This is a genomic window from Erythrobacter sp. S227 (assembly GCF_057364925.1).
Genome location: NZ_CP200280.1, coordinates 624001 through 681671, shown reverse-complemented (window position 1 = coordinate 681671; position 57671 = coordinate 624001). Strand labels below are relative to the sequence as shown.

Here is a 57671-nt window from a genome sequence, read left to right as displayed (position 1 = left end):
ACACATCACCGCTTCTGAAAGCCGTGGCATTGAGCGCCCTTCCTTCGACCTCGAATTCACCCAAAATGAGCGGTGAACCCGAAAAGTGCGGCATCCCGGCAAGATTGCGAAGCCCGTGCACAAATGAGGTGCCGAAGTGCGATTTCAGCCGCGTACACAAGAATGCGCTATGGGGTATGTCCAGGATTCTCGAACAGCTTTCGCTCGCGTAGAGGATTTCCTCTTTGTCCGGATCGTACGCAATAAGTGCGATGTGTGCTTGGTTGCTGCCAGCCATTGGGAGACGATAGTGCTTCTGACGACCAGCCCTGTCGTCACCCGCTTCGCTTTTACACAGCGCATGACATGAGGTTTGCAGCATTTGCGTCGCCGAAATCCTGCCTTCCTTGACACTCTGAAAACTGTCGTCACGCCGGGCTGTCGTTGATTTTTGCATCGCCGGAGTATGCTGCTTAAACAGCCGAAGCATAGCCAGTACCACTACTTACTGGCAGCGTGTTGACTAAGCAACGCGGCGCTTTTGCTAGTTTTTCCGGTTGCATGGGGTTGTTCGTCTGATTTTCCATTTTGGCAATGGCGGTCACGTTATCCCCGACGCCCGAGAGCGAGGGTGCGACATAGCGACCCCATGCCTCCATCAGATCGCGCGGCAGTCAAAATGGCAAACAAGACTGCCGAACGACTTGCAGCACCATCCTTCGCACACTCATTCGCGAAAACGCCGGTAACTCGGCCAAAGGCATAGCAGGAAAGTGGCCGCCCCTCTTTTGCTTGGAAAGGCCAGAGCGCAATTCTCGCATGTCCGGCAACGCCTCAGAACGCCAGCCTTGCGCTTTGGAATAGGCCAGCACTTGGCCAATGCGACTGCGAACCTTGCGCGCCATAACGGGCTTATCTGTCCGGATCGGTGCAAGGGCGGCAAGAAAGTCCTTTCCCGTTTTCGTGCTCCATCCTTTTGCGAGTTCTGCGTGCGCCTCTTTTGCTGCCTCTGCGAAAGTCGGAACGCGCTTCCACTCCCTATCTCTCTCTCGAACCGGGTCAGCACCCGTTTTTGCAAGCTTGCGAAGCGCGGCCGCCTTTTCTCGCGCCTCTGCCAATGTAAGCGATCGTTTTAGCATCAATGGGGCAGCGGCGAGCCTATTGTCCTCTGCCGCAAATGCCATCCGCCCTGCACCCTCAAAATCCAAGACTTCGCTCCCGTGGGTGTGCAGCTTAGGATCAATTCATCTCCGTCTTGAAAAGTTGTGCGGACCGGCTGGCCTTTTGGCCCTATCCTTGGCTTCGCGCTGCGCACCTCAGAAACTGTCAATTTACCCATAGCTTTCCCACACCCTTTCCCGCACTTTAGACCGGCTTAGGATGAAAAGTCATGAACGTCATTGAATGGACAAAAGACTTAGGACACTGATTTATAGGGTGATTTTTGTTCACTGGCGAACGCAGCTGAAAGCGCCTTTCGAATCCAACTCAAGAAGCCATCATCTTTCCGCTCAATCGATCACTCATCAACGCCCAGCAGCGTTGAGAGGTCCATCCAGTTTTCCTCACCGATGGGCGATCCCGGTGGCACGCGGACACCGCGGCGTGCGGTTTTTGCGAGTTGCATACGGGCTTCGGTGTCGAGCAGTTTGCGCGAGAGGCTTTGTGCCCAATCGCCTTTTTGCCTGGAAAGCGTCTCGCCCACTTCTGTAAGCTTTTGATCAAGCGCAGCGCTCACTTCGGGGGTTGTGTCGGGCCGCTGTGCGATGTGCGCCATGGTCACAAAGGTGCGAAACGCGATACGGCGGCCCAGATCGTCCTGCGTTTGCGCCAGCACCGTGCTCACCAAAGTGTCGAGTGTCTCATCAAGACCCAGCGCCGATGGGTCGTTTTGCTGCTGAAGAACCAGACGCGCGAGTCGGTGCGGGAAAAGCAGGGTTTGAACGCTAAGCTGTGTTGAAACATCTGCTGCGACCAAGGGATCGAAGACAGGGCCACCAGCGGTCCTGAAAACTTCCACATTGTATTGCCGGTCGCTTGTCCCGTTTTGCGCGGCTGAAAGCAGCGGCAGGAGGTCGGATGGCACGCGCATGGCATCGGGGCTGATTGTCGCAATGATCGCGTTCAAGGCGGCGCGCTGACGCTCGGGCGAGACAGGCACAGCCTCCTCGCGCCCTCCCCCGTTGATTGCGTATTCAAATTGCAGACCGCCAACCTGCTTGGCAGCGGCGATCACCTGATAGCGGTGCAAAAGCCAGATGGGGACAAAGCGTCGTCGAAGATTGGCGACAGGCTCTCCGGGGCTGAGTGCGTCGAGGCCAAAACCGTCAATGGCAGCCTTGCGCACCTGCATCAGGCGATTGAGCTCATCAACCGGGTCTGCGCCGTCGTCCCAAAGCCCGCCCCACGGATAGGCTGTATCAGCAGCGCGGGCGTTGTCGTCTTTGACATAGCGGAAGCGGCGAACGGTCTCGGCGACTTCTGCTGCGTCTGCGCCGCCATAAAGATACCGTAATGTGGCAACGTCCCATGACCCGATCCCTTTGGCATAAGCGTCGGACAGGTCCGGGCGACCCTCGACAAGGCCAATGCGCGGTGGGGGGTAATCCATCACGGACGCGCGGTCCTGCGTGCTGGCGGCGAAATTGTGCGCAAAGCCCAGCGTGTGCCCAACCTCATGCGCGCCCAATTGACGCAGGCGATCAAGCGCCACTTCGACCGGATCATTCGGACCGCCCGTGCCCATTTGACCGGCGCCGACCAGCCCTTGGAAAATCTGGATATCCTGCCTTGCGCGAAGGGAGCCAAGGACGACCATACCCTTGATAATCTCTCCGGTGCGCGGGTCAGCGATCTGTTGCCCATAGGCCCAACCGCGCGTTGCCCGATCCACCCAGTTGATCATATTGTATCGCACATCGAGCGGGTCTGCGCCTTCGGGGAGCATCTCTACCCGGTAGGCATGGATGAAACCTGCCGCATCGAACGCATCGCGCCACCATCCTGCGCCTTCGAGGACTGCGGAGCGGATGGGTTCGGGCGTATTGCGATCAAGATAGAAGACGATCGGCTTCTTCACGCGCGAACGTGCGGCATCCGGGTCAACCTTTTCCAATCGGAAACGGTTGGCAAGGTCATAGACCACGGGCTCTGCCAGCGATGCGGAATAGTCCACCACCTGCGTTGAAAAGCCGCCAATGCGCGGGTCAAACCGCAAGGGGACAAAGCCGGGTTCAGGCAGACGGATAAAGCTGTGGTGGACGCGGAACGTCACCGTATCGGGTTCAGGCACAATATTCGAAACTTCTGCGCCCGGTGTTTTAGAGACGAAGGTCTGCACCGCATCAATCTCAAGATTGTCCGGGAACACGCGCACCGATGCAGGGTCCGCAAGGCTCAGCTTGTCATCGAGTTTGAAGTCCTTGCCCGCAATGCTGCTGGCGGCATCAAGACCGAAGGAGGCACTGCTTTGATTAAGCGATCCGGTGATCCCCAAGGCATCGCGTTTCAGGAACGAGGCGATGTCGATCACAAGGCTCCCATCGCCGCGCGTCTCGACGATGTCGGTCATCCAGACAAGCGAGGTACCAAAATCGCTCGCCACAGCATCTTGCTGCGCTGCATCACCCTGGCTTGCACGAAAACGCGGGTTTTCAAACTCCACGGCGACTTTGCCGCCAATCTGGCGAAAGGCGAGCAATTGCGTGTTGCCGGTACGCCCGCGATCAAGCGTGAGCGGCGCAGAGCCAAGGCCGGTGCGTAAAGCCGTGCTGTAGATAAGGCGCATCGCCACGCCGTCCTCATCCGGGCGCGGCAATGTCAGGAGGATGCGTCCCTTCTGATCATCTGCCTGAACCGGAATGAACGCCGTTTCACTTGCTGGCGCGCTTACGTTTCGAACATCACCATCGGCATGCAAAGGTGCAATCGGGGCCGCGAGCAAAAGCGAAAGCGCCCCGAGACGCCAATACAATGGTCTGGTCATATTTGCCCCTTATGTACCCGTCTTGCGCAAGCAATGGTTTTGCGCATCGTCGGGTAAGACGGGACAAATCTCAAGCAGGAATAATTCTGGCTATTGCCGTCGGGCTTCAAGGTCGCCGTAGAAGGACTGTCCATCGCTTGTTTCAAAAGCGAAGGACATGGCGATTTCGCTCCCGTATGGACCAAAGAACGCCCCGCCGATCCGGCCCTGACCCGATGTGCTGTTCACATCGCCCAATATCTGGCCCACCGGCGTTGAGTTTGAGACGAACTCCAGATTGAAGTCAGCATCGATATCGACAACGGTTGCGGTGGCTAACGAGTTTGCGCCCGGCTGCATTGTAAATCTGCCAGTGATCTTGCCTGCGGAATAATCAATTGTGAGAGGGCCCTCGGCGAACAGAAGGTAACTTCCATCGCCCGGTTCGTCCGATTCCATCATGATACGTGCGGTTTGTTCTTCCTGTCCGCTTGGCGGCAAATCATCGCCTTCGGTTGGCGATCCCCCAAAGAACATCCACGTGCGCCGCACTTCGTTCGTATCTGGCCAATCGAGCATGACGACCGAATAGAATTCGGGCTGTTGCCCTCCAAAGGCGTTGGCCATGCTCCAGGTTAAAGAACTCGGTTTCGGCAGGAAGCCGCCTGCGGGTAAAGACCAACGAAGGAAGCTTGGCTGGGTTTCGAGATTGGTGGCCCCTGCCTCAAACCGTAAGGAATTGTTGGCGCGGTCAAAATATTTCCCTTCCCCCAAGCTCGTTTCATAAGAAAAGCTGCCTGAAAAGCCGATACCGTCAGAGCTTCTCGGGCCGCCGTCTTCTTCCAGATCGACGACGGATTCCAGCTCTGGGTTGCCATTTGCAAGGGTATTGCCCGTTTCCACATTGGTGACAGAAAGGCGAAAGCCCCCAAAGCTGCGATCCTCTCCCGCATCGAAGGCCGCAAGATAGTCCGCTGTGGATGTGCGGACCGGAATTGGCGTGGGGGTTGAGACCGGCGGCGGTGTCGGAGTTGACGTGGCCGTTGGTGTCGGCGAGCTAGACCCTCCGCCTCCACACGCCGTCACCAAGAACGATGCAGCGCCGAGCGCTATACCTGTTTGAAGCTTCATGTGGATTTCCCAAAAAGCTGATGTCTGCGCCCCCGCTCTGGCATGATGCGAGCATTCTTGGAGAGTCGCAAGCTTCACACAAATAAAAGCCTCAAACCTACAAACAGAACCAGCGCCGCCGTCAGCCAGCGGATCCACTGTCCGGGAAGCAAGCGCACCGCCATCAGGCTTCCGATTTGCCCGCCAACGACGACGGCAAGCAACAAAGGCAGAGCCTCGACCATCGCTCCTGCGAACATGGCCGGACCGTTTTTGAGAAGCTGCCCCGCAAGGCCAAAGGCCGAGTTCACGAGAATGAAAAGGCTCGCTGTCGCGGCAATTTCGCGCGCTCCCTTCCACCGCGTCAGGTGAAGCAGCGGGGCTAGGAATATCCCTCCGCCAATGCCCACTAACCCTGCGAGAAAGCCTATGGGAGCAGCCACGAAGGGCATGGCTTTGGCCCAACGGCTCTGGCTGCGCTCTTCGTTCTCTTCCCTGACGGGGATCAACATCGTCACGGCTGTGAGGACAAGACTTGCACCAAGCAGCAGCAAGAACGCCTCGCGCTCGATCGGCACAAGCCCGCCTGCAAACGAGGCCGGAGCGGCTAGAACGGTCAGCATAAGTGCAGGCTTCCACGGCGTAAGCCCCGCCCTCGCAAACCGCACACTCGCACCTGCGACCACCACGATGTTGCACGCCAATGCGATCAACGGCAGCACGCGGTGATCTGTACCAGCAAGCGCCAGAAGCGCTGCATAGGTCGATCCGCCGCCAAACCCCACGCTGGCATAAAGCAGCGCGGTCAGGAAAAATCCCGCCACCAGAAGCAGGATCAGCGGCATGATCTAAGCTGCCTTAGACAGGTGCTGCGACCGGTGGGACGCCTGCTGCACCATGGCAGTGCTTGTACTTCTTGCCCGACCCGCAAGGGCACACCGCATTGCGGCTAAGGCTGAGGTGGGCATAGGGGTTTTCAGTGATCGCCCCGCCCGTGCCAGCTTCCGGAGTTGTCGAAGGCGCGAGCGAACCGATCATGTCACCGCGCAGTTCCGATCCGTCACCATCGTTTGAATTATCGAGCCCGGTCAGCGGGTCGATATGGCTGGTGAGAAAATCGGGCAGATCCGGCAGCGCCTGAGGCTCAGGCTCGGCCATGCGCAGTTCGGATTTCAGCAGCAGCTTGGTCACGTCTTCGCGCAGGGTTTCAAGCATGCTTTCGAACAGGCCGAACGCCTCTTGCTTGTACTCGTTGATCGGGTTCTTTTGCGCAACAGAACGCATCCAGATCACCTGACGCAACGCATCAAGCGTCGCGAGGTGTTCTTTCCAGTGGAAGTCTAGACGCTCGAGCAGGATCTGCTTTTCGACCATGCGCCAGATTGCCGGATCATTCTTGGCGATCTTGGCTTCCATAAGTGCATCGGCTTCGGCCTTGATGCGCTCTTCGATGATCTCTTGCTCAACCTCGTCTTCTTCGAGCCATGCGTCGATTGGCGGGGTAAGCCCGAAGACTTCCTCGATCTTGTCTTTGAGACCCTGCACATTCCATTGCTCCGGGTAAGAGCCCACGGGGCAGTTGGAATAGATGATCGCGGAAAGGCTGTCGTGGCGCATATCCATGACAACATCATCGACTGTTTCCGCATCCTGGATTTCGGCACGCTGCTCGTAAATGACCTTGCGTTGGTCATTCATCACATCGTCGTATTGAACCACGTTCTTACGTTGATCGTAATTGCGGCCTTCAACCTTTTTCTGAGCGGTTTCAATGGCTTTGGACAGCCACTTGGAACCAATCGCCTCGCCGTCCTCAAGGTTGGAGTTCATCATCTTGGCAAACAGGGTGTCCGGGCCAAAGATGCGCAAAAGGTCGTCTTCAAGGCACAGGTAAAAGCGCGAAAGACCCGGGTCACCCTGACGGCCTGAACGACCGCGAAGCTGGTTGTCGATCCGGCGGCTTTCGTGGCGTTCTGTTCCCAGAACAAACAGACCGCCCGCGTCGAGCACCTTCTGCCGCTCTTCCGCGACCTCTGCCTTGATCCGGTCAATGGCGGCCTGTTTCTCGGGGCCATCTTCCATGTCGGCAAGCTCGTCATCGATGCGGAATTGGACGTTACCGCCAAGCTGAATATCGGTGCCGCGTCCGGCCATATTGGTGGCAATGGTCACCGCACCGATGCGGCCGGCCTGCGCCACGATATGCGCCTCGCGCTCGTGCTGGCGGGCGTTCAGAACCGCGTGCTCCACGCCCTCTTTATCGAGGAATTGTGAAAGCAATTCGGACTTCTCGATTGAAACCGTACCCACAAGGATAGGCTGACCGATTTCGTTCTTTTCCTTGATCGCTTTCGCAATTGCCTGGAACTTGTCCATCGTGTTCTTGTAGAATTCGTCTTCCTCGTCGATGCGGGCAACAGGAAGGTTGGTCGGGATTTCAACCACATTGACCTTGTAAATGTCCCAGAATTCCGCCGCTTCGGTCGCCGCCGTACCGGTCATACCGGCAAGCTTTGGATACATGCGGAAATAATTCTGGAAAGTGATCGAGGCCATGGTCTGGTTCTCTGGCTCGATCTTGACGCCTTCCTTGGCTTCCACCGCCTGGTGCAGACCGTTGGACCAACGCCGCCCTTCCATCATCCGGCCGGTGAATTCATCAATGATCACGACCTTGTCGTCCTTCACGATGTAATGATCATCGCGTTTGAACATGTGGACCGCTTTCAAGGCCTGGTCGAGGTGGTGCACAACCTGCGTGTTCTCGACATCATAAAGATTGTCTGTCTCCAGCAGCCCCTTCTCCATCAAGAGCGCTTCGACCTTATCAAGACCATCTTCATTCAGCTGAATGTTCTTGGTCTTCTCGTCCTTGTCGTACCAATCTTCGGGGATCTCTTTCGCGACCTCGTCGAGTTTTACGTACAGATCGGACTTGTCCTCGGTCGGGCCTGAGATGATCAGCGGCGTACGCGCCTCATCGATCAGGATCGAATCCACCTCATCCACAATCGCGTAGTTGAACGGGCGTTGCACCATTTGCGAACGCTGGTGCTTCATATTGTCGCGAAGATAGTCAAAGCCGAACTCGTTGTTCGTGCCGTAAGTGATGTCAGCGTTATACGCGTCGCGCTTGTCGGCTTCCATCATGTTGGGGACGATCACCCCGACACTCAGGCCAAGCCAGTTGTAGAGCTGACCCATCCATTCCGCATCGCGGCGGGCGAGGTAGTCGTTGACGGTCACAACGTGGACACCCTTGCCGTCAAGCGCGTTCAGATAGACCGCAAGCGTCGCCATAAGGGTCTTACCCTCGCCGGTGCGCATCTCGGCGATCTCACCGCGTTGGAGCACAATGCCGCCGATCATCTGCACATCAAAGTGACGCATTCCAAACACGCGTTTCGACGCCTCGCGCACTGTGGCAAATGCTTCGGGAAGCAGATCGTCGAGGCTCGTACCGCTGTCTAGCTGATCGCGGAACTTCGCGGTTTGCGCTTTCAACGCCTCATCCGAGAGGCCTTCGATCATAGGTTCGAGCGCGTTGATCTTGTCGACCACTTTGCGGATTTGTTTGACGTAGCGGTCGTTCGACGAGCCAAAGACCGATTTCACGATTTTGTTAAACATGGGCAGACAAAGCCTTGTAACTATAGTGAATTGCATAACCGGCGATCACATGCGGACCGCCCAGAGCAAAACAGAAATTTCGATAAAAATGCCGCGCGAGAATCGCCGCGCATGCGAACAGTATCGGGAATTGGGAGGCGCTATTCCAGCGCGCGCTCGACCCCGAAAACATATGGCGCGGCAAGCACATGCAATGGCATCGCATCATGCGAAACCGCTGTTTCACCTGAACGACCCGTCGCCTCGGCCTGTGCTTCTCCGACGAAGGCACAGCGCGCGTGAGCAGCATCCGACGCCTCAAACCCGCCTGCGATCGCACGCGAATGTGCCGCAAACGTCTCAGCCGCGCTGCCATGCGCAGGCGCCTGCAAAGCGGCAAGACCGCTAAGCAGCACAAAGAGCGTTAAGAGATGGCGTTTGACCATATTGGGTTTGCAGATAAGCATTTCAGTTAGGTTCGTCCACCGCCATAACAGCGGTTACACAACCCTTTGCGCATTTATGGTGAATATTTGGTGAGCACGCGACCTAGTTATCAGTATCTTCAACCTGAACCTGAAGGAGCAGATTCACCCTTTTCGCTACAGGCACCCCATCATCATCGCGATATGGCGCAACGTCTGTCCTGTTCATACCAGGACACGGCTCACGTTCAATCCGACGGCGCATGCGCTCAGAGATCATGCCGCCTATTTCAATAGTTTCGCAATCGATAGTTTGACCTTTTTCATCGATGGTAAAGGCGACGTGGACGATCATCGAACCGGCAAATTCGGGTTCTTTTCTTTCCCAGCGATATTGACCGGGAAACTCAGCGATTACCGGCTCTCCGAGGCCGTTGATTTCCGGGTCAAACTCACCCCTTTCCATGAGCAGCATGCACGTGGCCTCGTCGAGGAGTTCAAAACCAGAAGTTTCGATCACCTCGCAGGCCTGAGGCTTGCCATCTGGTCCAACATACAAAAGGTATCCAACATTACCTTCCTGCCCGGCAACCCACGCTTCAGGCGGGTAATCAGATTGTTTTGGCGTGAGCGCTTCATAATTTTTCACCTCCACGAAGGACGATCTTTCCAATTCGCGGCGGCGCCTCTCCGACTCGGCTTTCGTATCCTGCGCATCAATCGCCGGAGGAGCGGGCGCTATGGGGCGTGGCTTTGCGGCTTGCGTCTCTTGTGCAAGACCGGGTGATGCTGCGAACGAGGCGAGCAGGGTCGTGATAGCTAGAAGTTTTCTCATGGCGCTAAGATTGCACAATTGCGCACACCTGCAAAATCCTGAGCCAACAATTGATCGCGTGCCCCGTTGCGGATAGGGGACGCAGCACTATGGACCTCGCACCCTCACCCCTCGCCCTGCACTTTCCCGATATGCCTTTGATCGAAGGCGTGACCCTGCGCGTGGCGCGTGCGCGTTACAAAGAATGGGACCGCTGCGATTTGACATTCGTCGAAGTTTGCGAGGGCACAAGCGTCGCGGGGGTATTCACCCAAAGCGCTTGTGCGTCGAGCGAAGTCGAGCTTGGCCGTGAACAGGTTAAGTCCGGCAACGCGCGCGCTCTGATCGTCAATGCAGGCAATTCCAATGCCTTTACCGGGCACCGCGGGCGCGAGGCGGTCGAGCAGATTATGGATCAAGTTGCAGAACACATCGGGTGCACGCCTCACGAAGTGCTTGTCTCCTCAACCGGCGTGATCGGCGTACCGCTTCCCAAGGACAAGGCGCGCGAGGGCGTCGCGAGTGCCCTTACTGCTGAGCCTTGCGGCTGGGAAGAAGCCGCTGCTGCGATCAACACCACCGACACGTTCAACAAAGGGGCCCATGCCTCAGCCATGCTGGGCGGCATTCGCGTGGAATTGTGCGGGATTATCAAGGGCTCCGGCATGATCGCGCCCGACATGGCGACGATGCTGGGGTATATCTTCACCGATGCCGATGTTGCGCCTGCATTCCTGCAAGAGCTTTTGAGCGCTGCCAACCTTCAGACATTCTCCTGCATCACGGTCGATGGCGACACCTCCACCAGTGACACGGTCTTGGCTTTCGCCACTGGCAAAGCGGGCAATGCCAAGATCACCGGCTGGGACAGCCCGGGCGCAGATGCTTTTGCAGCAGCTCTTACCGATGTATGCCGACAACTCGCTCAGGCCGTGGTGCGCGATGGCGAAGGCGCGTCCAAATTCATCACCATTCGCGTGTCAGGTGCCGTCAGCGATGACAGCGCGCGCCGCGTCGGACTGGCAGTCGCAAACTCACCGCTCGTCAAAACCGCGATTGCGGGAGAGGACGCCAATTGGGGCCGCGTCGTTATGGCAGTGGGCAAGGCAGGCGAACCCGCGGACCGCGACAAGCTCTCCATCGCTTTTGGAGGCGTGTGGGCCGCGCGCGATGGCTTGCCGGTTGAGGATTATGACGAAGCACCCGTAGCGCAGCACCTGAAGGGCCAGGAAATCGACCTCGCGGTAGATCTGGGAATGGGCGCAGGATCATCCTGCGTGTGGACCTGCGACCTCACCCACGGCTATATCTCGATCAACGCAGATTACCGTTCTTAAGGGGCTTTTATGACCGAATTCTCACCCCTTGACGCTGAAATCCGCGACCTTCTCCGCTTTGCTGCCGAACGCTCCATGATGCCGCGTTTTCGGGCGTTGGCCGATGACGAGATCGAGATGAAGGGGGTCGATGACCCTGTCACGGTTGTCGATCGCGAGGTGGAACAGTTCCTGACAGAGGCCCTCACCCGGCTTGCGCCTGACGTGGCGGTCGTTGGCGAAGAAGCGGTCGCGGCAGACGCGAGCGTTCTCGATAAGCTTTCCGAGGCATGCTGGATCATCGATCCGCTGGACGGGACCGCGAATTTTACTGAAGGCAAAGAGCCTTTCGGCATTATCGTCGCACTCGCCGATGCCGGGACCACGGTGGCAGGATGGCTTTATGACCCGCACAAAGACCGCCTTGCTCACGCCCGCAAAGGCGAAGGCGCATTTATCAATGGCGAGAAAGTGCGCGGGCGCACGACCGGCCAAACGCCGCCAGTCGCCGCAATTGCGCGCGGGTTCTTGACTGAGGAAGAAAGCGCAGAGGTCGACGGCAAAATCGCACCCCACTACACGCTTACAGACATTCCGCGCTGTGCGGCCGAGCAATACCCAAGGCTTGCGCTGGGCGAGAATGACATCTCGACCTTCCAGCGGACACTGCCATGGGACCATGCTGCTGGCGCGCTTTGGCTCAATGAAGCAGGCGGAAAAGTCGCACGCTATGACGGCAGCGAATACCGTGTGGATGAGCACGAGCGCAAAGGGCTGCTTGGCGCATCAAGCCCCGATTTGTGGGAAGCCTTCGCCGCGCGGATGCAGGGAAGACTGGACTAGTCTAACCCATCGGCGTTATGGCGGCGGTCCCAACACAATCGGGCTAAGCAACAGGAGGCTATTATGGCTCGCAAGACCAATGACATGACCGACCTGCCCTGCTTTCGAGCGCACATCTAAGCGCCGCAAGGGCTTCCCCTCAGAAACCAACGTCAAACGAGGCCTGCGCTTCGTTCGCGGTTACAAGGAACTGGTCGAAAAGCTCGGCCGCCAAGACCCTTGTCCGTGCGGATCAGGCCGGAGCTTTCAAGAAATGCTGCCTCAAATCAGGGCGCTTTCGATGGATCGGAGCGCGACGATTATTGGCGGTAAAGAAAGGGGCGCCCAATGCGGCGCCCCAAACTCCTAAATCTCGGCTTCAATCCACTCTTTAAGCTGGCTTTTCGGAGCCGCGCCTACTTTGCGGGCCACCGGCTCACCGTTCCTGAACAGAACCATCAACGGGATCGACTGAACGCCCATGTCCGCCGGAATGCCGGTGTTTTCCATGATGTCCATCTTGGCGATGGTTACGCTTTCACCCAGCTCTTCGCTTATCTCTTCAAGCGCAGGGGCAATCATTTTGCATGGGCCGCACCATTCGGCCCAGAAATCGACCAGAACAGGCTTGTCGCTCTCAAGCACGTCGGCTTTGAAGCTTTCATCGGTGACATTTACGGTGGCCATATCGGCGACTCCTTAATTGTGTTGCATCACAGGTAGGATGTGAGAGCCTGTCACTCAATATCCAGCGGGGCAAACTTATCCTGTGTGTCCCCCAAACTTCTTTTGTGTGCCTCGATTTCAGCGGCTGAAACCGCAAACAGAGCGGGCGCATGGGTATAGAGCACGGCGGCCCTCACCTCACGGCCCGGGTAGATCACCTGCAATGCCGACACGTAGGCCGCCATCTGCTTGATCGTTCCTTTTGGCACTTCGGCAAGATTTATCGGCGGACGTCGCGTGGTTTTGAAATCGACAACAGTCACCGCGTCGGGTGTGACCAGCAACCGGTCCGCTGTCCCTGCGATGACAACCCCGTCAACTTGCGCCGTCAATGGCACTTCGGCGAGCGCATTTGGCGAGAATATCTCTGCAAATTCCGGCGTTTCCAGCACGCGAAGAGCGCTCTCCAGCATCTCTGTCCGCATCGCATCATCGAGGTCTGCGGCATGCTTTTGAAGCCATTTTTGTGCCGCCTCATGCCGGTCATCGGGCGCAACATCGGGCAGACGTTCAAGCAGCGCATGGATGAGCGTGCCGCGGCGCGCCGCGTGTTTTGCAATCTCTGGTGCAAGCGGCGGGTCAGCGCCCTGCTCTTCGCCAGCGGAACTTGGCGCAAGCGGGCGCGGCGGCTTGGGCTCTTCGCCAACCGGACGGGTCAGCCATCGGGGAAGAGCATCGCCTGCGTCGTGGCCGGGTGCATCGAGTGAAATGTCCTGGTCATCAGCGCGGTTGCCGAACTCGCGACGCGTCCCCCAAATCTCGTCGGCGTCGGTAGGGCCATCATCAAACAGCGGTTCGAGGCGCGCATACCAGCTGTCCTCATGGGGCCCCTTCTGCGCGCGCTGCTTGCCCAGCGATCCACCTATGAAAAGCGCCTCTTCTGCCCGCGTCATCGCCACATAAAGCAACCGCCAATGCTCTTGCATTGCTGCCGCTTTCGACGCGTCGCTTGCGATTTCAACCGGCCCGACCTGCTCTTCTTTCTTGAGCGATGGCAGCGGCACTTTGCGAGCGTCCTGCGCCTGATCGCCCAAGGGATTATCTCGCAGCTCCAGATCACCTTTCGTATCGGGATCACCGGTCGCATCGGCAAGGATCACAATCGGAGCCTGCAAACCCTTGGAGCCATGCACGGTCATCACCCGCACCTGTCCGCCCGCATCGTCGGCATCGCGTTTCAGGTCGGTGGTGCCTGCATCAAACCACTCGATAAAGCCTGCAAGGCTGGGCGTATGCGCGGCCTGATAGGCAAAGGCGGAGTTGATGAGTTCATCAATCGGATCGTTGGCCTCGCGCCCCAGTCTTGCAACCAGCTTGCGGCGGGCAGCCCATGGCCCAGTGAGTAGCCATGACAACAGGTCTTGCGGTGTCTCGAAGTCGGCCCGTGCAAGAAGCGTCCTGAGCTTTTCCGCCGTCTCCAAAACGCGCGGCGTTTCGTGGACGCGCAAATGGTCCCATAGCCGCTTTCCGGGCGCGCGCGGCACGTACTCCAGCAATTCTTCCTGCGTCCACCCGATCAATGGCGAGACCAGCACATTGGCAAGGCTAAGATCATCAAGCGGTTGCGAGGCAAAGCGTAAAGCCGCCATCAGGTCCTTGACTGCCAGCGGTTCACCCAGCCTCAACCGGTCAACACCTGCCACCGCGACGCCTTTGGAATGCAGCTTTGCCACGATCTGCCGCGCCAGATCCTTGCGCTTGCGGACCAGCACCATGACATCGCCAGCCTGCGCATGGCGGCGTTTTCCGGTTCGCTCGTATTCCTTTTCGAGCACGAATGGCTCTTCACCACTCACCCAACGGCGGACCTGCTCTGCGATGTTCTCCGCCATTTGAGTGTCATGTGCGGGCAGCCAATCCTGCTTGCGGTCTTCGTAGCCTGCTTCTTCTTCTCCGCCCCGCACCGGCTCCCAAAGGGTGACGAGCCCCGCGCGATCATCGCCTTCGTGAGGCTTTGACGGCTTTGTAAGGCCAAATTGCTCGTGCCCGATCGCGTCCATGGTCTGGTTGACGAAATCGAGCACGGGAAGCGCTGTACGGAAAGAGCGCCCCAGATCGAGGTCATTCCATGTCGGCAGGAGGCGCTCATCGCGCAGTTCGTGGGCATTGGCGCGCGCTGCATCAATGCGCGCTTTGACTTTCAGCTTGGCGGCTTCGAAGTTCTCGGGACTTGTCCCCTGAAAGCCGAAGATCGCCTGCTTGTAATCGCCAACGGTGAAGATCGTGCGGATCTTGTCCCCGCGCGCGCCCTCGCCCGAGAAGAAATCGTCGATCAGCGCAAAGACAATATCCCATTGGCTTTCATTGGTGTCCTGCGCCTCATCGATCAGGATATGGTCAAAGCTGCGATCAAGCTTGTAGCGGATCCATGCCGAGGCATCGGTATTGCCAAGCAGTTGTGCAGCGCGGCGAATGAGATCGTCGAAATCGAGATAGCCCTCGCGCTCCTTTGCCTTTTCCCAGCGCAGAGCAAACTTGCGCCCCATTTCAAACGCGCTGGTGAGGAAGGTCGCAAGGTTCAGGAGGGCGCGGCGTTCTTCGACCATCTTGATAGCTTGAGAGATGAGGTCTTGCCCCTCGACAAAGCCAGGATAGGTTTCACGCGGCTTTTTCAGATTGAGTGCTGGCTCGCCATCGGCCCGCAGCAACTTGCCACGAAATCCTGAATACGCCTCGATCCGCTCTTCAGGGCCGAGGCCCAGCCACTCCTGCATAAAAGGTATGCATTTATCAGCCGTCTTGGTGCCCCATTCCTGAAGCGGGCCGATCATCGTCAAGACGTGATCATCAGGAAAACGATCAGGCCCAAGCCCTTCGTAAACCCATTCATCCCCGGCATCGCCAGGAACACCCAGAACCGAGCGGACCCGCGCATCCATCGGGCTTTGCCAGGCGCCCTTGCCTTCCCACATCTGCGTCGATTTGGCGCATCGCATCAACCACTGGCGAAGGCTGTCAGGCTCTTTGACCTTGGAAAAATCTGCCACTGCCGACGCAAATTCCTCATCCCCCTCGGACAGCATCTGTGCCAAAACTTCGCGCGCCAGAAGCTCGCGCTCGCGGTCTTCCATTGGCCGCGCGCCGGGGGTGAGCTTTGCTTCCTCGGGGAAATTCGCCAACAGCCATTGCGAAAACGCGTGGATTGTATCGATCCTCAGACCGCCGCCCGGGCAATCCAGCACACTTGCAAACAATGTGCGCGCATGGGCCTGTGTGTCGGGATCAATCGGTGCGCCCAGATATTTGAGCTCTTTGCCCAAGGTTCCCGCATCCAGCCTGACCCAGCGCGCCAGAACCGAATTGATCCGCGTCGCCATTTCGGCAGCGCCCGCTTTGGTGAAAGTCAGACACAGAATTTGCGAAGGATCGATGCCCGGCGTCAAAAGCAGCCGCAAAACGCGCGCGGAAAGCACCTGTGTCTTACCCGTTCCGGCAGAGGCCGAAAGCCAGACATTGTCACGCGGATTAGCCGCGCCCAACTGGTTGTCCTGAAGAGGATAGACCGCGCCGCTCACCGGCTGTTTTCCCCTTGGGCAATGCTTACCCGGACGATCCATTCCTCAAGCCGCATAAGCTGATCGTAATCGGAATAGCCGGGGTAATCGGGGTTCTCCTTTGCCGTGAACGGATCGCTGCCAAGGATGAAGCGGTCGATTGCAGTGTGAAGAAACTGTTCGTGTTCCGGCAGGAATTGATCAGGCAGGAGGCCCGAATTCTTCCCATCCACCTTCATCGGCACGTCTGTGTAACCGAACTCGCCATCCTTCTTGGACCTGCCCAATGACCAGTATTCAAACGACAGCGGTTCACCCTGGATAAGCTGCCCATTTGCCTCAAAGCTGCCGTCGCGCAGGATTAGCCCGAGAAGACCCATCTGAAGCGCAAAGCCCGCTTCCACCTGCTGAGCAGAAGGGGGACCGCCAGTTTTATAATCGACGATCCCGAAAGTGCCGTCAGCCAACCGGTCTATCCGGTCTGCTCGTCCGCGCACTCGGACACCTTTGACCAAAACTGAGCCATCCGCTTCGGTGGCAAGCACATGGCGGCCTTCTTGCTTTGCCTCATCAATCCACGCCTCAAACCGCTCCATCGCGGCAATCAGGCGCGGTTGCCACAGCCCTTTGAACAGCGGATGCACTTGCGCTTCGGCAAACTTTCGGGCGGCGAATTGTGCAATGGGCAGTGCGGGGTCACTCTCCCTCGCGCGGTGCCATGCGTCCAGAATATCGTGCACCAATGTGCCGCGAAGTGCCGGATCACTGAACGGGTCGGCGGCGAGCGGGTCGAGCTTGCGAAGGCCCAATATCTCGCTTGCATAAAACTGGTAAGGATCACCCAGAAGCCGGTCTAGCGCGGTGACTTTGATATCTACGCGGCGCTGCTTGGCGCTGGGAAGGGGTTCGGGGCGCGGATAGGGTTCGGCAGGTTCGGGCGCCCGGTCAAGCTTTGCCAAAAGCCAGGGCATGCGCGTCTCGCGTGTCTCCTGCGCAATTTCTCCCAGCAGCGCTTCAACGCGAAGCAGGAAGCGCGAGGGCAAGGTCGGCCCCTCTGCATCGCGCTGCGCCCGGCTAAGCACAACTTCAGGCGCGCCAAGAGCGCCTGCCAAATCATGCGCGGCAAGACCGATGCGAAACTCTGCGCCAGGTACGCCAAGCGCGCGAAGGACACCGGGCGCAAGCAATGCGTCAGAGCCGGGAGCCTGCGGCCAGCTGCCCTCATTCAGTCCTCCACATATGACCAGATCTGCCCTTGCAAGCCGCGATTCCAGCAGGCCGTAAATCGCAACGCGCGGATGCCCTCCATAGGGCGGGCGCACAGCGATTTCGTCCATGCAATCGCGCACAATCCCGGCAAGGTCCGCCGGCTCAATCACAGTGCCAAGCAGCCGCGCGTTGAGCCGCAAGTCTTCAACCATGGCTGACAGAGCGCGGCCATCCTCGCGCGACCACAATGCTTCTGCGGCAAGCGCCTCTCCCCCTTGCGCCAACAGGTCCAGCGCATCAGCAAGCAGCAATTGCTCGGGCATATCTGTCAGAGGGGTAAGGACCTCCTCCACCTTTTCCCACCAGTCGGAAACGCCAGCCTTGCGGGCAATCTCCCGCAATGGACCAAGGCCCGGTGCAGGCGATGGTCCGCGCAATTTACGGTCAAACTGGCGCAGCGCGCGAAGCCATTCAGCCCTCGCCTCTGTGGCATCACGAAGCACTAGCGGATGCGCAAGCGCGCCGATGACATGCGCGGGTCCCGGTCCATGAGAGACCAGTTCGGCCAAAAGCCCGAGCATTCTACCCGCAGGAGTGAGCGACAAGGCTCGCCCCGCTGTGTCGTTCGCCTCGATATTCCAGCGCTGCAAATTCTGCGCGACGCGGCGTGCAAGCGAGCGATCCGCGCTGATCACCGCGACCCGTTTTTCCGGCACTTCCAAAGCCTCGCGCACCAGAATGGCGATGCTTTGCGCCTCGTCTTCCGCGGTGGCGCTGGTCATGAGCGACACGTCTTTGAGGCGGCGTTTTTCGGGCTCAAGCTGTGCCCATGTTCTGCTCGCCTTTGGAGGCAGGAACAGCGAGCTGATTGCAACCGCGCGTGCAGGCTCAGCCGCACTGATGCCGGAGCGATGCCATGCGCGAACCTCCGCGCGGGCAATTCCCATGCGCTCAAGAAGGAGCTTTAGATGATATTGCGGATGAGTCAGCGCATCCTTGGCCCCGAAAATCTCGCCCCCCGGCTCCGGCGAGGCCCCGGCTCTGCCCAGTTCCTCCCACGCTTCATCGCTGAGCTTCAGGTCCAGATCGGGCAAGATGACTGCGCCATTGGGCAGGTCTGCCACCGCGCGAAGCATGCGCGCCAATGCGGGCGAGGCGCTCGTCACACCTGCGGCAACAATCGGGGTTACAGGCGGCTCGGCTTTCCACTTTACCGTTGCGCGGTCGAACAGCTGATTGCGGCGCGTGGCTGCATCAACCTCGCCTAATTCATCTAGGCGAGAACGCCAACGAGCCTGTACGCGGGCAAAAAGTCGCAAGGCATCCTGCCAATGCTTCGACAGGTCATCGAGCATTTTGAGGACCGGCTCGGCAAGAAGGTCAGCCGGGTCTTTCTCTTCGACAAGCAACCTGTCCATGGTGCGGCCAAGTTCACGCGCCAGGCGCAAGCGGGCAGCGCCCGGCAACGGCGTCTCACCAAGATCAGCGCGCTCTGCCTCAATCAATTGCGCAAGCTCAAGCCAGCGCCGCGTCGGCTCGATTGCAGGCGGAATATCGCTTGCCCCAAGCGGATCAAGCAATGCGCCCAATGCCTCGTCCAGATCAAGATCGCCAATCGCCACCATGCGCGGCATCAACATTCCCGGTCGGCCAGTTTCCCCCGCGTACCGGATGAAGGCTTCGGAAATGGTGCGCGCCGCACGTGAGCTGGGAACAAGCAGGGTGAGGCGCGCAAGGCCAAACTCGTCATCACCATAACGCGGGACCAGCCCTGCCACGAGAGCATCAGCAAAACCGCGGTGCGCGGCAATGGAATAGATGTTTGGGGTCTTCGCCTCAGCCACGCTTGAGCGCGTCTTCTGTGGGCCCGATCGCGTCCGGCGTGCCGACCTCGTACCAGAGCCCGGTGAACGATAGCCCGAACAAGCGTCCCTCTTTCATGGCCCGGTTCCACAGGATATTGGTCGAAAACTTGCCCTCTGGCGCATCGCGCAAGAGGCGCTTTGAAAGTAGCTGAATGCCGGTGTAGATAAATGGCGCTATCCGTCCCGATTTGCGGCGGGTGAGACGGCCCAGCGCGTCCATGTGAAAGTCGCCCTTGCCTGAGAAGTTTTCCGCCCGCGCATGGCTAACCAAAAGCAGCAGCGCGTCCATCTTGTCAGGGTCCCAGCGCGACGACAGGTCATGGAACGCACTTTTTGGACCGTCGAGCCAGATGTTGTCTGCATTGAGGCAGAAGAACTGATCGGGAAGCATATCCTGCGCCTTGATAAGCCCGCCGCCTGTTTCGAGCAGAGCATCGCGCTCATCCGAGATTTCGACCTTGGGCAATTCGCGTGTCTTGATATGCGCTTCGAGCGCATCTGCGAGGTAATGCACATTGACCACGGCGCGGCTGACACCGCTGTCGGCGAGCCGGTCCAACGCATGGTCGATTAAAGGCTTGCCCGCGACGCGCACCATAGGTTTTGGCATAGTCGCAGTAAGCGGGCGCATACGCTTGCCCATACCGGCGGCCATGACCATCGCAGTGTCGCTTGCAAGAGCGCTCATGCGAAAGTCCCGCCGCCAAGTGAGCGCAGTTCATCGGGGATGTTCGCGTCAAACCATTTTGCCACCGGCGCCAAGGCAGGGTGCGCCAGATCCCGTTCCATCGCCGCCCATACGCGCGGGATCATGGAGAGATATTTGGGTTTGCCGTCGCGCTTTGCGAGCCGGGTGAAAATGCCCACAATCTTGGCATTTCGCTGGGCCCCAAGACGCGCATAATCGGCGCGGAAGTGTTCGTCCGCATCACTGGCCGCAATATAGCGAGCGAGCATTGCCTCTTCGAGTTCAAGCGACACATCGCGGCGGGCATCCTGAAGCAGCGAGACAAGATCGTAAGCGCGATGCCCGACAAGCGCGTCTTGGAAATCAATTAGGCCCTGGGGCGCAGTGGGCTTTGCACCCAGAAGCATGATATTCTCGGCATGATAATCACGCAGCACTGTGACGGGTTGCGGAGCGCGGTTGACCATTGGCGCGAGCGCTTGGTCCCAAGCGGCGGTGTATCCCGCCTCATCCACTTTCAGTGATTGCGCAGGGCAATACCACTCGGTCAAAAGGCCCGCTTCGCGTTGATAAACCGCCATATCATAGGGCGGGAACGGCCCTGCAGGTTTGCGGTGCAAAGCCACCAGAGCATCAATCGCAGCCTCATATGCCGCTATCTCATCACCTGGATTGTCATCCAGCCATTCGCGCATCCGGTGGTCGCCAAAATCCTCTGTCAGGACCCAGCCCTGCTCCTTGTCCGAGCTAAGGATTACAGGCGCACGTTGGCCGTTTTCGCGAAGCCAGGCGGCGACATCCAGAAACGGCACAGGGTCCTCTTCGGGCGGCGGCGCGTGCATCAGCATCGCCGTCTCGCCCGATGCCTGCCGAAGCCGGAAATAGCGGCGGAACGAGGCATCGCCAGGGATCGGCTCGATCACGGCCTCACCCCAGCCAGCGTTTGCAACAAATTCGTGAAATCCGTCGGGAAGATCGCTCATGGGCACCGCTCTAACCAATCTCTGCCCGGTTTCACAGTCGCGATCCGGCCTTTGGCCCCAGTTTCTAAAGCGCTTTCTCCAGCGCTTTCTCCGGCGCTTTCCAACACAATCGTCAGGCAACCGCTTTCATGGGCAAAACCCCCTGCGTGATCCGGCCATTCTGCAAGCAGAACAGCGCCCTCTCGATAGTCATCAAGGCCCAATTCAATCGCCTCTGACGGGTCCTCCAAACGATAGAAATCGGCATGGGCCACAGGCAGCAGCAATGGCGGCGCGTCATAGGTTTCGACAATGGTGAAAGTGGGCGATGGGACTTCGCCCTCATGCCCGAGAGCGCTAAGAATTGCTCTGGCAAGCGTGGTTTTGCCTGCACCAAGCCCCCCTTCGAGCTCGATCACATCGCCCGGTTTCAAAGCCTGCGCGATTTTCGCCCCCCAATCGGCCATCGCCTCAAGATCGGGCAGAGCTTTTGTGTAAGGTGCGCTCACGGAAGCGTAATCATCGCAATTGTGCCGATACCTTCCTGGCTATCCAGCTCGAGCATGCCGCCGTGAGCAGCGATTAGTTGATGGGCGAGCCTTATACCAAGCCCTGCGCCGTCGCCCGGCTCTTCGGTGTGGGACGAAGCGCCCATCGCGCGCTCCAATTGTTCGCGCGGCATTCCTCGCCCGTCGTCCTGAATGATAATGCGCCCGCGCCACTCTTCGCCGCGCCCCGGTTTGGGCAGCTCGATTGTGATCTTGCCGCCCGGGGGCGTGCCTGCAATCGCATTGTCGATCAAATTGCCAACCGCGCGGCCAAGCTGACGCGGATCGGCATCCACTATGCGCCCTCGCCTGCCCTTGAGATCAAGGCCAATGCCCGCCTTTACAATCGCCGTTTCCCGCTCGCGCACAAGGGCGGTCATGAACGGCAGGAGATCAACATTTTCCTTGGTAATCGGCATAAGGCCGGCTTCGGTTTGTGACAGGTCGAGCACATTTTCGACCTGCTCCGTCAACCGTGCAACCGAGGTCAGGATAGCATCGACATATTCGCCCGCTGCATCGTTCATTTCGCCCGCCGCGCCGCTCGCGAGGAGTTCGGCATATCCACCAATCGTGGTGAGCGGCGTGCGCAATTCGTAGGACATATTGGCAAGGAAGCGGGCTTTTACCGCATCCGCCTCTTCCAACGCCTTTGCCCTATCCCGAAGCGCTTGCTCGGCTTTTTGGGAATCGGTGATGTCGAGCACTGTCAAAAGGCCGTTTCCATCGGGCAGCGGCGCGCCTGCAAAGCGCAAGGTGCGCCCATCGGAAAGGCTCACCTGCCCCTGCTTCTCGCGCCGGTCCAGCGTCGCTGCACGCACCACTGCGCCAATTTCTTCGGTTTGGTAGGGGTCTTTCAGATTGCTGCCAATCGCGCCCAGCAAATCCTCGGCGCTCGGGTGCGTATCGAGAAACTCGCCCGAAAGGCCCCATGTCCCGGCAAAGCTGCGGTTCCACAGCTGCACCGAACCATCAGGCGCAAAGATCGCGAGCGCCTCGATCAGGCTGTCGAGCGTGGCGGTGCGTGTGCGCAAAAGCGTATCGCGCGTCGCTGAAAGCGCCAGCTGCTCGGTGCGGTCCTCGGCGATCATCACCAGCCCGCCATCGGGCATAGGCTGGGCCACAATGCGAAGATGCATTCCGCCTGGAAGCGGCCAGTATTCTTCCTGAGTGTCGGCTGCATCGAACCATGCGCGGTGCTCCTCGCGCCATTCGGGAAAATCGCGAACTTCGGGTGTCTGACCACGCTCGCGCGCGTCAGAGAGCAAGCGATGGAACTCAAGCTTGCCTTCGAGTGCATCATTGGAAAACAGGCCAAAAAGCCTGCGGAACGGGCGGTTGGCAAAGCTCAGGGTCTCATTGGGGGCAAATTGCGCCACCCCGACGGACAATTGATCCAGCATCGTGCGCTGAGCATCGCGGAATGCGCGGAAATCGCGCGCCAATTGCTGTTGTTCCTCAACGTCAATCGCATAGCCTGCAACGCCGTCTTCACCCAATGGCAGGTCCGTGACCCGCATCGAGCGGCGCTCACCGTGAATGGTGACACCATCGATCCGGTCGATCTGCTCTTTGCGCTGAAACGCGTTCTGAGCGATTTGCGCCGGGGATTGGCCATCGCGCGCCTCGAGCAGTTCAATCTGGCCATCGATCACCGCCTTAAGGCTGTCTGCGCCCACCGCCTCGATATAGGCCTCGTTAGCGAGCCGAATTTGCATGTCTGCATCGCGGATCCACATCGGCGTTGGCGCAGACGCAATAAGACCGCTCAAGCTCGCAAAATCGGATTTCGCATTGCTGGCCTCTGCTCTGAGACGTGCAAGCTCGCTTTCACTAGCGGTGAAATCGAATACCCAGACAATCGCTGCGCCACCCGGTGACACTTGAGAATCCGCAAGCGACCCTTCCATCGAGAGACTGCGCTGAGACCCGACAGGTGTGACCGACATAGAAAAAGGCGTTGCGCTTCTTTGAGTGGTGCGAACATTCTCCCAAAGTTCATCGACTTGCTGTTTTGAGAGCCCTTCCCCCTCGTTGCCGGCAAGCTCCGAAAGATAGGCAGGCACTTGCGAAAGCCCCAACCAGCGCGCCAAGCGTTCCGGGGCTTCGATTCGCCCGTCGGTGCGCACCAGAAGCGGAATTGCCGGTGCCACATCTATCAGATGCTGCATCCGCCGCAGGGAGGTTTGCAAGGCTTTTGCCCGGCTGGTCTTTGCGCCTGCCCGCAGCACAAGCACGGCCGCCGCAATCGTCCATGCGGCGAGCACCAGCGCGATCACGATCAAGGCAGGCGGCGTCAGTTCCATCATGTGTGAGCTATGCGCGGGCGCGCCCGCTTGCAACGTACAAATGATGCAAAAACCCCCGGAAACCCACAGGCCGAGTGCCTGAGAGCGTCCGGGGGCTGTATTTCTTCAGGCAATTACGCCCAAAGCCGATCAATAACGGTAATGATCCGGCTTGAACGGTCCCTCTTTGGGCACGCCGATGTAGTCCGCCTGGGTCTGACTCAACTGGGTGAGTTGCACGCCCAGCTTCTCAAGGTGAAGCGCAGCCACTTTCTCGTCGAGATGCTTGGGCAGAACGTAGACATCGTTCTGATACTCGTCCGACTTGGTGTAGAGTTCGATCTGGGCAAGCACCTGGTTGGTGAAGCTTGCGCTCATCACGAATGACGGGTGGCCGGTTGCACAACCAAGGTTCACAAGGCGCCCTTTGGCAAGGATCAGTAGGCTCTTGCCTTCGGGGAAGGTGACCATGTCGGTGCCTTCCTTGATCTCTTTCCAGTCGTAATTGTCGAGCGCGGAGATCTGGATTTCGCTGTCGAAGTGGCCGATGTTGCACACGATCGCCATGTTTTTCATGTTCTTCATGTGCTCGCCGGTGATCACATCTTCGTTGCCGGTGGCGGTCACGAAGATATCGGCACGCTTGGTCGCCTCTTCCATGGAGACAACTTCATAGCCGTCCATTGCGGCCTGAAGCGCACAGATAGGGTCAATCTCAGTGACCATAACGCGCGCGCCGCCGTCACGAAGGGAGGCTGCCGAACCTTTGCCCACATCGCCATATCCAGCGACACAAGCGACTTTACCCGCCAGCATCACGTCGGTTGCACGGCGGATGGCGTCAACGAGGCTCTCTTTACAGCCGTAAAGGTTATCGAACTTCGACTTGGTCACGCTGTCATTGACGTTGATTGCCGGGAACGGGAGCTTGCCCTGCTTCGCGATCTGGTAGAGGCGCATGACGCCCGTCGTGGTCTCTTCCGAGACGCCTTTGATGATCTGGACGCTCTTCGTGAGGTAGCCAGGCTTTGCCTTCACATAAGCTTTAAGAGCGCGTTGGAATTCGATTTCCTCGGCATTGGCAGGCGCAGGCATTTCTTCGCCCGCTTCCAGCCTTGCACCCCACAGCGCAAACATGGTCGCATCGCCGCCATCATCGAGAATGATGTTAGCAGTGAGATCGGGATCAGCATCGGTCGACCAATCGAAGATACGACCAACATAGTCCCAATAATCCGCCAGCGTTTCGCCCTTGATCGCGAACACGGGAATGCCCTGATCCGCAATCGCAGCAGCGGCGTGATCTTGGGTGGAGAAAATGTTGCAAGTTGCCCAGCGCACGTCTGCACCCAAAGCCACAAGCGTCTCGATCAGAACAGCGGTCTGGATCGTCATATGAAGCGAACCGGTGATGCGCGCGCCCTTCAAAGGTTGGGCCGCGCCATACTCTTCACGCAGAGCCATAAGGCCCGGCATTTCGGTTTCAGCAATAGCGATCTCGTCGCGGCCATATTGGGCAAGCGCGATATCCTTGATCACATATTCGTGGGTGTGAGCTGCGGTGGCCATGGACCATCTCCTAAAATCTGATGGGCGTGTTGTTTGGGTCGACGCAGGTCAACAAACATGCCGCGTCATAAATACTGGGCGCGCTCATAGCCGCCTTGAACCCCATGGGCAATCAGAACATAAAGTTTTCTTTATATCTTGATATGCCCTTACCGCAGTATGACGAAATCAGTCTTCCAGCCTTCAGCTCGGATCAGGGCCGGATCAAGGCCGGATCACGGCCGCTTCTCCCAATCGGCCGTCATATTGTAGGCGATCCTGGCTTGAGACCTTGCTTGCGCCATTTGAGGGCCCTGCCCTCGCCCTATTGGCGGTCGCTCGGCGCTCAGCAGATAGCGCGCCTTAAGGGCAAGGTGGCCTGCCTCGAGGCTTTGCGACAGCTCGCGGACCTCTTGCTTCAATTCGGCACACGACAGCCAAGGGTGACCATCGCCATAGGAATTGGCAATCCTGACCCCCATCCGGTCAAGCGCGCGTGCCGGGTCTGGATCTCCATAGCTCGCAGCAAAACTGTGCCGCAACGTCCGGCCCGCAGCATTCAGGAGCGTGGAATGGGTCGCAGAGAATTGGTGGTAATCGCGCTGAAAGTCATTCGGGCCCAAGCGACAGCGCAATGATGTCACCATGAGCATAATGTCGAGGCTGCGAAGCGAATGTGCTTCGTCAAATCCGTTGTCGGCATGAGCAGGCGCTGTGATCGCTGCCGATCCAAGCGCAATTGCGATCACCATGCCGGCCGATTTTGCAGCGAGCCGAAAGCCCGTATCCGAACGGTTTTTCTGCTGTTTCATAGTCTCAGTCCCCAAAGGCATGTGTGTTCCACCACGCGCCAAAAGGTCGCTTGATGAGTTTACCCGGTGTTCAAGATGTGGAGTTAAGGAAAGTAAACCAAGCTACCCCATCAAAACCCACGAAAATTCCAACGTTGTCGAGCCGCTGATTGCGCCTATATCGGTTGAGAAATCCGGACGCGCAGCGCATCTAGGTGCGAGTCCTTAGACCCCGATGGAGACAATGATGACTATTTCAGTTGGCGATAAAGTTCCCGAAGTGAACATGGTGAAAGCGACCCCGGAAGGTCCACAGCCGGTCAAAGCATCGGAGTATTTTGCAGGAAAGAAAGTCGCGCTTTTTTCCGTACCAGGCGCATTCACCCCGACCTGCTCGGCAAAGCACCTTCCCGGATTTGTTGAAAAAGCGGCAGACCTGAAAGCGCAAGGCGTCGATGAAATCGTCGGCACCGCGGTCAACGATGCGTTCGTTATGGGCGCATGGAACGAAGCCGCAGGGTCCAGCGACATCACCATGCTGGCCGATGGCAATGGCGAATTTGTCGAAGCTGTTGGCCTCACGATGGACGGCTCAGGCTTTGGCATGGGCAAGCGCGGTCAGCGTTTCTCGATGGTGATCGAAGACGGCACCGTCACACAGCTCAACGTCGAAGAGCCAGGCGACTTCAAAGTGTCCAGCGCAGAGCATATGCTTGGCCAGATGTAATTCTTGTCGAGCCGCATCGGCTCTTCATCCCATTCACGTTTAATTCTGTCCCCGTGTGCTCAATTGAGCGCTCGGGGACAGCTCTTTTTGGGCATCCCACAAGATCAATTTTTTGGCTTTTGCGGAGACTCAAATGAGACGTGTAGTCCTTCCCATTGGATTTGCAGTGCTTGCCGCTGGCTGCGCTATAGGCGTCTCGGCACAGCAACCAGACGTCCCGACCCCTGACCTATCTGCGCAGGCAGAGCTCTTGCGCTCGGACGGAGCGCCAGCAGTCGGTTTAGCGCAAATCTCGTGTCAGACTGTCGATTTTGGCATCTCGGGCTTCCGATCCAGCGCGAGCGATCAAAAGGTTGGTAAAGAGGCGATTTTCAACATTGGCTCTAACGCTAAGAGCATGCTGGCGGTGGCGGCGATCCAGCTTGAGAAACAGGGCCTCCTGTCGCTTGATGCACCACTTTCAGTAGGCTGGCCCGAAATGGCGGAACGCCACCCCGATAAAGCTATGATTACCCTTCGCCAATTGTTGTCGCACACCAGCGGATTGCCCGCTTTTGATAGCGGCGATGCGCTATCGCAAGTCCCGTCAGAAGGAACCACACCGCAAGCAATCCGGCTGAACGCGACAGAGTTCTTCTTGTCGCAGTCTTTGGAAAATGTGCCCGGTGAAACAGTCACTTATTCCAACGCTGGCTACGTCATCGCGGCAAGCCTGCTGGAACGTGTGTCGGGGATGGAGTTGGAAGGGCTTTTGCAGTCCCACGTCTTCAAGCTATTTGGCTTCATGGCAGCGGTCGGTGAACCACGAAAGCTGTCGCCCAATGGATTGGTCGGTCACTATGTCTCAGAGGGAGAGATAACCCCCTATCTTGAGGATGAGCCGCCTATTCCCACCTTTCTTCAGGGTGCAGGTTATGTCTCTGTGACGCTCGCAGATTATGCGCAGTATGTGCAGGAACACCTGTGCGCGCTCCAGGGCGCGGGCAAGGCTCTAACGCAAGACAGTGCGCAAGAACTGCACGGGCGCTTGGCTTCATCGGACGAGCCGCTTGGTTGGGGCAAAACGCAAATGGGGGAGACTGAGATCAGCTTTCATATTGGCGGGACCGGAGCCTTCACCGCAATAGCGGCCCTTTCAGAGGCGCAAGACAAAGCGATCATCGCCTTAGTCAGTGCAGGCGGAGCACCCGCTGCACAGGTTCAACAATGGGTCATACAGAACATTCGCCCTTAGCAAAGGGACGGCATTAAACCCCAGCTGCTCCAGATCGCTACTGCCCCGGAAGTGCGTAGGTGACGGTTGACTGCGCCAACACGGTGCTCTCGTCATCCTGCCAAAGCCGCACATCGACCGTCGCCAATCGTCGGCCAAGCTTGATCAGATGTGCATCGGCAAAAAAGTCGCGTGCCTCGACGCCTCGCAGAAAGCTCATGTTGAGATTGCTGGTTACGGCCATGGGAACAATCCCGATATGCGCAAGGATCACTGCATAGGCCGCGCGGTCCGCCACTGCCATTTGCGTTGGGCCGGATATAATCCCGCCCGGACGCAGCATCGCGTGCTCGGCTGAATTGCGCAGCCGCAGAAAGCCGGATTTGATCTCGACAAAGTCGTGAGCAGACCGGTCTTGCCCGGGAAATGCCTCGATAAAAAAGTCGACCAATTGGTCCGCGGTCAGGACGGGTTTGAGCTTTGCCATTCCCGCCCTTTAGCGATAAATTGGCGCGAGCTCAAAAGCCCATAAGGCTGAGCACTTCCTTGCGGCTTGCCGGATCATCGAGGAAACAGCCCATCATGCGGCTGGTCAGCATTTCGACCTCGTGCACTTTGACACCGCGTCCGGTCATACAACCATGCTCTGCCTCAATCACAACGGCGACACCACGCGGCTCAAGGTTGTTCCAGATACAGTCGGCAACCTCGGCGGTCAGGCGCTCTTGCACCTGAAGGCGGTTGGCATAGCCGTGGAGCACGCGGGCAAGTTTCGAAATACCTACGACCTTCTTGTCGGGCAGATACGCGATATGCGCCTTGCCGGTGATCGGGGCCATGTGGTGTTCGCAGTGCGACTGGAACGGAATGTCCTTGAGAAGAACGATCTCTTCATAGCCGCCAACTTCTTCAAAGATGCGCGCCAGGTGGATCGATGGGTCCTCCTGATTGCCGCGGCAATATTCAAGCCATGCGCGCCCTACCCGCTTTGGCGTGTCCAAAAGGCCTTCGCGGTCCGGATCATCGCCGGCCCAGCGCAGCAAAGTGCGGATGGCGTCTTGTACATCTTCGGGAACGTCAGGTTTGTTCAACGGATTATCCGGGTCAAATTCGCCATGCGAGTGGCTGTACATATTATTCATCGCATTACCTTTCTGTTGCCGCAAGACGGCATATTCATGGCAAGCAAGCGAACCCGGTGATGGTCCGTTATACTTCCTTTCGTGATCCCAAGGGTAAAAATCGCTGCATGCTCAAATAGTTCCGTGCAAAGTTTGCAACTGGTGAGCAAATGGTTTGATTGCAGCCGCCATAGGCCGCCCCGAACGGCAATATAGGGAAGTATTCCCAAATTGCACGCGATTACCATGAACGAAGGCGTCAGTCAGAGCTTTGCAAATGGCGCGAGGAGGACGCCCCTATCGCGGACGGCTCTCCTCTCAGGTTCTAGGCTGTATCCTTATTCCTTGGCATCGTCGGCCGACACAGGCGTGATCTTCGCTTCGGCTTTTTCGGCCTCTTTGCGTTCGTCGAAGACTTCGGTCATCTTCGCATCGCGTTCGTCGTCGATCAGCTTCTCGAAGTCTGGAAAGTGATCTTCCTCTTCTTCATTGATATGGTGACGATAGCGATGATCGAATTGCTTGAATTTCTGTAGCCAGCCCGGTGAGCTCATATCGGTAGCCGCAAGATCGTTCAGCATCTCGTCGATCTCCTGGTGCTCAGCGACCGAATGGCGGGTCTCGTCATTAGCGTCAGGCTCGGCAATCATTTCAGAATAGAGCGACTGTTCCTCTGCGGCAGCATGGCTTTTCAGTTCTTTGGTCAATTCTTCGAAAAGCTCACGGCGTTCCACGCTGTCACCTTGCGTTTTGGCGATACGATCCAACAGATCGCGCTGACGGTCGTGGTCTTGTTCAATGCGGGTGAGGATGACGGCTTGGTCACTCATGATAGCTCCATGGAATTGTGTTAGGGTGTATCTAAACAAACAGTATCGGGCGCGATCGTTCCGAATTGATCGGGATCACAGCAGACGAAGCCCGAAACCAAAAAGACCCACCCCTTTTTCAAGGGATGGGTCTTTTTGGCGCGCCAGGAAGGATTCGAACCTCCGGCCGCCTGATTCGTAGTCAGGTACTCTATCCAGCTGAGCTACTGGCGCGCATTGAGGTGCGGCACATAAGTGGGTGTGAGCGGAATGGCAATCCCTCATTCGCGCAAAATTGCGCTCTATTTTCGTTTTTCGAACAATTGAGCCGCCAATCGCTCGTCATGCGGGGGTTTTTCCAGCTGCATAATCTCATCTGGCCTAAACCAGGCCACCTTCCCGCCTTCCAACGCCTGCGGCAAACCAACCCAATTGGTGATTGTGTAAAGCATTATGACAATCGGCCGTTTGCCGGATGTGCGCGTTTCATCGGCGAAGAAAGCAGGCGTGCAATCGGTCGACTGGACAATGATGCCAAGCTCCTCGTGTAATTCGCGCTGTAGAGATTCTAAGGGAATCTCAGCGCCTTCCACCTTACCACCGGGAAACTCCCATAGACCGCCGTGCGCCTTTTCAAGGGGCCTGCAATGCATCAGCCAGCGCCCATCGGACCCTGCCAATGCACCGGCGACTACCCAGAGGGGAGCGTTGGTCATGTCGGATTATTTTCCACTTTCGGCTCTCTCATTAGTCTTTTCTTAATGGGTTTGGACGATTTTTCATCAGGTCAGGAACGTAAACACGGGTGACATCATGAAATTGACGACCTTCCTTAAGCACATTGGGAACGACAATTCTGGGGCCACAGCCGTGGAGTACGCTCTGATCGCGAGCTTGATCGTGGTGGCTATGATTGCATCATTACAGGGCGTTGCCCAGGTAACCGATGAAACATGGACCATGGTGAGAGATCGCTCAGTGGAGGCAATGAGCAACTAGTAACCAAATTGAAAGGTTCCGCATTAGGAATTTCTCAATTGCTCATCGTTTAGACCTCTGATCGTCCAAGAGGTTCCGGATCGTCCGGAACAAGGCGGACACGGGTACCGAAGACCAAAACCAGGAGACTACAAATGACTTTCATCAACAAACTCGCACGTGACGAAGCTGGCGCAACTGCAATTGAGTACGGCCTTATCGCTGCTCTTATCGCTGTTGCTGCGATCACCGCCATGGGCGCACTTGGTGGCACGCTCACCAACACCTTCAACGAAGTTCAAACTGACATGCAGGCTCCACTGGACGCTAACTAAGTCAGTTAAACCGTTAGGTTTAAAAAGAGAGCGGCGGGGATTTTCCCCGCCGCTTTTCTTTTGTCTGCAGTAAATTTGAATTGTCAGAACCCGCGAACGGGCTTCCCTGCAAGCTAACGGGAGCGCACGACCAGCTTCACCTTTTGCCCAGCGCGCAGGGTATCCACTTGGCCAAGACCATTGAGCACGCGGAAGCGTTCCTCTTGCCCGTTCTCATAGGCCATTCGCCGCGCAAGTCCCGAAATAGTATCGCCGCGCTGGACGGTTACAACGTCCAAACGCCGCGGAACCACCTGGCTTGCCTCTGATGCGGTGATTCGCCGCATCGATTGGAACATGGATCCAAACGGATTCGCACTGCCAGCAGGTGTGATCGTCGCAAAGTGATAAGCCCGATCGCGGGCAAATTCATAGGCAAACACCGTCACATCAACCTGGGAATTGCCATTGTTGACGCGCGCCTGCCCGTAAACAGCGGAGAGTCCATTGACCGTAGTGCGCTGCAATGATTGCGGTTCGAGGCTACTATTCTCTCCGCCAAGTGCAGCAAATTGCTGCCTCACATAGGTCGAAAGGTCGCCCGAATAGCTTGCAAGGGTCAGCTGCCCCTGCCCGCCTTGACCATTGATACTGACCGCGCGCGATGAATTGACCATGTAAAAGCCCTGCGGCGCGGTGAAACTCAGGCGCAGCTCAGGGTGAATAAACCGGCTTCCTTCGATCATGCCTTGCGCGGGATCATCGCCATAGATGAGGCCATCGATTCGCGAGAGGAAAGTGTCGCGATTCGTGACAGTTCCCGGCAGTCCTTGAGACGCAGAAAGCGCGCGTTGAACCCGGCTTGCAGGTTCGGGGTGGGTCGATGCCCATTCAGGCACGCTTGCATTGCGCCCCTGTAGCCTTGCATCGAGCGAATTTTGCGCAGCCAGACTTGCCAGAACGGTCCCCATCGCGCGCGGATCGTATCCGGCGCTCGTCAGATACTGGATACCCAGATCATCGGCCTGCGTTTCCTGAGAGCGTGAAAAGCTTAGCGTAAGAAGCTGCGATCCTTGAAGGAAAGTCCGGGAAACTGCGTCTCCGATCGAGCTATCGCCCAGCAACACGCCCGATAGAACCGCGCCCAGGACGCCGCCGATCTGGTTGCGTTGCGCCGTACGCTGGCGGCGCTGCGAATGGCGAGCGGCCACGTGGCCAACCTCATGCCCCATCACCGCAGCAAGTTCGGCCTCATTGTTCATGAGAGTGACGAGCTGCCGCGTGGTGTAGATATAACCGCCGGGCACCGCAAAAGCGTTGTTCACCGGAGAATTGAGAAGGCTGACGGTAAATGTCTCGCGCGCATTGCCGAGACCTGAGTGAACCGCGATATTCTTGCCCACTTGCTCGACATATTGTGCCTGAGAGCCAGTCATGGCCCCGCCAAACTGGTTCAGCAATTGCGGGTGGTATTCAGCCCCCTGCTGCGCTTCTGTGGTGGTGATCGGGGTGGACGCAGAGGGAATTGCGCCCCCGCCCATGCATCCGGTCAAAGCGAGCGCTAAGGTCGCTGACCCTACCATCCCGATCGTGCGCTTTATTTTCGCCATCTGATATCTCCCGCTTTCCAATAACCCCTTGGGACCATTGTTAACGGGAAATATACCTTGCGAGCAAGCCCTGCCGGCCTGGATTGCCTGATATCCGGGGCGTTTAGCCGCCCAGATCGAGGAAGCGTTTTTCGCGCAGTGCCAGAATCCCCGCGCTGTCCATCTTGCCAAGCTTATCAAGCTCTTCGCCGATGATCTTACCAAGAGTTGTCGCCATCCCTTGGGGATCACGGTGCGCACCGCCGACGGGCTCCTTAACGATACGGTCAATCACGCCAAGCTTCTTGAGGTGCTGGGCCGTGATCTTCATCGCTTGCGCAGCATCGGCTGCCTTTTCGGATGTACGCCACAGGATCGAGGCGCAACCTTCCGGCGAAATCACCGAATAGACAGCGTGTTCAAGCATAAGGACCCGCTCGGCGCTGGCGAGCGCAACGGCGCCGCCCGAACCGCCCTCACCCACGATGACCGAAACCATCGGAGTGGGCAGCGCGAGGCATGCCTCGGTTGAGCGGGCAATTGCCTCTGCCTGTCCGCGCTCTTCGGCCTCGATCCCCGGGAATGCACCCGAGGTATCAACCAAAGTCACAACCGGAAGGCCAAAGCGCCCCGCAAGCTCCATCAAACGGATCGCTTTGCGATAACCCTCTGGTTTGCCCATGCCGAAATTGTGCTTGATCCGGGTCTGGGTGTCGTGACCTTTTTCATGCCCGATAACGACCACGCGCCTGCCATCAAGCTTGGCAAAACCGCCCATGATCGCTTCGTCATCGCCGAAATTGCGATCGCCGCCCAAGGGCATAAAATCGGTGAAGGCGTGTTCGATATAATCGCGAAAATGCGGGCGCTGCGGGTGGCGGGCCACTTGGGTCTTTTGCCAAGGGGTGAGCGAGGCGTAGGTGGATGCGAGCAGTTCGCCGCTTTTGACCTCGAGACGCTCGATCTCGGATGCCACATCAACGCCGTCATCGCTTTCCAGCGAACGCATTTCCTTGATGCGCAGTTCCAGACTTGCAACCGGCTTTTCAAATTCGAGATAAGAAATCATGGGTTTTGCGCTAGTGCTTCGCGCGCTTCTGGGCAAGAGGGTGGCGCGAGTTTACCAACTCGACGAGCCGCGCAGCATCGACATGGGTGTAGATTTGTGTGGTTGCGATATCGGCATGGCCAAGAAGCGTTTGCAAAACACGCAGGTCAGCGCCCCCTTCGAGAAGGTGGGTCGCAAATGCATGGCGTAGGACGTGCGGCGAAATCCCCTTTGGGTCAAGATCGGCGCGCGCCGCAAGCTCTTTTAAAAGCTGGAAAAGGCGCACCCGGCTCAGCGGCTTTCCACCCCTTGATGGAAACAAAAACCGCGACGCAGGCTCCTTTGGGCGAACGGTAAGCCAGGCAGAAAGCACCTCTTTCGCTCTCTCGCTCACTGGCACCATGCGCGCGTGTCCGCCCTTGCCCATGACCGTCAAGAGTGGCGCATCACGCGGTACTGCGCTCAACGGCAGGCTCACCAGCTCGGTTGCCCGAAGGCCCGAGCCATACAGCAATTCAAGCAGGGCCAAATCGCGTATCGCAGCCGGTTTTCCGCTTCCTGCCTCCATTTCGGCGCGTTTGAACAGAGCATCGACCGCCTCATGGTTCATCACTTTGGGAAGCGGGCGGCGTGTGCGCGGCTTGGGGAGCGCGCCGGACGGATCATCCTCCCGCCATCCCTCTTCAATCGCAAATCCGAAAAACTGCCTTAGCGCAGATGTCTTTCGCGCAATGGTTGAAGGTGCAAGATCGCTCCACGCGCCTGCCAGTTTGGCAACAGAGGTTCGCGGCGCTTTGGCAAGATCGCCGAGCAGTTCCTCCGCTCCATCCAGATCGCGGGTGTAGGCGGCAAGAGTGTTTGCCGAAGCGCCACGCTCTGCGGCGAGCATATCGAGAAAATCCCGTGTCGAAGCCGACATGGGCCAGGTTACCCGCGCGCGACCGCCTCTGCGGCGATCATGCGGGCCTCTGCGTCAAGGCCAACCTTGTTCATCGCAGAAACGAGGTGATAAAGATGCACCGGAGTCATCTGGCTCCAGCTTTCCCCTTGCATCCCCAGACCGGCAAGCAGCGCAACCATGGCTTTGTTATCCACTTCGGCGGCGCGATCAATCATGCGGGTCCAGCGCGTCTGGCGATTAAAATCGACACCGACCTGGGCCCCGTAACCGCTAACATCGTCGCCCGGCAAACGGCCAAGTCCGCCAAGTCCCGCGATCAGAAATGCCGACTTTCGCAATTCTTCGCTTTCATCATTGCTGAGGAACCCGTCCACGCCCGCGATACTGGCCTGGCTTGCACCCGGATCGGCAAGAGCCAGAAGACCCCAGCTGAGCGAGCCCTCTTCGACAAAGGCACTCCAGGCCATTGCATCGCGGTCAAGTCCCGCGGTTAGCATTGATCCGATGAGTTGCGGTGCGTCGTCCAGATTTTCAGTTGCTGGCGGGATACGCGCGGCGGCATATGCGGTGAGGATCTGACCGGCAAAACCGGTGCTTCCCTCTCCCCAAAGCCCGCGCATGGCGGTAATCCGCGCAGTGGGATCAAGTGCGACATAGGCTTCCCTCAGGCGCGCGGCGCGCTGTGCAGCATCGCCGCCGACGCCTTCGTTGTTGTAAAGCTCGCTGTAGATGCCCACCAGCGCGTTTGCCGAAAACACTCCGCGCGTGGCGGCAAATTCGGCGTACGGGACACGCTCGGCCAAAGGTATGGCAGACGCCGCTGCCCCGGCGAGCTTGTAATAAGAGCCGGAGCGGCTTTCCAAAGCGGCATCAAGAATAGGCGCGGGAATTGTCTCACCGACGGCTTTGGCAAGGCTGAATTGCCATGGCGTGATCCCTTCAACGCCTTCCCAGTCAACCGTCGTTCCACCGCGACCACGACCGGCGGCCCCTGCGTATCGCTGAGCCAGCAGCAGGTCGATTTCAGGAGCGATTTCCTCGTTTTGCGCCGTGTTCAATTGGCGAGATGCAAGCGCACCTTCACCCGCATAGGCGTTACAGATCGCAGAGAGCATGACGCGTTGCGGATCTTCTGTATCCGAACCGCCCAAGCGTACGGCAGGACACGCGCCCACGACATCGCTTGCCCCGATGTAAGCGGTTATCGCCTCCGTGGTCAGCGCCTCGTTCCAATTGCCTGTATCGATGTCCTGAACCAGAGCCCTTGCAACAGTAAACTCGCCAATCGAATTGAGCACCCCTGCCCTAAGCGCAGCGAATTCCACCGGGTTCATGCCCTCGGGCGTCTCAAGACGACTGGCCAAAGCGCGGCGTACCAGTATGTGGCCCCAGCGCGACACCAGCGGTCCCTTGGTGCCCGCCAGTATCGCTCGCACCAGCGGCTCTGGCTGTTTCGCCAATGAATTTGTTGCCATGCCCCCTTCAGACGGGGCCAACACACCGACACGGGCCAATGACCGCCGAGCGGCAGGCGGAATATCGTATTGGGGCTTCAGCCCGAGAAGATCGTCGAGCTCGTCGGTTGAAAGCTCTTCCAACTCCTCAAGGCTGGGCAATCGCGACCGTTCTTCAGTAGAAAGCTGCGGCACATTGGGCACATTGCCAGGCAGGGTGCCCGGATTTGGCGCGGTCGGCGCAGATGGTCTGCTGCCTGGTGCAGTCGACGGGCCCGAAGGAGGCGCAACCGGCGGCGCGGCAGTCGGTTGCGGAGCCGGCGTTGGAGTAGGCGCGGGATCGTCAAATCCGGGTGGAAGAAGCGATTCGGGTGCGTCTTGTGCAATCGCAAACCCGCTTGCCAATGCTCCGCCCAAAGCGCCCGCAATCGCAAGCGCAGCAACTCCTGATTTCCAACCTGTCACGATTGATGCTCCAATGCAGTCGAAGACGGGACCGATTGCACAATCGGGTGCACAATTTTGTGCAGAGGCTCTTCACCGCCATCGATATACGCAAGCGTCAAAACCACAAACAGCGCACCGACCGCGTAAAACGCGAAGCGCAGTTTTGAGCGTCCCTTCGCCTGAGGAAGGGGGAACTTCTGTTTTTCAAGACGCGGATGGGATTGGACTGGATGCTTCATCGAAATGGCTGAATTGTAATTCTTGGCATATTGCGCAGGGCTTACCCCAAGTCTAGGCCCACAGGAAACACGAAAAATCGAAACGCCGTCACAGACGCCGAAACAGGAGCGGGGAAACTTGAATACGTGATGAGTGATCACCTTGCGATGGACGAGGGCGAAATTGCCCGGATAGCTGCGCGCATCAAACACCCGATTGTCCTGGTGGGTTTGATGGGAGTAGGCAAGTCGACCGTCGGGCGCAGGCTTGCCGAGGCATTGGGGCGCGACTTTGTCGATGCAGATGACGAGATCGAAAAAGCGGCCCAGCGCTCTATCGCGGAAATATTCGAGGAATTTGGCGAGGCCTACTTTCGCGATGGCGAGCGACGCGTCATCGGGCGCCTTATCGAGGAAAGCAGTGGGGTTATCGCCACAGGAGGCGGCGCATTCGTAGATTCTGAAACACGCTCGCTCATTCTTGAAAAAGCAATCGCCGTTTGGATCGACACCGATATAGATATTTTGGTGGAGCGCACATCGCGTCGCAACACGCGCCCCCTGCTTCGCAATGGTGATCCCAAAGAGATTTTGACGCGGCTCCACGAGAACCGCGAACCCTTTTATTCTCAGGCTCAAATCCGGGTGGAGAGCGAAAATGCTCCCCACGCAGAAACAGCCAGAGCAATCCTTGAGGCAATTGATAGATGGCTGTGACCCGAGCTGAAACCATTCGAGTTGAATTGGGCGGACGATCTTATGACGTCATTGTAGGCGCAGGCCTGCTCGACCAGATCGCTGTTCTGGCAGAGCCGTTCCTTGCATCCTACACGGCGCGTCCTGTGCCTATTGTATCGGACATCAATGCAAGAGAGCATCACGGCGCACGGATCGAAGCATCGCTGGCAAAGGCAGGATATGAGGCTGTCTGGTACGACGTGCCCTCTGGCGAAGCGTCGAAAAGCTGGAGCGGGCTGGAAGAGCTCACCAATTGGCTGCTTGCCCTTGGGGTGACGCGTTCGGATTATATCTTTGCGCTTGGCGGCGGGGTTGTTGGCGACCTTGTCGGCTTTGCATCGGCGATCCTCAAACGTGGTTGCGGATTTGTACAATTGCCAACGACCTTGCTGTCCCAAGTCGATAGTTCGGTTGGCGGCAAGACCGCGATCAACACGTCTGCTGGCAAAAACATGATCGGTGCGTTTCACCAGCCTTCACTGGTTCTTGCCGATATGGACACGCTCACCACCCTTCCAGACCGCGAAATGCGCGCAGGCTATGCCGAAGTCATAAAATATGGCCTTCTGGGAGACCCGGAGTTTTTCGATTGGCTGGAGGCAAACGGTGCCGGTGTCCTTGCGCGCCAAGAGGGGCCACTCCAGCACGCCATCGCGACAAGCATCCGCGCAAAAGCTCGCATCGTCGCAGAGGACGAACGCGAAACATCCGGTGTGCGCGCGTTGCTCAATCTCGGGCATACATTCGGCCATGCACTGGAAGCGGAAACCGGATTTTCCCACCAACTGCTTCACGGGGAAGCCGTAGCGCTTGGAATGGTGCTGGCCGCGAAATTCTCGGCACGGCGCGGGGATATCACCGGACAGGATGCGAGCCGGGCCGCTATCGCAATCGGGGCAAGCGGGCTGCCTGCCCAAGTCCGTGATCTTGGCCTTTCATGCGATGGCTCGCGCCTTGTCGACCACATGCGCCACGACAAGAAAATGGAAGGATCAGGCACCCTTCCCTTCCTCCTGCTCAAAGGTCTTGGTGAGGCGTATATGGCTCGCGATGTAGAGCTTTCCGATGTCGCAGCGTTTCTGGATGAGGAACTGGCATGACTCGCTTCATCGACCTCTCGATCCCCATCACGAATGATGTGATTTCCGATCCAGAGGTCATGCGCCCCAAGGTCACTTACATGACCCATGAGGATACGTGGGAGCAGATCGCGATGTTCTTCCCCGGTCTTCAGAAAGAGGACCTGCCTGATGGCGAAGGTTGGGCGGTGGAGATGCTGGAACTGTCCACGCACAACGGCACCCATATGGACGCGCCGTGGCATTATCACTCGACAACCGATGAAGGTGCGACCCTTGCGCCCAGCATCGATGAAGCGCCGCTCGACAGGTTTTTGCGCCCCGGAGTGAAGCTCGATTTCTCGCATCTCCCGCACGGCCATGTGGTAAGCGCAGTTGAACTTGAAGAGGCATTTATCAAGATCAACTATGACCTCCAACCCCTTGATATTGTTCTGATACAATCAGGCGCGGTGTACGGGACTGACAACTTCACCGACCAAGGCGTAGGGTTGGGCGCGCAGGCCACTTTATGGCTGACCGAGCGCGGAGTTGAGGTGGTGGGCACCGATGCATGGAGCTGGGATGCGCCCTTTAGCCACACTGCAAAACGCTGGGCCGAAACGCGCGATCCCGAAATCATCTGGGAAGGCCACAAGGCGGGCCGTATCCGCCCCTATTACCAGATCGAAAAGCTGACCAATCTGGACAGCCTGCCTTCCCACGGCTTCACCTTCAGCTGCTTCCCTGTGAAGATTGAACGAGCGAGCGCGGGATGGATCCGCGCGGTTGCTATGGTGGAGGATGAGAGCACGCTATGAACGGGCAGGTCATAGTCCTGAATGGAGTGAGCAGCGCCGGGAAAACCACGCTCGCCAAGGCGATCCAGAAATATGCAGCCGATATCTGGCTTCACGTTGCCATGGACTCCTTTGTCGCCATGTTGCCCGACGGGCGCGAATTTGATCGCGAGTGGTTTCCTGTCACTCAAACCAGTCATGACGGTGATGACCTGCCGCGCATCAGCAACGGCCCAAGCGGAGAAAGCTTGCTGGGCCAGATGCGCCAATTGGTTCAGCAAATGGCAAACGCGGGCTTCAATGTCATCGTGGATGAAGTCGCCGAAAGAGCGCAAATCGAGGATTACCGCAGCCGCCTTGGTGCATCATGCCTGGTTGTGAAAGTCGATGCTCCGCTGCCCGAACTCGAGCGCCGTGAACGCGAACGTGGCGATAGGCTCACCGGTTTAGCTCGCGAACAGTCGTCACGATTGCACGACGGTATCAAATACGATCTGGCGGTGAATACCCATGCGCAGACACCCGATGCATTGGCGCGCGAAGTGCTGGAAAATATGTCCTCAGCCGGCAGAACGCGGAAGTTTGGTCACTTTCCCCGAAGTGTCCTGCGCGACTTCGCCTTCCATCATCGCATCATGCTCGGCAAAAAGCCGCTCGATTTCGGCGCGCTTTTCCAAAAGCGTTTGTGCAATACCGGGCGCAAGGCTCTCACCATCGCCAATCTGACCAAGCAAACCTGCGATATCGCTAGCGGTTGCCTCTCGAGCCGATTTGAAAAAATGGCCCTTACGGTCGAAATATCCTGTACCTTTTTTCGCCACGACTTGGCCCCCATAAACCATTGCACCAACAATATCCGATTCGGATATCGAATAATCAAGCAATCGGGCCAAAGGGGCCAGCATATCTGTGTAAAAGGGCACCAATTGATCTAAATCGAAACACAAAGAGGACAAATATTACCGCGTCCCATCATGATCTGTCAGTTCAGAACAAGGGATGAAGACTGGGCGCGGGAGAGGCTAAGAGACTATTCCAGCTCAAGAATTACTGCATCGACGGCAAGGCTTTCGCCTTCTTCGGCATTCACCTTGGCAATCACGGCCTCTTTTTCGGCGCGAAGGATGTTCTCCATCTTCATCGCCTCGACCGTTGCAAGCGGCTGTCCTGGCTGAACCGTCTCGCCTTCGGAAACGTGCAATTTCACCAGCATGCCCGGCATCGGACAGATGAGCATCTTGGAAAGATCAGGCGGCTCTTTCTCGATCATATGCCCTTCGTGGGCCGTGAGCCTTGCGGGCAAGACGAGCGCTTCGTGGCTCGCACCGCGTGTGGTGATGCGCCAACGCACGCCCTCGCGCTCCACCTGAATAACCATTTCATTGTCACCAGTGACATTCGCAAAGGTTTCACCCACGCGCCAATCCCATGTGCCATTAAGGCGATGCCCATTAACGGTTGCGCCGCCCTCTTCGAGAGTTACGTCAAAGCTTTGTGAGCCGATTTTGACCATCCAATTGGAAGGTGGATTGTCCCTCCCGTTCAATTGACCTGTGATTCTGCCTGCGCGCACTTGAGTGTCGAACTCGGCTCCTGCGAACAATGCCGCCAACTGGCGAAGATGCGCCCCGCTTGCAGGCGCGCCCTCGAAGCCCTCGGGATATTCCTCGGCGATGAAGCCGGTGGTGAGCTCTCCTGAGCGGAAGCGCTCGTGCTGCATGATTGCCGAGAGGAAATCGACGTTGTGGCCAAGGCCTTTGATGCGGAAGCTATCAAGCGCCTCAATCTGAAGGTCAGCGGCTTCTTCGCGGGTGGGTGCCCAAGTGATCAGCTTCGCAATCATTGGGTCGTAGAACATTGAGACCTCGCCGCCTTCAAAGACGCCGTCGTCCACGCGGATCGAACCATTGCCACGGGTGACCCCGCGACGCGGTTTGCCAGCGACTTCGCCATCATCGGTCCATCCTTCAACCGAAGGCGAATATTCGATCAATCGACCCGTTGAAGGCAGGAATCCGCGATAAGGGTCTTCGGCATAAACGCGGTTTTCAATCGACCAGCCATCAATGCCAATATCGTCCTGCGTCAGCTCGAGCTTTTCACCAGCAGCCACGCGGATCATCTGCTCAACCAGATCAACGCCGGTGATCGCTTCGGTGACAGGATGCTCCACCTGAAGGCGAGTATTCATTTCGAGGAAGTAGAAGCTCTCCCCTGTCTTATCCGCGCCCGATACGATCAGTTCGACCGTGCCAGCAGAATGGTAGTCAACCGCTCTGGACAACGCGACGCATTGCTCGCCCATGGCTTTGCGCATTTTCTCGGTGACGAAGGGCGAAGGAGCCTCTTCGACCACCTTCTGGTGACGCCGCTGGATCGAGCATTCGCGCTCGTTCAGATAGAGGATGTTGCCGTGCTTATCGCCCAGAATCTGGATTTCGATATGGCGTGGGTTCTCGATGAATTTCTCAATGAAAACACGGTCATCACCAAAAGAGTTGAGCCCCTCACGCTTTGTCGCCTCAAAGCCTTCGCGCACGTCCATTTCTGAATACGCCAGACGCATCCCCTTGCCCCCGCCGCCCGCGGAAGCCTTCATCATTACGGGATAGCCAATGTCGTCCGAAATCTCGACCGCATGATCTGTGTCGCGGATCTCGCCAACAAAGCCGGGCACCACATTGACGCCCGCTTCTTTCGCAAGTTTCTTCGATTCAATCTTATCGCCCATCGCCGCAATCGCGCCTGCTGGCGGGCCGATAAAGGCGATGTTTTCGGCCTCCAATGCCTCAACGAAGCTCGCGCGCTCGGAAAGGAAGCCATAGCCCGGATGCACCGCCTCAGCGCCCGTTTCCTTGCACGCCGCGATGATTTTTTCCGGGATCAGATAGCTTTCTGCCGCAGGCGATGCGCCAATGTGCACCGCCTCATCGGCCATACGCACAAACGGCGCATTGCGATCCGCGTCAGAATAGACCGCAACAGTCGCAATCCCCATTTTGCGCGCGGTCTGAAATACACGACATGCAATCTCGCCGCGATTGGCTACCAAAATCTTTGAAAACATCTCTGCCCCGTAACGGATATTCTTTAAACACCACATCCTATGCAGGCTTGGATACAGCCTTGCAACCTATCGAAATTGAACCGTCTATGCTGAGCTGCGGCGCGCGGAAAAGCTAGTGAGAGCCGCGGCATAGGCAGCCGCGCCGCGCCGGTCCCCCTCGCCTTGGACAAGGCTTTGCGCTGCATCGGCCAACATCGCGATATTGCTGTCCTCAAGCGCTTCTAAAGGCTCGACATAAATGCCGATCGTGAAGAGGATAGCGCCAGTTTTCGGCAAGCGGCGCAAGGTTTGCCGCTCTGATCGCACGAACAGCGTTTCGCCTGCATTTTGCGCTGTCACATGCGCGAAAGCCTCATGCGCGGGACGCGGCTCAAGCCAACGTCGCTCACCCGTGGCTGCGATAAACCAATTGCACCGTCCATAGATTGCGCCCGGTTTGAGGGTTTCCATAAACCGGTCCACCCCGGTCGCGAGCTGTTCTTCATAGCCCGCAATCGGCGCATGAAGCGCGCGAATGGGAAGGCCGATTTTGTCCTTGGGTCGCCAATCGGAAGGCCAGGCTACCGCAGCGCCGATTAAGCGATATTGGTCGTCGCCCGGCGCCTTGGTGAGAAGGCACATATCCTCATGGTGAGCCAATGCGGCTTCGCGAAGACCACCCTCAAGGCCAAGCATTGCCGCAAACTCTGCGCCCGGCCCCTCTGCCTCTGCAGTTAGCTGAACCCCCTCGGGCCATTCGGCAAAACCACGAGCACGCGCAGCAAGATCAGGATCAGGCTGGAGCCACCCATCCTCGCCCAGCCTCGTCAGCCCCATCCGCAATTGCCCTCCCCCACGCGCTTTGGGGAGGAGGGAATTGACGGAAAAGCCGAGGGTCATCCAAACTCCTCAGCGCTAATTGTGAGCTTTCTGTGCAACCGTTTAGCCCAAAGATCTAGTCCGAACTTGAGCACTACTAGGACGCCCAGGGCTAGCAACTGAGAGTGAGGCCAAAACCAATTTTCTTCAGCCTCAGTCCAAACGCAATCCGTATTGCTGGAAAAAGCAGGACAAGGTCCCATCAATGATACCCAGCCATTTCCCAATGACCAGATTACGGCAAGCAATACGCTGAGCCAGAAAATCGCGTGCATCCACCAACACCATCTGGCCTTCTGTCTGATCACTCAGCGGGCTCCAGTTTTCTGCCCGCGCGTTTGGGCTCTTCCTGTCGCAACGCCGTCAGTCCCAACTTCGCAAACAAAGCCCCATCGCTATCATCGCCAGCATTGGGCGCAGTGAGCAGCTTGTCTCCAGTGAAGATCGAATTCGCACCCGCCAAGAAACACAGCGCCTGTGTCGCCTCTGACATGCTCTCGCGTCCTGCAGACAGACGCACCATCGACATCGGCATCGTGATCCGGGCCACCGCAACCGTGCGCACAAACTCAATGTCGTCGATTTTCGCCATCGGAGTATCGGCGAGCATATCGCCCAACACTGTGCCTTTTACCGGGACCAGAGCGTTCACCGGAACACTCTCTGGATGCTCTTCGAGGGTCGCGAGCGTGTGCACAAAGCCAACACGATCCTCGCGCGTTTCGCCCATGCCGACAATCCCGCCACTGCACACGTTGATGCCCGCTTTGCGAACGTTGTCCAGCGTATCGAGACGGCACTGAAAATCCCGGGTAGAGATCACGCGCTCATAATATTCCGGGCTGCTGTCGATATTGTGGTTGTAATAGTCGAGCCCAGCTTCCGCGAGCATGTCCGCCTGATGCGGCTCCAACATGCCAAGGGTCATGCAGGTCTCAAGCCCCATATCGCGCACGCCCTTCACGATCTCGACGATCTTAGGCATGTCGCGATCCTTGGGATTGCGCCAAGCGGCACCCATGCAGAACCTTTGCGAGCCTTGATCCTTCGCCTGCGCTGCGCGTTGCAGCACGGCCTGCACATCCATCAATTTGGTCGCCTCGACGCCGCTGTCAGCCTTCACCGACTGCGAGCAATAACCGCAATCCTCGGGGCAACCGCCGGTCTTGATGCTGAGCAAGGTGCACAGCTGGATTTGCTCTGGCGGGTGGTTTGCGCGGTGTGTGCTGGCCGCTTGGAAAAGCAGCTCTGTGAATGGCAAGTTGAAGAGGTCCGCGATCTCCTCGCGGGTCCAATCGTTGCGAATTTGGGTCATTGTTATCCTGCTTGAAGAGCCTGTTTAAGGTCAGCTTTGATATCGTCGATATGCTCGATACCGACTGAAACGCGCACTACATCGGGGCCAGCGCCCGCTGCAACCAAATCTTCTGCCGAAAGCTGGCTGTGCGTTGTGGAAGCCGGGTGAATGATAAGCGAGCGTGTGTCGCCGATGTTAGCCAAGTGGCTGAAGAGCTTGACGTTTGAAACAAGCGCCTTGCCTGCCTCGTAGCCACCCTTGAGGCCGAAGGTGAACACTGCCCCGCCCTTGCCGCCAAGGTATTTCTGGGCGTTGGCATTGTAGGGGTTGTCGGGCAAGCCCGCATAGCTCACCCACTCAACCGCGTCCTGCTCCTGAAGCCACTCGGCGAGCGCGTGGGCGTTGGCGCAGTGGCGCTCCATGCGAAGATGCAGCGTCTCCATGCCGGTGAGCGCGAGGAAGGCATTCATCGGCGCCATAGCAGGCCCAAGGTCGCGCAGACCCAGCACGCGGCAGGCGATGATGAAGGCGATCGGGCCAATGGGCTCCAAAGCATCGACCAGAACCGCGCCGTGATACGAACCATTTGGCTTGGTCAGCGAGGGGTATTTGTCCCCTTGGGCTTTCCAATCGAAATTGCCGCTGTCGACAATCACCCCGCCGACCGCATTTCCGTGGCCGTTGAGGAATTTGGTGGTCGAGTGCGTGACAATATCTGCGCCGTGCTCAAACGGACGGCACAGCGCCGGGGTCGCCATTGTGTTGTCCACGATCAGCGGCACCCCGCCTTCATGAGCGACAGCCGCGATGGCTTCGATATCAGTGACAACGCCGCCGGGATTGGCAAGGCTCTCGATAAAGACCGCCCGCGTGTTGTCATCCATAGCCCCGCGCACATTCTCGACATCATCGACATCGACAAAGCGGGTTTCCCAACCGAACTTAAGGAAGGCCTCACCCATTTGGTTGAGTGATCCGCCATAAAGTTTCTTCGCGGCAACGATGTTGCACCCCGGCTCCATTAGAGTGTGGAACGCAACCAATTGCGCCGCATGGCCCGAGGCGACGCCGAGAGCGCCCACACCGCCCTCAAGCGCTGCAACCTTCTTCTCCAAAGCATCATTGGTGGGGTTCATAATGCGCGAGTAGATGTTGCCGAACTCGCTCAAGTTAAACAGGTTCGCCGCGTGCTCTGGGCTGTTGAAAGTGTAGCCCGCCGTTTGATAAATCGGCGTGATCCTCGCGTTGGTTGCGGGGTCCGGCTGGGTCCCTGCGTGGACTGTGAGGGTTTCGGGGCGGGTGCCTTCGGGGAGGTCGGTCATAGGATCTTCTTTCCTTTTTCAGGAGTCTCTCGAGGCGCTGGCTCAGCGCCTAGTCCAAATATCTTTGCTACGGTGAAGGTAAGAACAAAAAAGAACGACAGGATAGCCAATCCAAAAGCTGGCCATTCAGTTTCCAAGCCGATCCTCATTCCTATTCCGGTTAGCCCGAAGCCAAGAAAAACATGAACAAGTGCGATCAGGGGCGTCGCCACAATGACCAATGCCCACTTGGCCAAAAGCTTCACTCCGCCGCCTCATCCAATCCATCGAGCGGAGGCATGTTGTGGCCGAGCATGGTGAGAATATCGGCAGCGCACTCCACCACATTCGAGCCCGGGCCGTAAATACCCGAAACGCCCGCCTCGCGCAGGAAGTCATAGTCCTGCGGCGGGATCACGCCACCTGCGGTGACCTTAATGTCGGGGCGGCCTGCTTCGCGTAAGAGGCGGATGATCTCCGGGATCAGCGTCTTGTGACCAGCGGCAAGGCTCGAGCAGCCCACCACATCAACATCATTCTCAAGCGCCATTGCGCAGGCCTCGTCCGGTGTCTGGAACAGTGGGCCAGAGACAATTTCGAAGCCCATATCGGCAAAGGCGCTCGCGATGACGTTCGCGCCGCGATCGTGGCCATCTTGGCCCATTTTGGCGACCATCATGCGCGGTTTGCGGCCCAAGCGGCGGCTGACTGCCTCCACACCATCCGTAACCTGAGCCCAGCGTTGGTCAAACTCGTATGCGGTCTTGTAGACGCCAGACACCGGCTTTGGCGTTGCATCATGGCGGCCAAAGACCTCTTCCATCGCGGAGGAAATCTCGCCCAGAGTCGCATCGTGGCGCGCAGCTTCCACTGCCAATTGCAGCACATTCGCATCGCCTGCCGAACCCTCGGTGAGCGCTTTCAGCGCGGCCTGACACGCCGCTTCATCGCGGCCCGAGCGCACATCTGCGAGACGCTTGATCTGGCCTTTGCGCACCGCTGCATTGTCGATGTCGAGCGTGTCGATGGGGTCCTCTTCGTCTTTGCGATACTTGTTCACGCCAACGATCACGGTTTTGCCCTGATCGACCATGGTCTGCTTTTCAGCCGCCGCGCGTTCGATTGCGGCCTTGGGAGCGCCAGTGCCGACATAGGCGGTCATGCCGCCTGCCTCATCGACTGTCTTCATCAACTCACGCGCATCTTCGACCAATTTGGAAGTGAGCGCTTCGATATAATGCGAGCCACCCAGCGGATCGACGACATTGGTGATCCCCGTCTCCTCCTGAAGCACCAACTGCGTGTTGCGCGCGATGCGGGCGGAGAAGTCAGTGGGAAGCGCGATGGCTTCGTCGAGCGCATTGGTGTGCAAGCTTTGGGTGCCGCCCAAGGTCGCCGCCATCGCCTCAATCGTGGTGCGCATGACGTTGTTGTAGGGGTCTTGCTCTTGCAGGCTCACCCCCGATGTCTGGCAGTGGGTGCGCAGCATCTTCGAACGCTCAGACTTTGCGCCCAGCCCGTCCATCACCTCATACCAAAGCGTGCGCGCGGCGCGAAGTTTGGCGATCTCCATGAAGAAGTTCATGCCGATGCCGAAGAAGAACGACAGACGCCCTGCGAAGGCATCAATATCGAGCCCGGTTGCCATCGCGCGGGTCGCATATTCCTTGCCGTCGGCAATGGTGAAGGCAAGCTCCTGCACCGCTGTCGCTCCGGCCTCATGCATATGGTAGCCGCTGATCGAAATACTGTTGAATTTCGGCATATTGGCCGAGGTGTAGCCGATGATATCCGAGATAATCCGCATCGAAGGCTCTGGCGGATAGATATAAGTGTTGCGGACCATGAACTCTTTTAAGATGTCGTTCTGAATGGTGCCGGAAAGCTTGTCTTGGGAGACCCCGGAACGCTCCGCTGCAACGATATAGAACGCCAAAACCGGGATCACTGCGCCGTTCATCGTCATGGAAACGGACATGGTGTCGAGCGGGATTTGGTCGAACAGGATTTCCATATCCGCGACCGTATCAATCGCAACGCCCGCCTTGCCGACATCGCCGACTACGCGCGGGTGATCTGAATCATAGCCCCGGTGGGTGGCCAAATCGAAGGCGACCGACAGCCCCTTCTGACCCGCAGCTAGATTGCGCCGGTAAAACGCGTTCGACTCCTCAGCCGTCGAGAACCCCGCATATTGTCGGATTGTCCAAGGGCGGCCCGCATACATCGAAGCCTTCACCCCGCGTGTGAACGGTGCAAAACCCGGAAGTCCCGGATCCCAGCCCTCGTGGTCCTCCGCCGTATAGAGCGGCTTGATCGCAAACCCCTCTGGCGTGTTCCAAGTGAGGTCGCGGCCCTTCACCTCCTTGTCGGCAAGGGCGTTCCAATCGGCGGGAGTTGGTTTGTCGGTCATAATCGGACTTTGGCATGGCGACAAACTGACATGCACCAGCGTCGCAGGTTTATTCGAATGGTGGATTACAGGTCGTTCTCTCGGCCAGACACGTGCGCTCGTCAAGGACGCTGGATCATAGCGACAGCGCTCCCAATTGATAAGCGATAAAGCCGCCGGCCACGCCTGATGCGGCGATGCACACACCAATGCAAGCACACACAATCAGCTCTCTTCGCCCGTACCGCGCCCGCGCGCGTTGTGATGTCGCAGCAAAAATCGCGCTAAGGCCGACCAGGATCAGAAAGCCACCCCCGCCGCCATAATACCAGGGCGAAGTTTGGCATCGGGGTACCGGCTTTTTGAAGCTGTTATCGCATGGATCAAAAGACAGCGCGTCATTCCATGCCAAATACGTCAAAACGCAAACAACCAGTAATCCCAATACAAATCCGGAGAAACGCAATGCATTCGCTTTCGTGGGCGCAGACATTGTAAGCCCGTCAGGCTCCTTTGAATTCGGCTTTGCGCTTTTGCAGGAAGGCCATGCCGCCTTCCATTGCGTCCGCTGTAGCACCAGCGATGCGCTGACCCTCTGCCTCTGCCAGCATCACTTCGGTGACACTGCCGTCGAGCGCGGTGGCGATGTTGCGCTTCATGGTCTTGATCGCGACCGTAGGACCATTGGCGAGTTTCTCAGCCAAGGCGCGCGCTTCATCCATCAACGCATCGTCCGCGACGCATTTGTAAACGAGGCCCCATTCCTCGGCCTGCTTGCCGCTGATCTTCTCGCCCAGCATCATCATGCGAGTGGCCCGGGCACGGCCGATTGCGCGGGCGATGAGCCAAGTGGATGCTCCATCGGGTACAAGGCCGATATTGACGAAAGCCTGAAGGAAGTAAGAGCGTTCCGCCGCGATGGTGAAATCGGCGGCGAGTGCGAGGCTGCAACCCACGCCCGCTGCGGGACCGTTTACCGCGCAGATTACCGGCACTTCGGCGCGCAAAATCTGGCTGATCGCAGGGTTATAATGGTTCTGGAGCGCTTGGTGAGAGCCGCCCTTATTGCTGGGGCTATCAGGTGAGGCCCGCGCGGATAAGTCCGCGCCCGAGCAAAACCCTTTGCCCTCGCCCGTGATCAAAACCGCGCGTGCATCGCCCAGATCATAGAACACCTGACCAATCTCGTCCGCCATTTGCGGAGCCATGGCGTTAAGGCGATCTGGCTTGTTCAGCGTCAGGATCAGCAGCGGGCCCTCACGCTCCACTAGAATCGTTTCGTAGGTCATCTTGGCTCTCTCCCAGAATCTTGCATTTTGCGTTTCGTTTGGAAACGGTTTGCCCTTACGTGCGCGTCAACACAAGTCCGCAGGGACGCGCAACGTTACTTTTGATAGCTACGCCGGGTTAGTGGCCCTCTTGGGGCGTTTCCATGATCTCGGTGAGGATGCCCTGCATATCTTTCGGGTGCAGGAAGAAGATCGGCGTGCCATGCGCGCCAATGCGCGTGGGGCCAAGGATGCGTTTGCCAATGCCCTCGAAGTGAGCGCGCGCTTCGTCGATATCAGGCACTTCAAAGCAGACATGGTGCTGACCACCCGCAGGGTTCTTGGCAAGAAAGCCATTGATCGGGGAGCCCTCGTCAAACGGCTCGATCAGCTCAAGCTGCGTGCCGTTCATTCCGCTATCGGTCGGCGTATCGACAAAGCAGACTTTGACGCCCTGTTCGGGCAGATTAAAGGGCTCGGTGATCTGTGTCGCGCCCATTGTGTCGCGGTAGTGTGCGATGGAGTCCGTAATAGAGGGCGTTGCGATCCCGATGTGGTTCAGGCGGCCTAGTTTCATTTGCTTTTTCCGTGTTTCAGATGAGGAGAAGATGTGCAGTCAGCGCGCGTAAAGCGCCGAAGCAGGCGAAAATGCCAAGGCTTGGCCAATTATGGAAGCGCAGTTCCTTGGTTTCGCCATCGATGTGCCAGTTGTCCGGGCTGCGATAGATGCGGTGGGCGATGAACGCGCAGATTGCTGTGGCGAACAGCAGGGAGAGGGGCAGGAGAATTTCTTTCATTGACACGTCACCATCCCCCGCTCGTCATCCCGGACTTGATCCGGGATCCATTTCGCATTCGAGAACCAACTTCGCCAGCCGCCAGATGGACCCTGAAACAAGTTCAGGGTGACGAGGATGGTATAGCTGCGCCTTATGGAATTCGCGGGCTAGAGAGAATGAATGCGGTCAAGATCAGCGTCCCGACCGACGTCCAAAATGTCACGCGAATTATTAGTTCTTTAGCTGTCATCGCGCCTACAACGGAATATTATCATGCTTCTTCCAAGGGTTCGTGAGCTCCTTGGTCCGCAACTTGCGCAACCCCAGCGCCACCCTACGGCGCGTCGAGTGCGGGTGGATCACCTCGTCAATGTAACCACGGCTTGCGGCCACAAATGGATTGGCAAAGCGGTCTTCATATTCCTTGGTTTTCTCCGCGATCTTTTTCGCATCGCCGCGGTCTTGGCGGAAGATGATTTCCACCGCGCCTTTTGCGCCCATCACCGCGATCTCTGCGGTGGGCCAGGCGTAGTTGAGGTCGCCGCGTAGGTGCTTGGACGCCATCACGTCGTAGGCGCCACCGTATGCCTTTCGGGTGATGATGGTGATCTTGGGCACGGTCGCCTCGCCATATGCGAAGAGCAGCTTTGCGCCGTGTTTGATGATACCGCCCATTTCCTGCGCTGTACCGGGAAGGAAGCCGGGGACGTCGACGAAAGTCACTATCGGAATATCAAACGCATCGCAGAACCGCACGAAACGCGCGGCTTTCTTGGACGATGCAATATCGAGCACACCAGCGAGCACCATAGGCTGGTTTGCGACCACGCCCACTGTGCGCCCTTCAACCCGGCCAAATCCGCAGATGATGTTCGCAGCGTGCGCTGGCTGGATCTCGAAAAACTCACCCTCGTCCAGCGTTTTGCGGATCACCTCATGCATATCATAAGGCTGGTTCGCATTGTCCGGGATGATCGTGTCGAGCGATGGCTCCAGCCGGTCCCATGGGTCATTGGTGGGAAGCTCTGGCGCTTCCTCGCGGTTGGAGAGCGGCAGGTAATTGAAGAACTCGCGCGTTGCGAGCAGCGTCTCGACATCATTCTCGAACGCGATATCGGCCACAGACGTCTTGGTCGTGTGGGTGATTGCCCCGCCCAGCTCTTCCTGCGTCACTTCTTCATTGGTAACGGTCTTCACCACCTCGGGTCCGGTCACGAACATGTAGGAGCTGTCCTTCACCATAAAGATGAAGTCGGTCATCGCGGGTGAGTAGACCGCGCCGCCTGCGCATGGGCCCATGATAAGGCTGATCTGAGGGATGACGCCGCTGGCGAGAATGTTCTTCTGGAACACATCGGCATAGCCGCCAAGCGATGCGACACCTTCCTGAATACGCGCGCCGCCTGAATCGTTGAGGCCGATGACGGGAGCGCCGACCTTCATCGCGGTGTCCATCACCTTGCAGATTTTCTCCGCGTGACGCTTTGAGAGCGAACCGCCGAATACGGTGAAATCCTGGCTGAAGACATAGACCAGCCGCCCGTTGATCGTGCCCGAACCCGTGACCACGCCGTCGCCGGGGATCTTCTGATCTTCCATGCCGAAATCGACGCAGTCGTGTTCGACATAGGTGTCGATCTCTTCAAACGAGCCTTCGTCCAAGAGCACATCAAGACGCTCGCGCGCGGTCAGCTTGCCCTTGGCATGCTGTGCGTCAATGCGTTTTTGCCCGCCGCCCATCTTGGCAGCTTCGCGGCGTCGTTCCATTTCAGCGATATTGGCAGACATTAAGTGGTCCCTGTCCCTATACGAATGTTTGGAAGGTTCGTTGCCGCAGCGGCAGCCAAGCGTCAACTTATCAAAAGTTCAGCATGATCCGCCGCGCAAGCGATGGCGATATGCCTTGGACAAATCGCAAAAGCTTAACCTGACCGATCATCACCTCCGTGCGGTTCTTCTTGATTGCATCGAGAATTTCGCCCGCACATTGCTCTGCGCTCATCTTGGAAACATCATAGGCGGAGGTCATCTGCGTATCGACCATAGGCGGCAAGGCTTCGATCACATGGACGGGCTCGCCCTTGAATTGCGCACGCAGCGAGAGGGTGAAACTGCGAAGTCCCGCCTTGGTGGCGCAGTATACCGCTGCATCCTTGCTCGGAGCCAAAGCGAGACCCGATGTCACGAAGACAATAGCAGCCTCAGGCCGCGCACGAAGCCGATCGAGCAGACCCGCCGTCAATCGTGCAGGCGCGGAGAGGTTGGCGTAGAAACACGCATCCGCTGCATCCACGTCTACAGTCTCTTCGGCGTAATTTGTCTCTGCCCCCATCCCCGCATTGTTGATGAGGATATCGAGATCCCTCTCGCCGCATTCAGCGATCAGCGCGTCAACACCGGCAGCGTTCGAGAGATCGGCTGCGATTGCATCAAATCCGGCCTTGCGCATTTCGGCAAGACGCCCCTCATCGCGCCCAGTGATCGTCACCTGCGCGCCCGCATCGCGAAGTTGCCTCGCAAGCGCGCGGCCGATGCCGGCACTGCCTCCGGTCAGCAGTACGCTCTTACCTGAAATCTCCATGGTGCTTTTCCCCTCGAAGCAGATGCCTGGCCATCGGAGCTAGCGAATGGGAGCACGCTCGGCAACGAAGGTGCTTGGATATGATCGAACCGTCGCCGCCTATTTGAGCAGCACCAATTCCTCGGCCATGGTCGGGTGGATCGCGGTGGTCGCATCAAAGTCCGCCTTGGTAAGGCCTGCTTTAACCGCGACCGCTGCTGCTTGCATGATCTCTGGCGCTTCGGGCGCAATCATATGGATACCCACGATCCGGTCATTGGCCGCATCGACGATCATCTTGTAGAGCCCGCGCTCATTGCGGCCTGCAACGACGTGTTTCATCGGGCGAAAATCGGACTGGAACACCTTGATCGAGCCAAGCTTATTTCGCGCCTCGCCTTCGGTAAGGCCAACAGAGGCAATCGGCGGATGGCTGAAGACCGCGCTTGGGATGCAGGAGTGGTCAACAGTATAGGGTTCGCCCGGGCCAAATACGCTGTCAGCAAATGCCTGACCTTCGCGAATAGCAACCGGGGTTAGCTGCACGCGGTCGGTCACATCGCCCACGGCATAGATATAATCGACATTGGTTTTGGACGCTGCATCGACCTTGATCTCGCCCTTCTTGCCAAGCTCAACGCCAACTTTCTCAAGGCCAAGCCCTTTGGTGTTGGGTGTGCGGCCGGTGGCGATCATCACCTGATCGAATTCACGCTCATCATGGCCGGTCAATTTGACCAAGAGCGTGCCGTCATCCTGCTTTTTGACGTATTCAAATTGCACGTTGAAACAAAACTCGATGCCTTTGGTCAGCGAGATTTGCAGCAAACGGTCGCGCAAGGCCGCATCATAGCCGCGCAAGATAACATCCGAACGGTTTGCAATGGTCACTTTGCTGCCGAACTCTTGGAAGATACCGGCAAATTCGTTTGCAATGTATCCGCCACCGGCAATCAGAATGCGCTTTGGTATCTCATCAAGGTGAAAGGCTTCATTGGACGTGATTGCATGCTCGTTGCCTTCAAAATCGGGCATGTGAGGCTGGGCCCCGGTTGCGACAAGAATGTATTTCGCAGTCACCACTTTGCCGCTTGCAAGGGTGATCTCGTGATCGCCTGTAATCTCCGCGCGCTCATGATAAACGGTCACGTCGTGATTGCTCAGCGTCTCTCCGTAAAGCCCTTCAAGCCGGTCAATATCACGCTGAACGTGGTCGCGAAGGCGCACCCAATCAAAGCTTTTGCCCTGAATGTCCCAGCCAAACTGCTTTGCATCTTCGAGATCTTCGGCAAACTGCGCGCCGTAAACGAGCATCTTTTTGGGGACGCAGCCACGGATGACGCATGTCCCGCCTACCCGGTATTCTTCTGCAGCAGCAACGCGCGCGCCATGGGCAGCAGCGACACGGCTTGCGCGGACCCCGCCTGAACCGATGCCAATGGTGAAAAGATCATAATCGTAAATGCTGTCGTCCATGAAGAAGCGCTCCCGTCTGCGTTGCGATGCGATATGGAGGCGTGCTGGCAGCTTGCCAAGCCCATCGCCCATTGTTCGGGCAAAGACTTGCCTTGGTTACTCCGCTTGCACCTCTTCGAGGCGGAACGCGAAAAAGGCCCCGACAAGGCACAGCGCGGCCATCGCGCCAAGCACAGCGGCATTGCCCAATGCTTGCGCCAGGACACCAAACACGCTGCCTGCGAGCAGGATCACACCGATTATCGTGTTGGAGAGCGCCGTATAGGCCGCGCGCGTGTCTTCGTTGGCCATATCCACAAGATGGGTCGAACGACCCAATCGCACGCCTTGGTAAGCGATCATCAGGCCGAACAAAAGCAGCGGCAAGACCCAGATTGTCGCAATCACGCCCGCAATAACCGCAAGGCACGTTGCGCCAAGGGCAATAGCTCCTGCCAATGCCGAGATGAGCAAAACCTTGCGACTGGAACGGTCGGCAAGCCGTCCCCAGATAAATGAGCTCACCAGCCCCGCGCCGGATGATGCAAGCACCAGAAAGCCGAGCCCTTCAAACGCGGTTTGCCCCTCGCTCGACGAGGCCGCGACCATGAACGGGGGTGCAAGGGCGGTTGCTGTCAGGCATCCCCTTGCCGCGATAAAGATCCTCAGTTGCGGGTCCTCTGAAAGGAGAGAAAGGTTCTGGCGCGCAATGCTGAAGGCTTGTTCACCGCCCTCTGTTGCTCCTTCGGCTTCCTGAAGGGTTGCAAAAACCACCCCGCCAAGAATCCAGCAAAGCCCCGCACCGACAAGCGCTGCGAGCACAATTGTACGCCGTTCCACCACTCCCGACACAAGCAGCACCGCAAACAGGATAACCAATCCTGCCGCAATTGACCCTGCGACCCCTGTCGCCGTGCCCCGCCGCGATTTCGAGACGGTTTTGCCAAGAACATCCTTGTAGGACACCGAACACACGCTTCTTGCAAGCGCGAGCACGCCTAGCGCCCCAAGGATCGCCCAGCCCGCCGTTGCCCCTTCGAACATCAGCGCAAAGGCAAAGATTGCAAGCGCTGCAACCCCTTGCATTACTGCGCCCCCTGCCCAGGCATATTTGCGCAGCGGCATGGCGCGAATGGATGCGGCGGTGAACATTTGCGGCAAAAGTGCGCCTGCTTCGCGCACCGGCACCAATAGCCCTATCACAGCGCCTGGCGCGCCAAGGCTCGTCAACAGCCAGCTCAAGACCAGCTTGGGATCAACCAGACCATCAGCAAGTTTGCTGAGCGATAAAGAGGTCACATGGGTGAAGAAATTGCGCGGCTCTTCGCGGCAGGCGCTTTCAGGGATATCCCTGCACGCGCGGCCTTCATCGTCAATCGCAAGCGCTTCAAAGGCGCGCCTCAAGGTTGTGTCTGATTGTCCGGTATCGTCGCCCATGATTGTGAGCCTGTTCCCCTTGGAATTTACCTGCAGAGAACGGGCACGCCTAAGCGAAGTTCCGAAAAGAAAAGGCTAACTCTCAAGGAAGCGGGCGTAATCGCGAAGCAGCTCAAACGCCTTCATATTCTCAAGCGTGATAAGGCCATCATCGGTAATCCCGGTCAGACGGTGGATGAGGCGAAGGATCGCCTTTTGCTCCACTTCGCCAATATTCATCAGCGTGATCAGCATGTCAGGATTGTCATGTTCCAGCTCGTCAAAGAGCATGGCGACATTCATCGGGTCAAAGCCGAAGCCGAGGAAACCAAGCCGTTTGCCGCGCGACATCTCTGAGCGCAGGTAAGAACGGAACTGACGCGATTTTTCGCGCTGGCTTGCGGTGAATATCCGGCGGGAAAGCGCGACAATATTTTCGGCCTCGACATCGCCCCAAACCGCTCCGTTTTCCTCGTCGCCCTGCCACGGGAGACGTCCCGCGACACCGTATGGGTGCACAATGCGAAGCCGCCCTGCGACCAATTCCTGGGCTTCCTCAATGCTCATCCCGAAGGCGCGTTGGACCACCCATGGAAGGTAGTGTTCTATCGCGCGGTCATAGTTAAAGCACACGATAGAGAGCTTTTCGAAGCACTCTTCGGCTCGGGCTCGCGGCACGCCTTTGACGATCAGCTGACCCAGCTGGAACAGCCAGTTTTCCGACCCGCGAAGGGGCAATTCGTCCGGTCCGCGCGGCTCTACCGCAAGGGTCGACTTCGATTCCGCCTGAAGGGTGTAGTAAACGATTGCGAGCTTGCCCGCTGCCTGAACCGCCGGATCATGGCCATATTGCTCGAGGATTGCGTCGATATTGGTGCTGACCAAAGTCGCATCGCGAATGGCCTTTGCCCCGTCGACCAACTGGTCATAGGTCATCCCGAATTCAGGCGCGACGCGTTCAAAAAGGTGAGCCAAACTCACAAGGTCGCGTGATTTGACCTCGGAATTGAGGCGTTCGAATTCATAGCCGGACGCGATTTTATTGAGCAGCTCGGGCCCGTCAGGCATCTCGATTTCGCGATTAGCCCCGGCGCCAATAATCAATGTTGTATCGGTGCGGATCATAGCGGCAAAAGGGTCCCTAACAGGCGTGCTTCTCGTGTGAGACGCCAGTTAGAGCCCTTGTGCTTAATTTCGGTTTAATTTCCGCCTGATGAGCGAATTCAATTTACAAGAAACTGCAGCGCGTTAGCCGCCGGCTGAGCGGGGACGGCCACCGCCGCCGCCTCCACTACCGCGGCGCTTTTGACCACCACCAGGGCGACCGCCACCGGGCTTTGCGCCACTGGGCCTACCGCTATTGGGCCTTCCGCTATTGGGACGACCGCCATTGGGCTTACCCTGCGGACGAGCGCCGCCGCCCGGCTTGCCTTGGGGTTTGCCTTTGCGCGCCGTGTGCTTGGGCTTCGGCTTTTTGGGCCTTGCGCCGTCGCCTGAATTCTGGCCTGCACTTTGTCCTGCTGGCTTGGGACGGATTTTCTTTTTGGAAACCCGCGTAGCGCCCTTGGGATCAGGTTTGGTTGGACCAACGCCTTCGACCACTGCGCGGAAATTGTCAGGCAGGGGAAGCCGGTCGAGTTCTGCGCCGGTGACTTTGCGAATATCTTTAAGATATGCGCGTTCGTCCTCACCGCAAAATGCAATT

General features: G+C 57.9%; 52 protein-coding genes and 1 tRNA gene (2 of these 53 only partly in view). 11 read left to right on the top strand and 42 right to left on the bottom strand.

The features are described from left to right. The 8 genes from AC0V6Q_RS03200 to AC0V6Q_RS03165 all read right to left on the bottom strand — a co-directional run. A protein-coding gene (locus AC0V6Q_RS03200; protein WP_486166981.1) for a hypothetical protein crosses the window boundary here: on the bottom strand, positions 1-469 show its beginning. 590 nt of this gene lie to the left of the window's left edge; the window shows 469 of its 1059 coding nt (coding positions 1-469); it begins with the start codon at positions 467-469; its stop codon lies beyond the left edge, outside the window. Between the two features lie 184 nt (positions 470-653). Continuing rightward, the gene (locus AC0V6Q_RS03195; protein ID WP_486166980.1) at positions 654-1187 is read right to left on the bottom strand and encodes a hypothetical protein; all 534 of its coding nucleotides are present in this window, start codon (positions 1185-1187) and stop codon (positions 654-656) included. 311 nt (positions 1188-1498) lie between these two features. Further along, positions 1499-3964, bottom strand: coding sequence for a zinc-dependent metalloprotease (locus tag AC0V6Q_RS03190; protein ID WP_486166979.1), 2466 nt, complete (start codon positions 3962-3964; stop codon positions 1499-1501). A gap of 90 nt (positions 3965-4054) precedes the next feature. Continuing rightward, positions 4055-5074 carry a HupA family protein gene (locus AC0V6Q_RS03185; protein ID WP_486166978.1) on the bottom strand — a complete coding sequence of 340 codons (1020 nt, stop codon included), beginning with the start codon at positions 5072-5074 and terminating at the stop codon, positions 4055-4057. A gap of 74 nt (positions 5075-5148) precedes the next feature. After that, a complete protein-coding gene (locus AC0V6Q_RS03180) occupies positions 5149-5898 on the bottom strand; it encodes a sulfite exporter TauE/SafE family protein (RefSeq protein ID WP_486166977.1) in 750 nt (249 codons plus the stop codon). Positions 5899-5911: 13 nt separating this feature from the next. After that, complete coding sequence (secA, locus tag AC0V6Q_RS03175) at positions 5912-8683, bottom strand: preprotein translocase subunit SecA (protein WP_486166976.1); 2772 nt, start codon at positions 8681-8683, stop codon at positions 5912-5914. 140 nt (positions 8684-8823) lie between these two features. Beyond that, entirely contained in the window at positions 8824-9129 is a 306-nt protein-coding gene (locus tag AC0V6Q_RS03170; RefSeq protein ID WP_486166975.1) for a hypothetical protein, read from the bottom strand. Positions 9130-9211: 82 nt separating this feature from the next. Continuing rightward, positions 9212-9922 carry an energy transducer TonB gene (locus AC0V6Q_RS03165; RefSeq protein ID WP_486166974.1) on the bottom strand — a complete coding sequence of 237 codons (711 nt, stop codon included), beginning with the start codon at positions 9920-9922 and terminating at the stop codon, positions 9212-9214. An 89-nt stretch (positions 9923-10011) separates the two neighbouring features. Between AC0V6Q_RS03165 and argJ the strand changes: the two genes are divergently transcribed. From argJ to AC0V6Q_RS03150, 3 genes are all read left to right on the top strand, one after another. Continuing rightward, positions 10012-11238 carry a bifunctional glutamate N-acetyltransferase/amino-acid acetyltransferase ArgJ gene (argJ, locus tag AC0V6Q_RS03160; protein ID WP_486166973.1) on the top strand — a complete coding sequence of 409 codons (1227 nt, stop codon included), beginning with the start codon at positions 10012-10014 and terminating at the stop codon, positions 11236-11238. Positions 11239-11247: 9 nt separating this feature from the next. Continuing rightward, positions 11248-12060 (top strand): inositol monophosphatase family protein, encoded by an 813-nt coding sequence (locus AC0V6Q_RS03155; protein WP_486166972.1) that lies wholly within the window; start codon positions 11248-11250, stop codon positions 12058-12060. 163 nt (positions 12061-12223) lie between these two features. After that, positions 12224-12409, top strand: a complete 186-nt coding sequence (locus AC0V6Q_RS03150) for an SEC-C metal-binding domain-containing protein (RefSeq protein WP_486169239.1) — start codon at positions 12224-12226, stop codon at positions 12407-12409. Here AC0V6Q_RS03150 and trxA read toward each other — a convergent pair. The 9 genes from trxA to AC0V6Q_RS03105 form a co-directional block, all read right to left on the bottom strand. Further along, positions 12406-12726 (bottom strand): thioredoxin, encoded by a 321-nt coding sequence (trxA, locus tag AC0V6Q_RS03145; protein ID WP_486166971.1) that lies wholly within the window; start codon positions 12724-12726, stop codon positions 12406-12408. The genes AC0V6Q_RS03150 and trxA overlap by 4 nt on opposite strands. 50 nt (positions 12727-12776) lie before the next feature. Next, on the bottom strand, positions 12777-16280 hold the full coding sequence (addA, locus tag AC0V6Q_RS03140) for a double-strand break repair helicase AddA (RefSeq protein ID WP_486166970.1): 3504 nt from the start codon (positions 16278-16280) through the stop codon (positions 12777-12779). Further along, on the bottom strand, positions 16277-19312 hold the full coding sequence (gene addB / locus AC0V6Q_RS03135) for a double-strand break repair protein AddB (RefSeq protein ID WP_486166969.1): 3036 nt from the start codon (positions 19310-19312) through the stop codon (positions 16277-16279). Before addB ends, addA begins: the two co-directional genes overlap by 4 nt. After that, positions 19305-20021: a nucleotidyltransferase family protein gene (locus AC0V6Q_RS03130; protein ID WP_486166968.1), complete on the bottom strand. Its 717-nt coding sequence runs from the start codon at positions 20019-20021 to the stop codon at positions 19305-19307. The genes addB and AC0V6Q_RS03130 overlap by 8 nt, the downstream gene beginning before the upstream one ends. Then, on the bottom strand, positions 20018-21004 hold the full coding sequence (locus AC0V6Q_RS03125) for an aminoglycoside phosphotransferase family protein (RefSeq protein ID WP_486166967.1): 987 nt from the start codon (positions 21002-21004) through the stop codon (positions 20018-20020). Before AC0V6Q_RS03125 ends, AC0V6Q_RS03130 begins: the two co-directional genes overlap by 4 nt. Next, complete coding sequence (gene tsaE / locus AC0V6Q_RS03120) at positions 21001-21492, bottom strand: tRNA (adenosine(37)-N6)-threonylcarbamoyltransferase complex ATPase subunit type 1 TsaE (RefSeq protein WP_486166966.1); 492 nt, start codon at positions 21490-21492, stop codon at positions 21001-21003. Before tsaE ends, AC0V6Q_RS03125 begins: the two co-directional genes overlap by 4 nt. Then, positions 21489-23837, bottom strand: coding sequence for a PAS domain-containing sensor histidine kinase (locus AC0V6Q_RS03115; protein WP_486169238.1), 2349 nt, complete (start codon positions 23835-23837; stop codon positions 21489-21491). Before AC0V6Q_RS03115 ends, tsaE begins: the two co-directional genes overlap by 4 nt. A gap of 132 nt (positions 23838-23969) precedes the next feature. Beyond that, positions 23970-25388, bottom strand: a complete 1419-nt coding sequence (gene ahcY, locus AC0V6Q_RS03110; RefSeq protein WP_486166965.1) for an adenosylhomocysteinase — start codon at positions 25386-25388, stop codon at positions 23970-23972. Between the two features lie 215 nt (positions 25389-25603). Continuing rightward, positions 25604-26179, bottom strand: a complete 576-nt coding sequence (locus tag AC0V6Q_RS03105; RefSeq protein WP_486166964.1) for an S-adenosyl-L-homocysteine hydrolase — start codon at positions 26177-26179, stop codon at positions 25604-25606. A 226-nt stretch (positions 26180-26405) separates the two neighbouring features. On the opposite strand from AC0V6Q_RS03105, the gene AC0V6Q_RS03100 reads away from it, so the two are divergent. Both AC0V6Q_RS03100 and AC0V6Q_RS03095 read left to right on the top strand, forming a co-directional pair. Continuing rightward, the gene (locus AC0V6Q_RS03100; protein ID WP_486169237.1) at positions 26406-26885 is read left to right on the top strand and encodes a redoxin family protein; all 480 of its coding nucleotides are present in this window, start codon (positions 26406-26408) and stop codon (positions 26883-26885) included. 133 nt (positions 26886-27018) lie between these two features. Next, the gene (locus AC0V6Q_RS03095) at positions 27019-28119 is read left to right on the top strand and encodes a serine hydrolase domain-containing protein (RefSeq protein ID WP_486166963.1); all 1101 of its coding nucleotides are present in this window, start codon (positions 27019-27021) and stop codon (positions 28117-28119) included. Between the two features lie 37 nt (positions 28120-28156). Here the strand turns inward: AC0V6Q_RS03095 and AC0V6Q_RS03090 are convergent, their stop codons facing one another. The 5 genes from AC0V6Q_RS03090 to AC0V6Q_RS03070 all read right to left on the bottom strand — a co-directional run bounded on the left by AC0V6Q_RS03090 (position 28157) and on the right by AC0V6Q_RS03070 (position 30744). Then, complete coding sequence (locus tag AC0V6Q_RS03090; RefSeq protein WP_486166962.1) at positions 28157-28585, bottom strand: PaaI family thioesterase; 429 nt, start codon at positions 28583-28585, stop codon at positions 28157-28159. Positions 28586-28616: 31 nt separating this feature from the next. After that, entirely contained in the window at positions 28617-29240 is a 624-nt protein-coding gene (gene folE, locus AC0V6Q_RS03085) for a GTP cyclohydrolase I FolE (protein ID WP_486166961.1), read from the bottom strand. 317 nt (positions 29241-29557) lie between these two features. Then, on the bottom strand, positions 29558-30049 hold the full coding sequence (locus AC0V6Q_RS03080) for a hemerythrin domain-containing protein (protein ID WP_486166960.1): 492 nt from the start codon (positions 30047-30049) through the stop codon (positions 29558-29560). A 136-nt stretch (positions 30050-30185) separates the two neighbouring features. Then, a tRNA-Arg gene (locus AC0V6Q_RS03075) sits at positions 30186-30262 on the bottom strand. Positions 30263-30330: 68 nt separating this feature from the next. Next, positions 30331-30744, bottom strand: coding sequence for an NUDIX domain-containing protein (locus AC0V6Q_RS03070; protein ID WP_486166959.1), 414 nt, complete (start codon positions 30742-30744; stop codon positions 30331-30333). A 97-nt stretch (positions 30745-30841) separates the two neighbouring features. Here AC0V6Q_RS03070 and AC0V6Q_RS03065 point away from each other — a divergent pair, with 97 nt between their 5' ends. Continuing rightward, on the top strand, positions 30842-31027 hold the full coding sequence (locus AC0V6Q_RS03065; RefSeq protein ID WP_486166958.1) for a Flp family type IVb pilin: 186 nt from the start codon (positions 30842-30844) through the stop codon (positions 31025-31027). 134 nt (positions 31028-31161) lie between these two features. Next, positions 31162-31341: a Flp family type IVb pilin gene (locus AC0V6Q_RS03060; protein ID WP_486166957.1), complete on the top strand. Its 180-nt coding sequence runs from the start codon at positions 31162-31164 to the stop codon at positions 31339-31341. A gap of 113 nt (positions 31342-31454) precedes the next feature. On the opposite strand, the gene AC0V6Q_RS03055 is transcribed toward AC0V6Q_RS03060, so the two are convergent. The 5 genes from AC0V6Q_RS03055 to AC0V6Q_RS03035 form a co-directional block, all read right to left on the bottom strand. Beyond that, positions 31455-32930 (bottom strand): M48 family metalloprotease, encoded by a 1476-nt coding sequence (locus tag AC0V6Q_RS03055; RefSeq protein WP_486166956.1) that lies wholly within the window; start codon positions 32928-32930, stop codon positions 31455-31457. A gap of 103 nt (positions 32931-33033) precedes the next feature. Continuing rightward, complete coding sequence (locus tag AC0V6Q_RS03050) at positions 33034-33978, bottom strand: acetyl-CoA carboxylase carboxyltransferase subunit alpha (protein ID WP_486166955.1); 945 nt, start codon at positions 33976-33978, stop codon at positions 33034-33036. Between the two features lie 10 nt (positions 33979-33988). Further along, complete coding sequence (locus AC0V6Q_RS03045) at positions 33989-34876, bottom strand: tyrosine recombinase (RefSeq protein ID WP_486166954.1); 888 nt, start codon at positions 34874-34876, stop codon at positions 33989-33991. A gap of 8 nt (positions 34877-34884) precedes the next feature. Next, entirely contained in the window at positions 34885-36777 is a 1893-nt protein-coding gene (locus AC0V6Q_RS03040) for a hypothetical protein (protein WP_486166953.1), read from the bottom strand. Beyond that, positions 36774-36998 (bottom strand): hypothetical protein, encoded by a 225-nt coding sequence (locus AC0V6Q_RS03035; protein ID WP_486166952.1) that lies wholly within the window; start codon positions 36996-36998, stop codon positions 36774-36776. The genes AC0V6Q_RS03040 and AC0V6Q_RS03035 overlap by 4 nt, the downstream gene beginning before the upstream one ends. A 129-nt stretch (positions 36999-37127) precedes the next feature. On the opposite strand from AC0V6Q_RS03035, the gene AC0V6Q_RS03030 reads away from it, so the two are divergent. From AC0V6Q_RS03030 to AC0V6Q_RS03015, 4 genes are read left to right on the top strand one after another with little or no spacing between them, the layout of a single operon-like run. Beyond that, the gene (locus tag AC0V6Q_RS03030; protein ID WP_486166951.1) at positions 37128-37694 is read left to right on the top strand and encodes a shikimate kinase; all 567 of its coding nucleotides are present in this window, start codon (positions 37128-37130) and stop codon (positions 37692-37694) included. Beyond that, positions 37685-38815 (top strand): 3-dehydroquinate synthase, encoded by a 1131-nt coding sequence (gene aroB / locus AC0V6Q_RS03025; RefSeq protein WP_486166950.1) that lies wholly within the window; start codon positions 37685-37687, stop codon positions 38813-38815. Before AC0V6Q_RS03030 ends, aroB begins: the two co-directional genes overlap by 10 nt. Further along, positions 38812-39594 carry a cyclase family protein gene (locus tag AC0V6Q_RS03020; RefSeq protein WP_486166949.1) on the top strand — a complete coding sequence of 261 codons (783 nt, stop codon included), beginning with the start codon at positions 38812-38814 and terminating at the stop codon, positions 39592-39594. Before aroB ends, AC0V6Q_RS03020 begins: the two co-directional genes overlap by 4 nt. Beyond that, positions 39591-40508: a phosphotransferase-like protein gene (locus tag AC0V6Q_RS03015; RefSeq protein ID WP_486166948.1), complete on the top strand. Its 918-nt coding sequence runs from the start codon at positions 39591-39593 to the stop codon at positions 40506-40508. The genes AC0V6Q_RS03020 and AC0V6Q_RS03015 overlap by 4 nt, the downstream gene beginning before the upstream one ends. A 95-nt stretch (positions 40509-40603) precedes the next feature. Here AC0V6Q_RS03015 and AC0V6Q_RS03010 read toward each other — a convergent pair whose 3' ends face one another. From AC0V6Q_RS03010 to AC0V6Q_RS02940, 15 genes are all read right to left on the bottom strand, one after another. Then, positions 40604-42640, bottom strand: coding sequence for an ATP-binding protein (locus AC0V6Q_RS03010; protein ID WP_486166947.1), 2037 nt, complete (start codon positions 42638-42640; stop codon positions 40604-40606). 84 nt (positions 42641-42724) lie between these two features. Further along, positions 42725-43519 carry a heme-dependent oxidative N-demethylase family protein gene (locus AC0V6Q_RS03005; protein WP_486166946.1) on the bottom strand — a complete coding sequence of 265 codons (795 nt, stop codon included), beginning with the start codon at positions 43517-43519 and terminating at the stop codon, positions 42725-42727. A 283-nt stretch (positions 43520-43802) separates the two neighbouring features. Further along, positions 43803-44813, bottom strand: a complete 1011-nt coding sequence (gene bioB / locus AC0V6Q_RS03000) for a biotin synthase BioB (protein ID WP_486166945.1) — start codon at positions 44811-44813, stop codon at positions 43803-43805. Between the two features lie 2 nt (positions 44814-44815). Continuing rightward, positions 44816-46117: an O-acetylhomoserine aminocarboxypropyltransferase gene (locus AC0V6Q_RS02995; RefSeq protein ID WP_486166944.1), complete on the bottom strand. Its 1302-nt coding sequence runs from the start codon at positions 46115-46117 to the stop codon at positions 44816-44818. Further along, positions 46114-46362 (bottom strand): hypothetical protein, encoded by a 249-nt coding sequence (locus AC0V6Q_RS02990; protein ID WP_486166943.1) that lies wholly within the window; start codon positions 46360-46362, stop codon positions 46114-46116. Before AC0V6Q_RS02990 ends, AC0V6Q_RS02995 begins: the two co-directional genes overlap by 4 nt. Then, positions 46359-48509, bottom strand: a complete 2151-nt coding sequence (gene scpA / locus AC0V6Q_RS02985; protein ID WP_486166942.1) for a methylmalonyl-CoA mutase — start codon at positions 48507-48509, stop codon at positions 46359-46361. Before scpA ends, AC0V6Q_RS02990 begins: the two co-directional genes overlap by 4 nt. A 482-nt stretch (positions 48510-48991) precedes the next feature. After that, positions 48992-49777 carry an enoyl-CoA hydratase-related protein gene (locus tag AC0V6Q_RS02980; protein ID WP_486166941.1) on the bottom strand — a complete coding sequence of 262 codons (786 nt, stop codon included), beginning with the start codon at positions 49775-49777 and terminating at the stop codon, positions 48992-48994. A gap of 118 nt (positions 49778-49895) precedes the next feature. Next, entirely contained in the window at positions 49896-50333 is a 438-nt protein-coding gene (gene mce, locus AC0V6Q_RS02975) for a methylmalonyl-CoA epimerase (RefSeq protein ID WP_486166940.1), read from the bottom strand. 16 nt (positions 50334-50349) lie between these two features. Then, entirely contained in the window at positions 50350-50553 is a 204-nt protein-coding gene (locus tag AC0V6Q_RS02970; RefSeq protein WP_486166939.1) for a hypothetical protein, read from the bottom strand. Between the two features lie 237 nt (positions 50554-50790). Further along, entirely contained in the window at positions 50791-52323 is a 1533-nt protein-coding gene (locus AC0V6Q_RS02965; protein WP_486166938.1) for an acyl-CoA carboxylase subunit beta, read from the bottom strand. Positions 52324-52393: 70 nt separating this feature from the next. Continuing rightward, entirely contained in the window at positions 52394-53116 is a 723-nt protein-coding gene (locus tag AC0V6Q_RS02960) for an SDR family oxidoreductase (protein ID WP_486166937.1), read from the bottom strand. Between the two features lie 99 nt (positions 53117-53215). Then, on the bottom strand, positions 53216-54571 hold the full coding sequence (gene gorA, locus AC0V6Q_RS02955; protein WP_486166936.1) for a glutathione-disulfide reductase: 1356 nt from the start codon (positions 54569-54571) through the stop codon (positions 53216-53218). A 96-nt stretch (positions 54572-54667) separates the two neighbouring features. Then, entirely contained in the window at positions 54668-55987 is a 1320-nt protein-coding gene (locus AC0V6Q_RS02950) for an MFS transporter (RefSeq protein ID WP_486166935.1), read from the bottom strand. A gap of 75 nt (positions 55988-56062) precedes the next feature. Further along, positions 56063-57091: a hypothetical protein gene (locus tag AC0V6Q_RS02945; RefSeq protein WP_486166934.1), complete on the bottom strand. Its 1029-nt coding sequence runs from the start codon at positions 57089-57091 to the stop codon at positions 56063-56065. A gap of 123 nt (positions 57092-57214) precedes the next feature. Then, positions 57215-57671 carry the final stretch of a DEAD/DEAH box helicase gene (locus tag AC0V6Q_RS02940; protein ID WP_486166933.1) on the bottom strand. The gene runs 1049 nt beyond the window's last position, so 457 of the gene's 1506 nt are visible here — the last part of the coding sequence; its start codon lies beyond the right edge, outside the window — the gene reads right to left on this strand; it ends in the stop codon at positions 57215-57217.

Bases quoted from the DNA above. Each gene is read 5' to 3' on its own strand.
- AC0V6Q_RS03190 (WP_486166979.1), bottom strand. From the start codon at position 3,964: ATGACCAGACCATTGTATTGGCGTCTCGGGGCGCTTTCGCTTTTGCTC.
- AC0V6Q_RS03185 (WP_486166978.1), bottom strand. From the start codon at position 5,074: ATGAAGCTTCAAACAGGTATAGCGCTCGGCGCTGCATCGTTCTTGGTG.
- AC0V6Q_RS03180 (WP_486166977.1), bottom strand. From the start codon at position 5,898: ATGCCGCTGATCCTGCTTCTGGTGGCGGGATTTTTCCTGACCGCGCTG.
- secA (WP_486166976.1), bottom strand. From the start codon at position 8,683: ATGTTTAACAAAATCGTGAAATCGGTCTTTGGCTCGTCGAACGACCGC.
- AC0V6Q_RS03170 (WP_486166975.1), bottom strand. From the start codon at position 9,129: ATGCTTATCTGCAAACCCAATATGGTCAAACGCCATCTCTTAACGCTC.
- AC0V6Q_RS03165 (WP_486166974.1), bottom strand. From the start codon at position 9,922: ATGAGAAAACTTCTAGCTATCACGACCCTGCTCGCCTCGTTCGCAGCA.
- argJ (WP_486166973.1), top strand. From the start codon at position 10,012: ATGGACCTCGCACCCTCACCCCTCGCCCTGCACTTTCCCGATATGCCT.
- AC0V6Q_RS03155 (WP_486166972.1), top strand. From the start codon at position 11,248: ATGACCGAATTCTCACCCCTTGACGCTGAAATCCGCGACCTTCTCCGC.
- trxA (WP_486166971.1), bottom strand. From the start codon at position 12,726: ATGGCCACCGTAAATGTCACCGATGAAAGCTTCAAAGCCGACGTGCTT.
- AC0V6Q_RS03130 (WP_486166968.1), bottom strand. From the start codon at position 20,021: ATGAGCGCTCTTGCAAGCGACACTGCGATGGTCATGGCCGCCGGTATG.
- AC0V6Q_RS03125 (WP_486166967.1), bottom strand. From the start codon at position 21,004: ATGAGCGATCTTCCCGACGGATTTCACGAATTTGTTGCAAACGCTGGC.
- AC0V6Q_RS03115 (WP_486169238.1), bottom strand. From the start codon at position 23,837: ATGGAACTGACGCCGCCTGCCTTGATCGTGATCGCGCTGGTGCTCGCC.
- ahcY (WP_486166965.1), bottom strand. From the start codon at position 25,388: ATGGCCACCGCAGCTCACACCCACGAATATGTGATCAAGGATATCGCG.
- AC0V6Q_RS03105 (WP_486166964.1), bottom strand. From the start codon at position 26,179: ATGAAACAGCAGAAAAACCGTTCGGATACGGGCTTTCGGCTCGCTGCA.
- AC0V6Q_RS03100 (WP_486169237.1), top strand. From the start codon at position 26,406: ATGACTATTTCAGTTGGCGATAAAGTTCCCGAAGTGAACATGGTGAAA.
- AC0V6Q_RS03095 (WP_486166963.1), top strand. From the start codon at position 27,019: ATGAGACGTGTAGTCCTTCCCATTGGATTTGCAGTGCTTGCCGCTGGC.
- AC0V6Q_RS03090 (WP_486166962.1), bottom strand. From the start codon at position 28,585: ATGGCAAAGCTCAAACCCGTCCTGACCGCGGACCAATTGGTCGACTTT.
- folE (WP_486166961.1), bottom strand. From the start codon at position 29,240: ATGAATAATATGTACAGCCACTCGCATGGCGAATTTGACCCGGATAAT.
- AC0V6Q_RS03080 (WP_486166960.1), bottom strand. From the start codon at position 30,049: ATGAGTGACCAAGCCGTCATCCTCACCCGCATTGAACAAGACCACGAC.
- AC0V6Q_RS03070 (WP_486166959.1), bottom strand. From the start codon at position 30,744: ATGACCAACGCTCCCCTCTGGGTAGTCGCCGGTGCATTGGCAGGGTCC.
- AC0V6Q_RS03065 (WP_486166958.1), top strand. From the start codon at position 30,842: ATGAAATTGACGACCTTCCTTAAGCACATTGGGAACGACAATTCTGGG.
- AC0V6Q_RS03060 (WP_486166957.1), top strand. From the start codon at position 31,162: ATGACTTTCATCAACAAACTCGCACGTGACGAAGCTGGCGCAACTGCA.
- AC0V6Q_RS03055 (WP_486166956.1), bottom strand. From the start codon at position 32,930: ATGGCGAAAATAAAGCGCACGATCGGGATGGTAGGGTCAGCGACCTTA.
- AC0V6Q_RS03050 (WP_486166955.1), bottom strand. From the start codon at position 33,978: ATGATTTCTTATCTCGAATTTGAAAAGCCGGTTGCAAGTCTGGAACTG.
- AC0V6Q_RS03045 (WP_486166954.1), bottom strand. From the start codon at position 34,876: ATGTCGGCTTCGACACGGGATTTTCTCGATATGCTCGCCGCAGAGCGT.
- AC0V6Q_RS03035 (WP_486166952.1), bottom strand. From the start codon at position 36,998: ATGAAGCATCCAGTCCAATCCCATCCGCGTCTTGAAAAACAGAAGTTC.
- AC0V6Q_RS03030 (WP_486166951.1), top strand. From the start codon at position 37,128: ATGAGTGATCACCTTGCGATGGACGAGGGCGAAATTGCCCGGATAGCT.
- aroB (WP_486166950.1), top strand. From the start codon at position 37,685: ATGGCTGTGACCCGAGCTGAAACCATTCGAGTTGAATTGGGCGGACGA.
- AC0V6Q_RS03020 (WP_486166949.1), top strand. From the start codon at position 38,812: ATGACTCGCTTCATCGACCTCTCGATCCCCATCACGAATGATGTGATT.
- AC0V6Q_RS03015 (WP_486166948.1), top strand. From the start codon at position 39,591: ATGAACGGGCAGGTCATAGTCCTGAATGGAGTGAGCAGCGCCGGGAAA.
- AC0V6Q_RS03010 (WP_486166947.1), bottom strand. From the start codon at position 42,640: ATGTTTTCAAAGATTTTGGTAGCCAATCGCGGCGAGATTGCATGTCGT.
- AC0V6Q_RS03005 (WP_486166946.1), bottom strand. From the start codon at position 43,519: ATGACCCTCGGCTTTTCCGTCAATTCCCTCCTCCCCAAAGCGCGTGGG.
- bioB (WP_486166945.1), bottom strand. From the start codon at position 44,813: ATGACCCAAATTCGCAACGATTGGACCCGCGAGGAGATCGCGGACCTC.
- AC0V6Q_RS02995 (WP_486166944.1), bottom strand. From the start codon at position 46,117: ATGACCGACCTCCCCGAAGGCACCCGCCCCGAAACCCTCACAGTCCAC.
- scpA (WP_486166942.1), bottom strand. From the start codon at position 48,509: ATGACCGACAAACCAACTCCCGCCGATTGGAACGCCCTTGCCGACAAG.
- AC0V6Q_RS02980 (WP_486166941.1), bottom strand. From the start codon at position 49,777: ATGACCTACGAAACGATTCTAGTGGAGCGTGAGGGCCCGCTGCTGATC.
- mce (WP_486166940.1), bottom strand. From the start codon at position 50,333: ATGAAACTAGGCCGCCTGAACCACATCGGGATCGCAACGCCCTCTATT.
- AC0V6Q_RS02970 (WP_486166939.1), bottom strand. From the start codon at position 50,553: ATGAAAGAAATTCTCCTGCCCCTCTCCCTGCTGTTCGCCACAGCAATC.
- AC0V6Q_RS02965 (WP_486166938.1), bottom strand. From the start codon at position 52,323: ATGTCTGCCAATATCGCTGAAATGGAACGACGCCGCGAAGCTGCCAAG.
- AC0V6Q_RS02960 (WP_486166937.1), bottom strand. From the start codon at position 53,116: ATGGAGATTTCAGGTAAGAGCGTACTGCTGACCGGAGGCAGTGCCGGC.
- gorA (WP_486166936.1), bottom strand. From the start codon at position 54,571: ATGGACGACAGCATTTACGATTATGATCTTTTCACCATTGGCATCGGT.
- AC0V6Q_RS02950 (WP_486166935.1), bottom strand. From the start codon at position 55,987: ATGGGCGACGATACCGGACAATCAGACACAACCTTGAGGCGCGCCTTT.
- AC0V6Q_RS02945 (WP_486166934.1), bottom strand. From the start codon at position 57,091: ATGATCCGCACCGATACAACATTGATTATTGGCGCCGGGGCTAATCGC.